This window comes from Pantoea sp. PvP021 (assembly GCF_054056055.1).
The window spans coordinates 1-57,480 of record NZ_JBSRXX010000011.1; the positions used below are offsets into that span (position 1 = coordinate 1).

General features: G+C 53.8%; 53 protein-coding genes, 1 other RNA gene and 4 pseudogenes (1 of these 58 only partly in view). 20 read left to right on the forward strand and 38 right to left on the reverse strand.

Going from position 1 to position 57,480, the window contains the following annotated elements; genetic code table 11:
• Positions 1-345: 345 nt before the first annotated feature.
• Positions 346-1,635 (forward strand): MFS family transporter, encoded by a 1,290-nt coding sequence (locus ACVKSX_RS20900; protein ID WP_010257813.1) that lies wholly within the window; start codon positions 346-348, stop codon positions 1,633-1,635.
• A gap of 9 nt (positions 1,636-1,644) precedes the next feature.
• Here the strand turns inward: ACVKSX_RS20900 and ACVKSX_RS20905 are convergent.
• From ACVKSX_RS20905 to trxC, 5 genes and pseudogenes are all read right to left on the reverse strand, one after another.
• Positions 1,645-1,951, reverse strand: a pseudogene (locus tag ACVKSX_RS20905) (YfiM family lipoprotein).
• Between the two features lie 26 nt (positions 1,952-1,977).
• Positions 1,978-3,333, reverse strand: coding sequence for a CDP-diacylglycerol--serine O-phosphatidyltransferase (gene pssA / locus ACVKSX_RS20910; RefSeq protein WP_022624062.1), 1,356 nt, complete (start codon positions 3,331-3,333; stop codon positions 1,978-1,980).
• 117 nt (positions 3,334-3,450) lie between these two features.
• The gene (locus ACVKSX_RS20915) at positions 3,451-6,108 is read right to left on the reverse strand and encodes a bifunctional acetate--CoA ligase family protein/GNAT family N-acetyltransferase (RefSeq protein ID WP_010672150.1); all 2,658 of its coding nucleotides are present in this window, start codon (positions 6,106-6,108) and stop codon (positions 3,451-3,453) included.
• Positions 6,109-6,246: 138 nt separating this feature from the next.
• Positions 6,247-6,924: a tRNA-uridine aminocarboxypropyltransferase gene (locus ACVKSX_RS20920; RefSeq protein ID WP_022624064.1), complete on the reverse strand. Its 678-nt coding sequence runs from the start codon at positions 6,922-6,924 to the stop codon at positions 6,247-6,249.
• Between the two features lie 81 nt (positions 6,925-7,005).
• A complete protein-coding gene (trxC, locus tag ACVKSX_RS20925; RefSeq protein ID WP_010257800.1) occupies positions 7,006-7,425 on the reverse strand; it encodes a thioredoxin TrxC in 420 nt (139 codons plus the stop codon).
• Positions 7,426-7,584: 159 nt separating this feature from the next.
• Between trxC and ACVKSX_RS20930 the strand changes: the two genes are divergently transcribed.
• Positions 7,585-8,766 carry a tRNA/rRNA methyltransferase gene (locus ACVKSX_RS20930; protein ID WP_354439562.1) on the forward strand — a complete coding sequence of 394 codons (1,182 nt, stop codon included), beginning with the start codon at positions 7,585-7,587 and terminating at the stop codon, positions 8,764-8,766.
• A 36-nt stretch (positions 8,767-8,802) separates the two neighbouring features.
• On the opposite strand, the gene emrB is transcribed toward ACVKSX_RS20930, so the two are convergent.
• The 12 genes from emrB to ACVKSX_RS20990 form a co-directional block, all read right to left on the reverse strand.
• A complete protein-coding gene (emrB, locus tag ACVKSX_RS20935; protein ID WP_010257793.1) occupies positions 8,803-10,338 on the reverse strand; it encodes a multidrug efflux MFS transporter permease subunit EmrB in 1,536 nt (511 codons plus the stop codon).
• 16 nt (positions 10,339-10,354) lie between these two features.
• Positions 10,355-11,527, reverse strand: coding sequence for a multidrug efflux MFS transporter periplasmic adaptor subunit EmrA (gene emrA, locus ACVKSX_RS20940; protein WP_010257791.1), 1,173 nt, complete (start codon positions 11,525-11,527; stop codon positions 10,355-10,357).
• Positions 11,528-11,677: 150 nt separating this feature from the next.
• Positions 11,678-12,208, reverse strand: coding sequence for a transcriptional repressor MprA (mprA, locus tag ACVKSX_RS20945; protein ID WP_003850381.1), 531 nt, complete (start codon positions 12,206-12,208; stop codon positions 11,678-11,680).
• Between the two features lie 302 nt (positions 12,209-12,510).
• On the reverse strand, positions 12,511-13,698 hold the full coding sequence (locus tag ACVKSX_RS20950) for an MFS transporter (RefSeq protein WP_158149093.1): 1,188 nt from the start codon (positions 13,696-13,698) through the stop codon (positions 12,511-12,513).
• 212 nt (positions 13,699-13,910) lie between these two features.
• Positions 13,911-14,909, reverse strand: a complete 999-nt coding sequence (proX, locus tag ACVKSX_RS20955; RefSeq protein WP_010257785.1) for a glycine betaine/L-proline ABC transporter substrate-binding protein ProX — start codon at positions 14,907-14,909, stop codon at positions 13,911-13,913.
• A gap of 61 nt (positions 14,910-14,970) precedes the next feature.
• Entirely contained in the window at positions 14,971-16,062 is a 1,092-nt protein-coding gene (proW, locus tag ACVKSX_RS20960; protein WP_182504423.1) for a glycine betaine/L-proline ABC transporter permease ProW, read from the reverse strand.
• Positions 16,059-17,255, reverse strand: a complete 1,197-nt coding sequence (gene proV, locus ACVKSX_RS20965; protein ID WP_010672155.1) for a glycine betaine/L-proline ABC transporter ATP-binding protein ProV — start codon at positions 17,253-17,255, stop codon at positions 16,059-16,061. The genes proW and proV overlap by 4 nt, the downstream gene beginning before the upstream one ends.
• Positions 17,256-17,756: 501 nt before the next feature.
• A complete protein-coding gene (nrdF, locus tag ACVKSX_RS20970) occupies positions 17,757-18,716 on the reverse strand; it encodes a class 1b ribonucleoside-diphosphate reductase subunit beta (RefSeq protein ID WP_010257777.1) in 960 nt (319 codons plus the stop codon).
• Between the two features lie 8 nt (positions 18,717-18,724).
• The gene (nrdE, locus tag ACVKSX_RS20975; RefSeq protein ID WP_163851089.1) at positions 18,725-20,863 is read right to left on the reverse strand and encodes a class 1b ribonucleoside-diphosphate reductase subunit alpha; all 2,139 of its coding nucleotides are present in this window, start codon (positions 20,861-20,863) and stop codon (positions 18,725-18,727) included.
• On the reverse strand, positions 20,833-21,246 hold the full coding sequence (nrdI, locus tag ACVKSX_RS20980) for a class Ib ribonucleoside-diphosphate reductase assembly flavoprotein NrdI (RefSeq protein WP_010257771.1): 414 nt from the start codon (positions 21,244-21,246) through the stop codon (positions 20,833-20,835). Before nrdI ends, nrdE begins: the two co-directional genes overlap by 31 nt.
• A gap of 4 nt (positions 21,247-21,250) precedes the next feature.
• Positions 21,251-21,493, reverse strand: a complete 243-nt coding sequence (nrdH, locus tag ACVKSX_RS20985; RefSeq protein WP_010257769.1) for a glutaredoxin-like protein NrdH — start codon at positions 21,491-21,493, stop codon at positions 21,251-21,253.
• A 303-nt stretch (positions 21,494-21,796) separates the two neighbouring features.
• Entirely contained in the window at positions 21,797-22,114 is a 318-nt protein-coding gene (locus tag ACVKSX_RS20990) for a DUF883 family protein (protein ID WP_010257764.1), read from the reverse strand.
• 153 nt (positions 22,115-22,267) lie between these two features.
• Between ACVKSX_RS20990 and ACVKSX_RS20995 the strand changes: the two genes are divergently transcribed.
• From ACVKSX_RS20995 to ACVKSX_RS21010, 4 genes are all read left to right on the forward strand, one after another.
• On the forward strand, positions 22,268-22,603 hold the full coding sequence (locus ACVKSX_RS20995) for a DUF2002 family protein (RefSeq protein WP_003850360.1): 336 nt from the start codon (positions 22,268-22,270) through the stop codon (positions 22,601-22,603).
• Positions 22,604-22,738: 135 nt separating this feature from the next.
• Positions 22,739-24,148, forward strand: a complete 1,410-nt coding sequence (gene mmuP / locus ACVKSX_RS21000; protein ID WP_010257761.1) for an S-methylmethionine permease — start codon at positions 22,739-22,741, stop codon at positions 24,146-24,148.
• On the forward strand, positions 24,138-25,073 hold the full coding sequence (gene mmuM / locus ACVKSX_RS21005) for a homocysteine S-methyltransferase (RefSeq protein WP_010257759.1): 936 nt from the start codon (positions 24,138-24,140) through the stop codon (positions 25,071-25,073). The genes mmuP and mmuM overlap by 11 nt, the downstream gene beginning before the upstream one ends.
• 85 nt (positions 25,074-25,158) lie before the next feature.
• Positions 25,159-25,578 carry a hypothetical protein gene (locus ACVKSX_RS21010; RefSeq protein ID WP_010257757.1) on the forward strand — a complete coding sequence of 140 codons (420 nt, stop codon included), beginning with the start codon at positions 25,159-25,161 and terminating at the stop codon, positions 25,576-25,578.
• Here the strand turns inward: ACVKSX_RS21010 and speG are convergent, their stop codons facing one another.
• The 6 genes from speG to ACVKSX_RS21040 form a co-directional block, all read right to left on the reverse strand.
• On the reverse strand, positions 25,579-26,124 hold the full coding sequence (gene speG / locus ACVKSX_RS21015; protein ID WP_003850356.1) for a spermidine N1-acetyltransferase: 546 nt from the start codon (positions 26,122-26,124) through the stop codon (positions 25,579-25,581).
• Positions 26,125-26,386: 262 nt separating this feature from the next.
• The gene (locus ACVKSX_RS21020; protein ID WP_354439568.1) at positions 26,387-27,064 is read right to left on the reverse strand and encodes an ABC transporter ATP-binding protein; all 678 of its coding nucleotides are present in this window, start codon (positions 27,062-27,064) and stop codon (positions 26,387-26,389) included.
• The gene (locus ACVKSX_RS21025) at positions 27,057-27,887 is read right to left on the reverse strand and encodes an ABC transporter ATP-binding protein (protein WP_022624074.1); all 831 of its coding nucleotides are present in this window, start codon (positions 27,885-27,887) and stop codon (positions 27,057-27,059) included. Before ACVKSX_RS21025 ends, ACVKSX_RS21020 begins: the two co-directional genes overlap by 8 nt.
• Positions 27,877-28,734 (reverse strand): ABC transporter permease, encoded by an 858-nt coding sequence (locus ACVKSX_RS21030; RefSeq protein WP_010257750.1) that lies wholly within the window; start codon positions 28,732-28,734, stop codon positions 27,877-27,879. Before ACVKSX_RS21030 ends, ACVKSX_RS21025 begins: the two co-directional genes overlap by 11 nt.
• Positions 28,731-29,783, reverse strand: a complete 1,053-nt coding sequence (locus tag ACVKSX_RS21035) for an ABC transporter permease (protein ID WP_010257745.1) — start codon at positions 29,781-29,783, stop codon at positions 28,731-28,733. The genes ACVKSX_RS21030 and ACVKSX_RS21035 overlap by 4 nt, the downstream gene beginning before the upstream one ends.
• Positions 29,783-31,351, reverse strand: a complete 1,569-nt coding sequence (locus ACVKSX_RS21040; protein WP_010257743.1) for an ABC transporter substrate-binding protein — start codon at positions 31,349-31,351, stop codon at positions 29,783-29,785. Before ACVKSX_RS21040 ends, ACVKSX_RS21035 begins: the two co-directional genes overlap by 1 nt.
• A 658-nt stretch (positions 31,352-32,009) precedes the next feature.
• On the opposite strand from ACVKSX_RS21040, the gene mgtA reads away from it, so the two are divergent.
• Complete coding sequence (gene mgtA, locus ACVKSX_RS21045; RefSeq protein WP_039391420.1) at positions 32,010-34,712, forward strand: magnesium-translocating P-type ATPase; 2,703 nt, start codon at positions 32,010-32,012, stop codon at positions 34,710-34,712.
• A 10-nt stretch (positions 34,713-34,722) separates the two neighbouring features.
• Entirely contained in the window at positions 34,723-34,809 is an 87-nt protein-coding gene (mgtU, locus tag ACVKSX_RS21050) for a magnesium transporter protection protein MgtU (protein ID WP_354439566.1), read from the forward strand.
• A 67-nt stretch (positions 34,810-34,876) separates the two neighbouring features.
• Here mgtU and ACVKSX_RS21055 read toward each other — a convergent pair whose 3' ends face one another.
• The 7 genes and pseudogenes from ACVKSX_RS21055 to ACVKSX_RS21085 form a co-directional block, all read right to left on the reverse strand.
• On the reverse strand, positions 34,877-35,731 hold the full coding sequence (locus tag ACVKSX_RS21055; protein WP_010257738.1) for a PA4780 family RIO1-like protein kinase: 855 nt from the start codon (positions 35,729-35,731) through the stop codon (positions 34,877-34,879).
• Between the two features lie 326 nt (positions 35,732-36,057).
• Entirely contained in the window at positions 36,058-36,546 is a 489-nt protein-coding gene (locus tag ACVKSX_RS21060) for a cold-shock protein (protein ID WP_010257735.1), read from the reverse strand.
• Between the two features lie 342 nt (positions 36,547-36,888).
• Positions 36,889-37,134, reverse strand: coding sequence for a YmjA family protein (locus ACVKSX_RS21065; RefSeq protein WP_320503798.1), 246 nt, complete (start codon positions 37,132-37,134; stop codon positions 36,889-36,891).
• A gap of 473 nt (positions 37,135-37,607) precedes the next feature.
• Entirely contained in the window at positions 37,608-37,904 is a 297-nt protein-coding gene (locus ACVKSX_RS21070) for a contact-dependent growth inhibition system immunity protein (protein WP_167423529.1), read from the reverse strand.
• 7 nt (positions 37,905-37,911) lie between these two features.
• Complete coding sequence (locus tag ACVKSX_RS21075) at positions 37,912-38,289, reverse strand: RNase A-like domain-containing protein (protein ID WP_354439555.1); 378 nt, start codon at positions 38,287-38,289, stop codon at positions 37,912-37,914.
• A 75-nt stretch (positions 38,290-38,364) separates the two neighbouring features.
• Entirely contained in the window at positions 38,365-38,757 is a 393-nt protein-coding gene (locus tag ACVKSX_RS21080; RefSeq protein WP_354439554.1) for a hypothetical protein, read from the reverse strand.
• Positions 38,754-39,179: pseudogene (locus tag ACVKSX_RS21085) on the reverse strand (hypothetical protein); the annotation flags it as partial. The pseudogene ACVKSX_RS21085 and the gene ACVKSX_RS21080, both read right to left, overlap by 4 nt.
• Before the next feature lie 534 nt (positions 39,180-39,713).
• Here ACVKSX_RS21085 and ACVKSX_RS21090 point away from each other — a divergent pair.
• Together ACVKSX_RS21090 and ACVKSX_RS21095 are read left to right on the forward strand one after the other, a co-directional pair.
• Positions 39,714-40,658 (forward strand): hypothetical protein, encoded by a 945-nt coding sequence (locus tag ACVKSX_RS21090; protein WP_089415023.1) that lies wholly within the window; start codon positions 39,714-39,716, stop codon positions 40,656-40,658.
• The gene (locus tag ACVKSX_RS21095; protein ID WP_128088276.1) at positions 40,655-40,927 is read left to right on the forward strand and encodes a hypothetical protein; all 273 of its coding nucleotides are present in this window, start codon (positions 40,655-40,657) and stop codon (positions 40,925-40,927) included. The genes ACVKSX_RS21090 and ACVKSX_RS21095 overlap by 4 nt, the downstream gene beginning before the upstream one ends.
• Positions 40,928-40,945: 18 nt before the next feature.
• On the opposite strand, the gene ACVKSX_RS21100 is transcribed toward ACVKSX_RS21095, so the two are convergent.
• Positions 40,946-41,272, reverse strand: coding sequence for a hypothetical protein (locus ACVKSX_RS21100; RefSeq protein ID WP_191921488.1), 327 nt, complete (start codon positions 41,270-41,272; stop codon positions 40,946-40,948).
• A 137-nt stretch (positions 41,273-41,409) separates the two neighbouring features.
• On the opposite strand from ACVKSX_RS21100, the pseudogene ACVKSX_RS21105 reads away from it, so the two are divergent.
• The 7 genes and pseudogenes from ACVKSX_RS21105 to ACVKSX_RS21135 all read left to right on the forward strand — a co-directional run.
• A pseudogene (locus tag ACVKSX_RS21105) lies at positions 41,410-42,527 on the forward strand (IS3 family transposase); the annotation flags it as partial.
• Between the two features lie 602 nt (positions 42,528-43,129).
• Positions 43,130-44,305 carry an AAA family ATPase gene (locus ACVKSX_RS21110; RefSeq protein WP_208443356.1) on the forward strand — a complete coding sequence of 392 codons (1,176 nt, stop codon included), beginning with the start codon at positions 43,130-43,132 and terminating at the stop codon, positions 44,303-44,305.
• A 39-nt stretch (positions 44,306-44,344) separates the two neighbouring features.
• Positions 44,345-46,861 carry a S8 family peptidase gene (locus tag ACVKSX_RS21115; protein WP_354439551.1) on the forward strand — a complete coding sequence of 839 codons (2,517 nt, stop codon included), beginning with the start codon at positions 44,345-44,347 and terminating at the stop codon, positions 46,859-46,861.
• Positions 46,861-47,073, forward strand: a complete 213-nt coding sequence (locus ACVKSX_RS21120) for a hypothetical protein (protein WP_047348133.1) — start codon at positions 46,861-46,863, stop codon at positions 47,071-47,073. The genes ACVKSX_RS21115 and ACVKSX_RS21120 overlap by 1 nt, the downstream gene beginning before the upstream one ends.
• Positions 47,066-47,797, forward strand: coding sequence for a hypothetical protein (locus tag ACVKSX_RS21125; protein WP_354439549.1), 732 nt, complete (start codon positions 47,066-47,068; stop codon positions 47,795-47,797). Before ACVKSX_RS21120 ends, ACVKSX_RS21125 begins: the two co-directional genes overlap by 8 nt.
• 107 nt (positions 47,798-47,904) lie before the next feature.
• The gene (locus ACVKSX_RS21130) at positions 47,905-48,858 is read left to right on the forward strand and encodes a DUF4365 domain-containing protein (protein WP_354439547.1); all 954 of its coding nucleotides are present in this window, start codon (positions 47,905-47,907) and stop codon (positions 48,856-48,858) included.
• A gap of 54 nt (positions 48,859-48,912) precedes the next feature.
• A complete protein-coding gene (locus ACVKSX_RS21135) occupies positions 48,913-49,392 on the forward strand; it encodes a hypothetical protein (RefSeq protein ID WP_354439545.1) in 480 nt (159 codons plus the stop codon).
• A 202-nt stretch (positions 49,393-49,594) separates the two neighbouring features.
• Here the strand turns inward: ACVKSX_RS21135 and ACVKSX_RS21140 are convergent.
• From ACVKSX_RS21140 to smpB, 3 genes and pseudogenes are all read right to left on the reverse strand, one after another.
• Positions 49,595-50,841 (reverse strand): annotated as a pseudogene (locus ACVKSX_RS21140) (integrase).
• A gap of 190 nt (positions 50,842-51,031) precedes the next feature.
• Positions 51,032-51,393, reverse strand: a transfer-messenger RNA (tmRNA) gene (gene ssrA / locus ACVKSX_RS21145).
• Positions 51,394-51,436: 43 nt separating this feature from the next.
• Positions 51,437-51,919: an SsrA-binding protein SmpB gene (smpB, locus tag ACVKSX_RS21150; protein ID WP_010257694.1), complete on the reverse strand. Its 483-nt coding sequence runs from the start codon at positions 51,917-51,919 to the stop codon at positions 51,437-51,439.
• Positions 51,920-52,077: 158 nt separating this feature from the next.
• On the opposite strand from smpB, the gene ACVKSX_RS21155 reads away from it, so the two are divergent.
• Entirely contained in the window at positions 52,078-52,512 is a 435-nt protein-coding gene (locus ACVKSX_RS21155) for a type II toxin-antitoxin system RatA family toxin (protein ID WP_010257692.1), read from the forward strand.
• The gene (locus tag ACVKSX_RS21160) at positions 52,505-52,798 is read left to right on the forward strand and encodes an RnfH family protein (RefSeq protein WP_010257690.1); all 294 of its coding nucleotides are present in this window, start codon (positions 52,505-52,507) and stop codon (positions 52,796-52,798) included. Before ACVKSX_RS21155 ends, ACVKSX_RS21160 begins: the two co-directional genes overlap by 8 nt.
• Positions 52,799-52,893: 95 nt before the next feature.
• Here ACVKSX_RS21160 and bamE read toward each other — a convergent pair whose 3' ends face one another.
• The 3 genes from bamE to nadK all read right to left on the reverse strand — a co-directional run bounded on the left by bamE (position 52,894) and on the right by nadK (position 56,052).
• On the reverse strand, positions 52,894-53,241 hold the full coding sequence (bamE, locus tag ACVKSX_RS21165) for an outer membrane protein assembly factor BamE (RefSeq protein WP_010672176.1): 348 nt from the start codon (positions 53,239-53,241) through the stop codon (positions 52,894-52,896).
• A gap of 186 nt (positions 53,242-53,427) precedes the next feature.
• On the reverse strand, positions 53,428-55,089 hold the full coding sequence (gene recN / locus ACVKSX_RS21170; protein WP_346449921.1) for a DNA repair protein RecN: 1,662 nt from the start codon (positions 55,087-55,089) through the stop codon (positions 53,428-53,430).
• A gap of 84 nt (positions 55,090-55,173) precedes the next feature.
• Positions 55,174-56,052, reverse strand: coding sequence for an NAD(+) kinase (nadK, locus tag ACVKSX_RS21175; protein WP_010257685.1), 879 nt, complete (start codon positions 56,050-56,052; stop codon positions 55,174-55,176).
• 122 nt (positions 56,053-56,174) lie between these two features.
• On the opposite strand from nadK, the gene grpE reads away from it, so the two are divergent.
• Entirely contained in the window at positions 56,175-56,756 is a 582-nt protein-coding gene (grpE, locus tag ACVKSX_RS21180; RefSeq protein WP_010257683.1) for a nucleotide exchange factor GrpE, read from the forward strand.
• Positions 56,757-56,815: 59 nt separating this feature from the next.
• Here grpE and ung read toward each other — a convergent pair whose 3' ends face one another.
• Positions 56,816-57,480, reverse strand: partial view of a uracil-DNA glycosylase gene (gene ung / locus ACVKSX_RS21185; protein ID WP_187494674.1) — the 3' portion only. The gene runs 16 nt beyond the window's last position; the window shows 665 of its 681 coding nt (coding positions 17-681); its start codon lies beyond the right edge, outside the window — the gene reads right to left on this strand; it ends in the stop codon at positions 56,816-56,818.

Consider the following 57,480-nt stretch of genomic DNA (forward strand, 5'->3'; position numbering starts at 1 on the left):
GAAGTGAAACGCCGTAGCGCCGATGGTAGTGTGGGGTCTCCCCATGCGAGAGTAGGGAACTGCCAGGCATCAAATAAGTGAAGAAGCCCCGCACGGAAGTGCGGGGCTTTTTTACGTCTGCACTTTGCCACGTTAAGCTGAAAATATGATCTGCAGGCACGCGGTATGTCACCCTTAACTCCCCATTCTCCACCTCTGAATGACCAGCAACCCGCTGATTTTTCGATAATTAGCGACATGGCTCACAATAATAATCTCGGATTACGCCGCCTTTACCTTCAGTAGACTTAAATGCTTTACTCACTCCTTTAAACGCTGTTGATCAGCAAGGAACAGAGGTAAGGCATGGCACCCACAAATAATAAAACTCAGACGGATGATACAAAGAAACGTATCTGGGCTATCGTCGGCGCGTCATCGGGTAACCTGGTTGAGTGGTTCGACTTCTACGTTTACTCCTTCTTCTCACTCTATTTTGCCCACATTTTCTTTCCGCAGGGCGATACCACCACTCAGTTGTTACAGACAGCGGGCGTTTTTGCGGCAGGATTTTTAATGCGTCCGATTGGCGGCTGGCTATTCGGCTATATCGGCGACAAACATGGCCGAAAAAATTCGATGCTGGTTTCGGTCTGCATGATGTGTTTTGGTTCGCTGGTGATCGCCTGCTTACCCGGTTACGCAACGATCGGCGTGGCTGCGCCCGTCATTCTGCTGCTGGCGCGTATGTTTCAGGGATTATCGGTGGGCGGAGAATATGGGACCAGTGCAACCTACATGAGCGAAGTGGCTCTGGAAGGACGCAAAGGATTCTACGCCTCATTCCAGTATGTCACGCTGATTGGTGGCCAGTTAGCGGCGGTACTCACCGTCGTGGTCCTGCAATTTCTGCTGACGGATGCAGAACTGCGAAGCTGGGGCTGGCGTATTCCGTTCTTCCTCGGCGCACTCCTCGCCGTTGTCGCATTATGGTTAAGACGCTCACTGGAAGAGACCTCAGATAAGACGAGCCGCGAACATCGCGATGCGGGTAGCGTAATCGGGTTACTGCGTAATCATACTCGTCCCTTCCTGATGGTGCTGGGTTTCACCGCAGGCGGCTCCCTGAGTTTTTACACCTTCACTACCTACATGCAGAAGTATCTGGTTAATACGTCAGGTATGGATCCTAAAACCGCCAGCGGCCTGATGACCGGTGCGCTGCTGGTCTTTATGCTGATTCAGCCGATTATCGGTGCCCTGTCAGATAAAATCGGTCGTCGCACCTCGATGATGATTTTTGGCGCGGGCGCGGCCATCTGTACGGTCCCCATTCTGACCCTGCTGCAAAACGTGCAAAGTCCCGGTGTGGCTTTCCTGTTAATCATGCTGGCGCTGCTGATTACCAGCTTCTACACCGCCATCAGTGGCATTCTTAAAGCAGAAATGTTTCCGCCACAGGTGCGCGCACTGGGTGTAGGACTATCTTACGCAGTAGCGAATGCGATCTTTGGTGGGTCGGCAGAGTATGTTGCGTTGCTGATGAAGCAGCAGGGGATTGAGACGACTTTCTTCTGGTATGTTTCAGCGATGGGCGCGGTGGCATTTCTGGTGTCGCTGTTGCTGCACAAGCGCGGTAAGGGGATTAAGCTTTAACAGAGAAAGCTACTGACTCAGATTCCACAGGGCAATGCCGCTGGCAGCACCGGCGGCATCCCAGGCGAAATCTTTCCAGCTCCAGCCGCTGCCATTCGGGCGGCTGTCATACCACTCTTTTCCCGCCCCAGGCGTTAATGAAAACAGTCTGGCTTTGCCGGTCAGAATGGTGCTGGCGCTGCCCATATTCACTGCCGGCAGCGGCCAGGACTGCAGAGGCGACAAAATGCTCCGCTTTATCCCGTCCGGTCTACTGATCTTTAGCCATATGGGCGCATCCACTACACAACAGCCCAGCAAGCAGCACACTTCGCATAGCAGATGCCTTATTGGCCGCAGCGATTAAAGAATCCGGCTGATCAGGCGATCGATACGTATCCGGCGCAGACGGCGAATCAGCTTGCGCACCTTGGCCGGGTAATCAGCAATACTTTCAAGCTCACGGAAATGCGTCACTACCGTCGTGTTATGCCGGATTAACGTCAGTTCCTTCTCACGCTGAGCCGCTAACTCCTGATGAGGATCGTGGATCAGCACCGCATTTTCCAGATCGAGCCGCCAGGCACGTGGATTGAGGTTATTACCGGTAATCAGCTGCCATTCGTCATCAACCCACATTCCTTTAAGGTGATAACTGTTCTCGCCATCCTTCCACAGTCTCACGACCAGCTGATCGGTCGTAACGTAGTAGTGCAAACGGCTCATAAAGCGACGCAGATTGATTTCATACAGGTAAGGCAGTGCGCCGATGATTTTGAACGGCTGATCGGGCGCAATATAGAAGTCATTGGCTGTTTTATCGCCGACGATGATCTCAACCTGTTTTCCCTGACGCAGAAGATGAATGATATTACGTACCAGCAAGGCGGGCATGTTGAAGTAGGGGGTACAGATGATCAGCTTCTGTTCCGCACAGGGCATCAGGTGGAAAATGGTTTTATTGAGCAGGCTATGCTTACCCAGACCGACCAGCGGCGTGACCGTCAGTTCATCGTTGCCGGCATTCCCTTCAAACTGATAATTGAAACCGCGCAGATCCTGACGGAACTGGCGTGTCTCATTTTTAATTTCAGGACTTGAGGGGCGCTCAGCAAAATCGAGTCGGTTTACCGCCTCTGCTGACTTCAGATTGAGCGTGATCCAGTCATACATCGTATCTGTCAGCTGGGAATTACGGATAACCTGATAACGGTCATAGCGATACTTATCATGCTGATGCAGGTAGACATCATTGATGCTGGCGCCGCTGTAGAGCAGCATATCATCAATAATGAACCCTTTAAGGTGGAGCACGCCCAGCGCTTCACGGGTATTGACCGGGATACCATAAACCGGGATGGCAATATCCGGATAACGTGTCGCCATTTCGCAATACCAGTCGGCATTGGTTACGCCTCGCGCTGCGCCAATTCGCCCACGCTGCGCACGGTGCCAGTCAACCAGAATCGAGATATCCAGCTCCGGCCGCGCCTGCTTCGCACTATAAAGCGCATCCATGACGGCACGTCCGGCGTCATCATTTTCCAGATAGAGCGCAACAATACAGATGCGAGTCTGCGCTGCAGCAATCTTCTCCAGCAACGTCTGGCGAAATTCGGCAGGCGAGTAAAGTGTCGACACATCCGCAACGGATTGTGACAGTTTCGGCAGCTGTGCGAGGTGTTGTTGGTGTTTGTTACGTTTAAATTTAGACAACATCACAGTGCACTTCTTCTCTGTTCATTGCATGGCCTTTTGCCATCAAATCAGGGTTATAACCACAAATAATAACATCAACTTCGCCGATTCGAACGTTTTTTACCTTTCTCTACAAGGTTAGTTGATCTCATTCTGTAAAGACAATTTCAGGCTGACAATACCGTCATCCAGTTGAATATCAACATGAAAGTTTAGCTTTCGTGCCAGCGTAATCATGCCGCGGTTATGGGGCATGGTGATACCGTTCAATTGTTGCAAGCCGTGATGCCGGGTATAGCGGATCATCTTTTCCAGCAGACGACGGCCCATGCCTAAGCCTTTCAGGTCGGAACGGACCAGCACCGAAAACTCCGCATCAATGTTATCTGCATCAGAGATAGCCCGGGTGACGCCGATGATCTCGGATCGTCCATGATGCTGACGTACCGCCACAATCGCCATCTCGCGGTCATAATCGATCTGGGTCATGTTGGCGAGATCATCATGAGTAAACTCACTAATTTCACTGAAGTAGCGGTAGTAGAGATCTTCTTTGGTGACCTGACTGATGAAATCGCGCAGCAGAGGCTCATCCTCTGGCAGAATGGGCCGGAACAGGCAGAATTGCCCATCCTTTAACTCTACCTGCTCTTCCAGATGCTGAGGATAAGGACGTATTGCCAGCCGTGCTTCGTTATCGCCGTGGAATGGAGCCAGCGTCAGGGTGACATCCAGCAGGGTAAAATCATTGCCCGCCGCCAGCAGCGGATGAATATCCAGTCGCTGGATCTCCGGGCAATCCACCACCAGGTTAGAGACCTGCACCAGCAGCTGGCTTAAACCGGGGATATCCAGCGGATTCAGCGCGCTGCGGCTGCGGATTTTTCCGCTCTTGATCGCCTGAATCACCAGATAGCGTGCCAGCGTCATATTCAGCGGGGGGAGGGCAACGGCAGCCTGTTTATCGGCCTGCCATTCAACGCCGCCTTCCCCCAGCATAATGATCGGGCCAAACAGGGCATCCTGTTCGACCACGACCCGCAGCTCCTGTGCGCCTGCACGACTCGCCATGCTCTGAACCAGCAGCCCTTCGATACGTGCCTGCGGCAACGTCTGTTTTACCCGATCAAAAATGGCCTCAGCGGCATGCTCCACTTCGCTGGCATTACGCAGGTAGAGCATCACGCCCTGCACCTCCGATTTATGCGCGATATCGGGTGAACGCAATTTTAGCGCCACCGGATAGCCAATCTGATCGGCAATCGCCACTGCCGCCTTACTGTCGCTGGCGATCCAGGTCGGCAGCGTGGCCAGGCCGTAAGCCTGCAACACCGGCTGCACTTCGTGGGTATCCAGCGCGGTAACACCACGCTCCAGCGCCTGTGACAGCAGCTGGTGTGCATGAGCGCTATCCAGGTTCAGGGTGGCGGGCAGGGCAGGGGTTTCGCGCAGCTGCTTCTGGTTACGGCGGTACTCAACCTGATGCATAAAGGCGGTCACTGTTCCCTCTGGCGTGCGCCAGGTCGGTATGCCCGCCTGCGTAAAGGCTCGGCGCGCGGCTTGTGAAGAGAACTCGCCGCTCCAGTTGGTCAGCAGCGTCACCAGCTTACCGCGCGGGTGACGGGCGATGGTGTCGATCAGATGTCCGGCCGTTTCAGTCGCGGGCGCGACCGCGCTTGGCGCATGAATAATCATCAATGCATCAAGTTCATGGCTGTCGAGCAGGATCTCTGTGCAGGCGGCATAACGTTCTGCTGTGGCGTCATCTTTTAAATCCAGCGGGTTGCCGCGGCCTGCGCCAGCGGGCAACAGCGCCTCGAGCTGCTGAATCGTCTGCTCGCTGAGCTGCGCCAGTTTCCCGTTGCGGGCATAGAGCTCATCCAGCGCCAGCGCGGCGGGGGCGGCACCATTACTGATGATCATCAGCCTGTCGCCACGCAGCGGCCGCATATGACTCAGCGACTCAACGGCGGAGAAGAGCTCATGGGTATCCTGCACCCGCAGTAACCCGGCACGCTGAATGGCTGCATCCCAGGCGGCGTCCAGACCGCTGTGGGTGCCCAGCAGCGCCTGTGCTTCCCGGCTGCGACCACTCTTGATCACCAGAATCGGTTTATTACGAGAGGCGCTGCGTGAGGCAGAAACAAAACGACGCGCATCGCTGAGGTGCTCAAGATAGAGCAGGATAGCGCTGGTTTTACCGTCGCGAGCCAGGAAGTCGAGCAGATCATCGACATCGGTATCCAGACTGTCACCCAGCGCGATAAACCAGGAGAATCCGAGATTACGCTGCTGCGCCCAATCGAGAATGGTGTTGGATACGGCGGCGGACTGGGAGATAAATGCGATACGGCCTTTCTCTATCGGCACTGGCGAGAAGCTGGCATTCAATCCCTGCCAGGGGGCCAGCAGGCCAAGACTGTTCGGTCCCAGCAGACGTATCTGCCACTGGCTGGCGCAGGCTTTGAGTTCAGCCGACTGGCTGGCGGGCGCAGAAAGAATAATGCAGGCCTTGCAGCCTTTCTCCCCGAGCTGTTGCAGCAGTTCGAGGTTACGTTTTGAATGGGTGCAGATTACTGCCAGGTCTGGCGCGAAAGGTAAGCTGTCGATAGTGGGCCAGGCCAGTACGCCGCTGACCGCTTTATATTTCGGCGTCACCGGCAACACCGGGCCGCTAAAACCGCCCGCCAGCAGGTTACGCATCATAAAGTATCCGGCGCGCCCTGGCGTGACCGAGGCACCAATCACCGCAATTGATTTAGGTCGTAACAGCGCTTCCAGTCCGCGTTGGCTCATCTCGCTCTCCAGAGTTCGGGATTTGCGTGATTGTAAACGCTTTTTGCTGGCAGTGCTTCCGGGCAGATCGCAGGCTGCGCATTCCGATTTTAATCTCTGTCAGCGCAGGGACGCTCCCGCCAGGAGGTGACTGGGCGATTAAACCTGTCCGGCGTGGTGCGGTTTCCCTGCCAGGTAGGCCGCGCGGAACTGATCAAAATGGTGAGATAACGCCTCAGCTGCTAGCCGATCGCCCGCCTGCGCCAGCAGCGCCGCGGCCACTTCAGCAGTACAGTGCTGACCTGCGCCGTGGGCTTCACGCAGCGTATAGCGCGACGGGGTACTGACATCCAGCGACATCACCGGCAGGGCGTCGAGCCAGGGGCTTTTACGGAACATTTTGCGGGCTTCGGTCCAGGTGCCGTCCAGCATAATAAACAGCGGCGGCTTGCCACTGACGGGCGGCGTTGTCAGCACTTCGCGACCGGGGTCGGCATAAGCGGCCGGGAAAACCACCAGCGGCTGATAATCGGGATTGCGCACCGCCGCCAGCAGCAGCGGATCCGGCTCGGTGCGTGACCAGCCAAAAGCCTGGGTATCCGGCAGAATATCGGCAATCAGCCGGCCGGTGTTGCTCGGCTTCATCGGCTCGGTATCGAACATCACCAGGCAGAAGCGGCTACGGGCGGACTGCGGCACGATCTGACTGCAGAGACAGTTGACCTCTGGCAGCAGGCAGCCCTGACAGCGGATGACCCGGTTCCCGCGTGCGAGGAAAGGACGAGTGGATCGGGCAAGGCGTTGGGTGCGCAAGCGCAAAACAGCATTATCAGACATGAGTATTCAGGGCAGGAAAAACGTCAGTGTAATCGAAGCGCAGGCGAAAAGGAAAAGGCCAGCCAGGCTGGCCTCTGAAGATTAAAGTGACTCATCCAGCCATTCATTGAAAGGCGCTTTGGGCATCGCGCCATTCAGCATGTCGACCCGTTCGCCGTTCTTAAACAGCATGATGGTCGGGATACTGCGAATGTTGAAACGGGCGCTCAGGGCCGGTTCCGCTTCGGTGTTCACTTTAATAAAGCGGACTTTACCGCTGCGTTCACTGGCGACATCTTTAAACACCGGCGCAAAATTGACACAGGGACCACACCAGGGCGCCCAGAAATCGATCACCACCGGCAGATCATCCTGCAGATATTTGTCAAAGTTAGCGCTGGTGGCATTCACCACTTCGCCATCAAATAACGCATTTCCACAGCGACCACATTTCGCCACGTCGGCAAGGCGTTCTTCAGGAACGCGATTGGTTGCCTGACAGGAAGCGCATACCGTATTCATAGGAACCTCTGATGTTGAAAAGTGTCAGTCTGATAAATATTGTTCATTATGAAAGGGGACGGATTCCCTCTCAATCTGGATTGCTCTATAGGTTCAATAGTTGATAGCTAAGCGCCAGCACATCAGGTAATCTGCGCGCTCTCAATGCAGGAGGAAGACATGAACGACGAATTTAAAGGCAAGAGCGGTAAGGTTAAGGTGATGTACGTGCGTGGCGAGGACGATAAAAGCGCGCGCGCGCCTAATCCTCGTACAGGCAAAGGTGGTCACGCTGCTGCCCGTTCGGATGATAATCGTCGTTCGTCTGGCCCCCGTACTGAACGCAGTCAGGAAGGTGGTCGCTCCGCTGGCCGTCGCAGCGACGACACCGGTCGCAGCAGTTCACCGCGTCGTGATGAAGGCGGACGTGGCGCTCCACGCCGTTCAGAAGATGGCGCAGGCCGCCGCAACGATCGTGGCGATGATAATCGCGGCGCCTATGGCAGCAGCGATTCCCCATGGCGCACCGTGTCTCGCGCGCCATCAGCAGATCGTCCGGCAACCGAAAGCGATAAGCCGGATCACGGCGGCATCAGCGGCAAGAGCTTCGTCGATCCCGAGCAGATCCGTCGTCAGCGTAACGAAGAGACGCGCGTCTATGGTGAGAACGCCTGTCAGGCGCTGTTCCAGAGCCGTCCTGAAGCGATTGTTCGCGCCTGGTTCGTGCAGGAAGTGACACCGCGTTTCCGCGAAGCGCTACGCTGGCTGGCGGCTAACCGCAAAGCCTATCACGTCGTGGAAGATGCTGAGATTACCAAAGCGTCAGGCACTGAGCATCATGGTGGCGTCTGCTTCCTGATCAAAAAGCGCATGGGTATGGCGGTTTCTGAATGGCTGAGCCAGGCGAATACCAAAGATTGCGTGCTGGCACTGGAAGATGTCAGCAACCCGCATAACCTCGGCGCGATTATGCGCAGCTGCGCGCACTTTGGCGTAAAAGGTTTGCTGGTGAACGACGCCTCACTGCTGGAGTCCGGCGCAGCGGTACGTACCGCAGAAGGCGGTGCTGAGCATGTGCAGGCCATCAGCGGCGCAACCTTCAGTGAAGGTCTGGAAGCGTTCCGTAAAGCGGGTTACACCATCGTCACCACCTCCAGCCATCAGGGCACGCCGCTGGCGCAGGCTCAGCTGCCGGAGAAAATGGTGCTGGTGTTAGGGCAGGAGCGTGAAGGTCTTTCTGATACCGCGTTCAAACAGGGTGACATGAGCTTGTCGATTGGCGGCACCGGCAACGTAGAAAGCCTTAACGTCTCGGTCGCAACCGGCGTACTGCTCGCCGAATGGTGGCGTCAGAACGCATAAAAAAACGGGCCGAAAGGCCCGTTTTGCTGTGTCACATCAGTGCGCGCCACCGCCACCGCCGCCTGCGCTAAACGGCGGACGGGCAAACCAGATCAGCACCAGCAGAATCAAAAAGACCCCCGCCGACGCCCAGAAAATTTCATTCGCTGAAATAATCAGTCCCTGATTGGTAATCTGCTGCGCGATCCAGGCCGACGCCTGCTGCTGCGTCATCCCCATGCTCTCCAGCTGGCTATACATCTGCTGAGAATTGACGTTGTACGGGGTGATCGACTCCGTCAGGTAGCTATGATGCATCGACTCGCGGTTACTCCACATAGTGGTGGTAATCGACGTTCCCACCGAGCCTGCAAAGGTACGCATAAAGTTCGACAGGCTGGAGGCAGCGGCCATGCGCTCCGGCGGCAGTCCCGACAGCGTAATGGTGGTCAGCGGCATAAAGAAGCAGGCCACGGCAAAGCCCTGAATAAACTGCGGCCAGGCTGAGGCACCAAAGTCCATTCCCGGTTCAAACGTATACGCGCGCCAGTAGAAGCAGACGGCATACATAATGAAGCTGAACGTGACCAGCCGTCGCATGTCGAGCTTATGGGCAAAGCGTCCGATGATCGGCGACAGGATCACCGGCAAAATGCCCACTGGCGCAGACGCCAGACCGGCCCAGGTTGCGGTGTAGCCGTAGACCTCCTGCAGCAGCTGCGGCAACAGAACAATCGAGCCGAAGTAGAGCATATAAGCCAGACTGATCGACAGGCAGCCAATGGTGAAGTTGCGCGACTTAAACAGCGACAGATCTATGATCGGGTGATCGTCAGTCAGCTCCCACACCAGCAGGACTGACAGCGCAATCACGGCCACTACCCCGAGCACGATGATCTCGGACGAGTTAAACCAGTCGAGCTCCTTTCCGCGATCCAGCATCACCTGCAAACAGCCGATCCCCACCACCAGCAGCACCAGCCCGACCATATCGATCCGCCGGATTTCGGTTTTGGTTTCCCGGCCGCGCAGGGTTTGCAGCGTCAGTATTACCACCGCCACACCAATGGGCACGTTGATAAAGAAGATCCAGCCCCAGTGATAGTTATCGCTGATCCAGCCGCCCAGTATCGGGCCACAGATTGGGGCGACGATCACCGTCATCGCCCACAGCGACAGCGCAACACTGCGCTTGGCGGGCGGATAGTTGTTGAGCAGCAGACTTTGCGACAGCGGGATCAAGGGACCCGCGACGATCCCCTGAATGACGCGGAAGAAGATCAGCATCTCCAGGCTGTCTGACATGCCGCACGCCCAGGAGGCGATAGCAAACAGAATGGTCGACCAGGTAAAGAGCTTCACTTCACCGATGCGTTTTGCCAGCCAGCCGGTCAGCGGGATCGAGATCGCATTGGCCACACCAAACGAGGTGATCACCCAGGTTCCCTGGGAGTTCGACGCCCCCAGATTACCGGCAATCGTAGGGATAGCCACGTTGGCGATGGTCGAGTCCAGAACCTGCATGAACGTCGCCAGCGATAGCGCAATGGTCATCAGGACCAGCGGCATTCCTTCAAGCGGTTTTTGTGCCATTACAGCCTCCGCGTCATCATCCGGCGTTGGCGCGGACGATATCGGTGATCAGCTGATTGACCGGCGCAAGGTCAATCGCCAGTGCGTTGCTGCTGTAAGCGGCTTGCTGACGGGCGCTGGTGGCCAGCGCGCTGCCCTCTTTGCTGGTGGTATCGATTTTAACCAGCGTTGAGAGGCCAATACGCAGCGGATGTCTGGCGATATCTTCCTGATTCAGTTCGATACGAACTGGCAGGCGCTGAACCACTTTGATCCAGTTACCGGTGGCATTCTGTGCCGGCAACAGTGAGAAGGCGCTGCCGGTGCCCATATCCAGTCCTGCAACTTTGCCCTGATAAACCACTTCGTCACCGTAGATGTCGGCAACCACGGTGACAGGCTGACCAATACGAACGCCAGCCAGCTGGGTCTCTTTAAAGTTGGCATCGACCCACAGATTCGTTGCAGGCACGACGGCGAGCAGCGGGGTGCTGGTGGAGATTTGCGAACCGACCTGCACGCTGCGACGGGAGACAAAACCATCCATCGGGCTACGGATTTCGGTGCGCTGCAGCGCCAGCCAGGCGTCACGCAGCTCAGCCGCGCTCTGTTGCACGGCAGGCTGATTTTCCAGTGAGGTGTTGAGGATCATCGCCTGATTCGCATTGTATTGCTGAATCGCCACGTCCAGTTGTGCTTTGGCCGTCGCGACGGCATCGCGGGCGTGCTGCAACTCTTCACGGCCAATCAGATTAGCCGCGCCTAACGGCTCACGGCGTTTCAGGTCGGCCTGTGCCTGCGCCAGAGCGGTCTGTTGCAAGGTAATGCTGGCCTGATACTGTTTGCCATTAATCATCAGCTGATGCGTCTGACGCACGCTGGTGGCGAGTGCCGTCTGCGCTTTTTCAAACGCCTGCTCCGCATCCGTCTTATCCAGTGAAACCAGCACATCGCCTTTTTTGACGAAATCGGTATCTTCAAACCAGACTTTATTCACGCTACCGGAGACCTGTGCCATCACCTGCACCTGGTTACCCGCAACGTAGGCGTCATCCGTTTCCTGAAAATGGCGCAGGACCAGGAACCAGTAAACTCCCCAGGCAATACCAATCAGCACAAAGATCAACGCCAGCACGATGAGCACACTTTTGCGCTTCTTCTTTTTGTTGGCTGACGGTTGCGGGCTTTGTGCTTCTGCCGTTGCACTCATGTCTTTCTCCACGTTTTCCATTTAGTCGGGCGGCAGAAATCCCTTTTCGCCAGCGCCCGAGTCGAAAAAGCCAGCGACTGAGCGCTGGCCAGATAAAAAAGGAAATTAAAATAACGATTCCGACAGGTGATTGTGTCGCACTTATTGCTATTAGCGGGAAAGCGAGGCGATCAGCTGATCTTCATCCATTTTATCAAGACGATTAAGTAGCTTACGGGTGATGCCTTCCAGCTGCGACTTCTCATCGACGGAGAGCGACGACCACAGGTACTGCAGGCTCTGATGCTGAGGTGGCAGCAGCTGACGCAGGAACTCCATCCCTTTATCGGTCAGATGCAGGTGCAGGCAGCGACGGTCGTGATCGCTTTCGCGACGCTCAATCCAGCCGCGCTTTTCCAGTTCATCAGCAATGCGCGTGGCATTGGTACGTGAAGAGCCAAGGGCAGAGCTGAGCTCAGAGGGCTGAATACTATGGTTTTCCTGTGCATCCAGCGTAATCAACGCCATGAACAGGGTTTCATTAATACCCTGTGCTTTCAGCATCTTATTGCGGTTGTCCAGCAGTTTACCCTGCATATGCATACAGAGACGCGTCAGAATAATTTCCTGCAACGGAAAATCCTTATGGCGATTGGCACGGATGTTTAGCATCTGCTCAATGGGAGTAAACGAACTTTCCATTAAAAAAAACCTCACTAATTGCAACTTGTATAATAACTATGGTGACAGGATAAGCGTAGTCACTTTTTGGCAGGTGATCGCTGACAGAATCACTATTCACCATCAAAGGTATTCCAGGCCATTCCCTGGCCCTGGGTCAAAAACCCGTACGTCCGGCGGCAGCCGCTGTGCCGGAACGTGATCAAAAAGGGGGCAAATTTAATAATATCGCGGGGAAAAATAACTGAAGTGAATAGGTTTGCTACTAACCATAACAAACCTAACCATTTGTGACCAGACGCAATGCGCTGTCCGGCCAGGCTTCAGTTGATTTTTTCCGGCTCAAAGCGCGATCCGGCTGCCCAAATCAGCAGATTAACCACAGTCAGCAGCGCGCCAGCGCCACAGACGCCATACCAGCCCCAAAGATGGTAAGCGGTCGCGGAGAGCAGTGAGCCGGCCGCGCCACCCATAAAGTAGCTGGTCATGTAACCGGCATTAAGACGGTTCCGCGCCTCCGGCATCTGCGTGTAGATCACGCTTTGATTGGTGATATGGACGGCCTGTACCGCCAGATCCAGCAGCAGGATGCCGACGATCAGCGGCGCAAGCTGCTCCGCGCCCCACGCAATGGCGGCCCACGACAGCAGCATAAGCAGCAGGCCCAGTCGGGTGGTCAGCTTCGCTTTACCCTTGTCAGCCAGCGCGCCCGCCTGACGTGCGGCCAGCGCACCCGCGGCACCGACCAGCCCCAGCAAGCCAATCTCGCCCTCTGAGAAGTGATAGGGCGCCCCGGCGAGCAGAAAGGCCATTGAGGTCCACAGCAGGCTGAAATTGGCAAAGGAGAGGCAGCCGGTCCAGGCGCGGGTGCGGAGCACCCGATTACCCGCATACAGGCGAAAGATGGAGGCCAGCAGTTGCGGATAGCTCATGGGCACGGACTGTTTCACGCGCGGCAGCGATCGCCACAGCGCCAGGGCCATCACCACCATCAGCAGGCTGGCAGTCCAGTAAACGGTACGCCAGCCGCCAAGCTGCGCCAGGCCGCCTGCCACGGTGCGCGCCAGCAGAATCCCCAGCAGCAAACCGCTCATTACCGTTCCCACTATTTTGCCGCGCCGCTCCGGCTCTGCCAGCGTGGCGGCCAGCGGCACCAGGATTTGTGCGGCGACCGAGAACAGGCCGGTCATCACCGTGCCCAGCAGTAAAAAGAGAAAGGAGTGCGAAAGGGCGATAATCACCATGCCCGCAGCAGCCAGCAGGATCATCGTAACAATCAGGCTGCGTCGTTCAAACCGATCGCCAAGCGGCACCAGCAGCAGCAGACCGCAGGCGTAGCCCAGCTGCGCCGTGGTGACAATAAATCCGGCGAGGCTGACAGAGAGATCAAACTGTTGAGCGATGGTATTCAGTAGTGGCTGAACGTAGTAATTACTGGCTACGCAGAGGCCGGTTGCTACTGACATCAGCATTACTAAAGCAGGCGTCAGACCCTGGCGAGTCGCATTCATAAACAGCATCGGTCGCTAATAATCATTTGAGGTTAATAGTAACTCAAAAAACTATTTCACACGCATGTTTATTAACAGGCCATACCAGTCGGGAAAGCAGGCATAAAAAAAGGGCAGAAAAATTTCTGCCCTCAGATAACTGCCCGACTAAAAGCGTATGCTCACTGAGCCAGCACTTTTATCAACCACCCTGAGGCGGAAATGTTTTCATGTTATTGCGCGGCGGCCTGCGCCTCGCTGATCCATTTATCGAACTCAGCCTGATGCGCCTTAATCCAGCCATCCACATGACGGTTAATCGCCTCTTCTGAGTTTTGTCCGGCATGCATTGCTGAGTTTTCAGCATTGATATCGGTAATGGGCAGCTTCATGACCGCAAACAGACGGGCAGCCGCCGGGTTTTTCGCCGCCCAGGCTTTGTTGGCGACGATGTGCATGGTGTTAACCGGGAAACCGTAGTTCGCGCCGTTTGGCAGCTTAGTATCCACATCCTTCTGTTCGCCAGGCAGCGAAGAGAACGGCACCTGCAGCCAGACCACATCGCGGCCCGGCTTCAGCACATCGCTCAGCCAGTAGGGCGTCCAGGTGTAATAAAGGATCGGTTTACCCTGCTTGTAGCGTGCCAGCGTATCCGCCACCATCGCCGAATAGTTACCCATATTGGCGGTTACGGTATCACTAAGACCGAAGGCGCTGTTCTGATGATTAATCACCGCTTCACAGCCCCAGCCTGGCGTACAGCCGGTCATATCCGCTTTGCCATCGCCGTTGGCGTCAAACAGGCTGGCGATCTTAGGATCTTTCAGCTGTTCGATATTGGTAATGTGATATTTCTCGGCGGTCTTCTTATCAATCAGATAACCCTGGGCGGCACCGGTAACGTAGGTTCCCTGACGATAGAGCTTCTGATCGCCACCGGCGGCTTTGTACATGTCGTCATGCAGCGGCTGCCAGTTCACCGCGGTAAAGGTGGCGTCGCCAGCGGCGATAGAGGTGTAGCCAACGTTGTAATCCACTTCACTCGGCTTGCTGACCTGATAGCCGAGTTTTTCCAGCGCGCGGCTGACAATCAGGGTCTGAAAAGTCTCTTCAGCGATAGTGCTCTGTATGGGTTGTACCGTAATACCTTTGCCCGGCAGATCGGCAGCGGAGACGTGTGAAACGGCCAGCGTGGTTACCACGGCGGCGAGCAGAGAGGCTCTGTTGCGCATAGTCATTCCTTATTTCAGATGTCGCGTCAGGATGGGCGGCGCGCAGGCACCGCCCGACAGATTATTTTTTACGCGAAGGAGAGAAGATCAGGCCCAGCGGGCCGGTGTGATACCAGTGACGATTACCGCGGCTGCGGCTATCGCGACCAAACGATTGGGTCAGGCGGTCAAGGATAATGGCAAGGATCACAATCCCCACACCACCCACCGTAGCCAGCCCCATATCGAGACGGCCAATACCGCGCAGAACCATCTGACCGAGTCCGCCCACGGCGATCATCGAGGCGATCACCACCATCGACAGCGCCAGCATCAGGGTCTGATTGACGCCCGCCATAATGGTGGGCATCGCCAGCGGCAACTGCACTTTGAATAGCAGCTGACGCGGACTGGCACCAAAGGATTCGCTCGCTTCGATCAGATCGGCGGGCACCTGCTTAATGCCGAGAATAGTCAGACGCACAATCGGTGGCAGGGCGAAGATAATCGTGACCACCACGCCTGGCACGTTGCCGATACCAAACAGCATCACAATCGGCACCAGATAGACAAAGGCGGGTGTTGTCTGCATCGCATCCAGCAAGGGGCGTACGATACGCGCTGCCCGTTCACTGCGGGCCAGCCAGATCCCCAGCGGCAGGCCGATGAGAATGCAGAACATTAGTGCGGTAAGCACCAGCGCCAGCGTGACCATCGCCTGCGACCAGGCGCCAATTGCGCCAATCACGATCAGCGATACCAGCGTGGCGATGCCCATGGCGGGTGTCGCGATCTGCCAGGCGATCAGCGCAAACACCAGAATCGCTACCGGCGCGGGCATCCCCAGCAACAGCTGCTGAAAGGCGCTGAGAATATAGTCAACCGGTACCCGGATACCCTGAAACAACGGGCGGAAATGGTTGACCACCCAGTCGATACCGGTGGTCACCCAGTGATCAAGCGGGATCCAGGTTTTGTGGAACGGATCCATGATATTGAAATGTTCCGGCGCGGGCGCGGGGGCGCTGTTGAGCCAGTCACTGCTGCTGGCTGCATCGGGTGTCGCGCTGCCATCGGGCGTGCCCCAGGCATCGGCACCGCCGCTGCTGGTGGGCGCAGCCTGACTGCTGGCGGCGTTGCCGCTATCCCACGGATTGGTGGTTTCCTGACTCATGGCTGGGCTCCTTCACGATCTAACGCGCGCAATAGCGTGCTTTTGGAAATGATACCGACATACTGATTCTCCTCGCCGACCACTGGCACCGCACAGGGCGCCTGAGCGACGTGCGAGAGCAGATCGCTCAGTGAGGTATCGGCGGGCACCGCGGCTGGCGAGTCGAGAAGGGCGCTATCGAGTCCCAGACCTGCTGCCAGCGCGGCTTTCAGCGAGTCGGTGGAGACCACGCCAAGAAACTTCTGTTTCTCCAGCACGTAACCGTAGTCGCGGTCTTCATCCTGCAGCAGCTTAATGGCGGAGCGCGGGCCGAAACCTGGCGCTTTGCGGATCAACGCTCCCGCGCTACGACGGGCGATATCTTTGGCGCTGAATACATGGCTGATATCGACGCCACGGAAAAAGGTGCGGACATAGTCATTGGCTGGGTTATTCAGGATTTCATCCGGCGTACCAACCTGTATCACTTCGCCGCCCTGCATAATGGCAATACGGTCGCCAATACGCATCGCTTCATCAAGATCGTGGGAAATAAAGACGATGGTGCGCTGATGCCTGGCTTGTAAATTAACCAGCTCATCCTGCATTTCAGTACGAATCAACGGATCCAGAGCGGAGAAGGCCTCATCCATTAATAAGATGTCGGGATTGATGGCCAGTGCGCGGGCTAATCCGACGCGCTGCCGCATCCCTCCGGAAAGTTCATCCGGGTAAGCGTGCGCATAATTCTCCAGCCCGACCTGACGTAACGCTTCCAGTGCTTTTTCCTGGCGTTCAGCCAGTGCGACTCCCGCTAATTCCATGCCAAATGCCGTATTATTTAATACATTCATGTGCGGCATCAAAGCAAATGACTGGAATACCATACTGATTTTATTTCTGCGCACGTCACGCAGTTCGCTGGCTGATATTTTGGCAATATCGACACCGTCAATAATCACCTGGCCGCGCGTCGGCTCTATCAGACGATTGAGAAGGCGAACCATGGTCGATTTTCCTGAACCGGATAACCCCATGATGACGAATATCTCGCCTTCTTCAATGGCCAGACTGGCGTTCTTTACACCAAGAGAGAGCCCTGTCTTCTCAAGAATGACATCTTTGGTCGCACCCTTTTCAATATATTTAAACGCGCGATCCGGATTGTCGCCAAATATCTTATAGAGATTTTTTACTTCGAGCTTAATAGCCATGCAGTCATTAAATCCTGGTTGAAATATCTAATATTATCCTGTCGTTCCCGCTGAAATTTAAGCAGGCCATACCGTAGCACACTGACGTTATCTGACAACCCTGAAGTGGAATATTGACCGGCCGCGGGACATTCAGATACCGATTATCTTCAGTGCTCGCAAGGGATAAGCGTGGATTAATTTTTTGTGAAATCATTGGCGGGTTTTTGGCATTTCAGCCGATTTGCCGCGTGAAAGGGAGAAAAACAAGCGTCACCAGGGTGAAATATTACGGAAATAATGGATTCCGATGCAGGGAAATAATCACGCCTGAAACGATCGGGTTCAGTGGAATAATTGGTCGAAAAAAAAGGAAATGCGGGGAGGGGCAGAATCAACAAACGGTGAAATAGTCAGGCTGTGTTGCAGTAATATTTTTTTCTTATGATTAGATGGAATGGCGCGGCTGACACGGCACTGCCAGTGAAAACCGGATGCTGACAAAACAGCACCCGGTAACCCTCAGAAATTCCAGTCCTCGTCTTCGGTTTCGACCGCTTTTCCCATCACATAGGAGGAGCCTGAACCGGAGAAGAAGTCGTGGTTTTCGTCGGCGTTGGGCGACAGAGCCGACAGAATGGCCGGATTCACCGCTGTCAGCTCCGCCGGGAACAGCGCCTCATAGCCCAGATTCATCAACGCTTTGTTGGCGTTGTAGTGCAGGAAGGTTTTCACCTCCTCTACCCAGCCGACATCGGCATAGAGCGCCTCGGTATAAGCCACTTCGTTCTCATACAGCGCCAGCAGCAGATCATAGGCGAACTGCTGCAGCTCTTCGCGGCGCAGATCGTCAGCGGCAGCCAGCGCCTGCTGATATTTGTAACCGATGTAGTAACCGTGCACCGCCTCATCGCGAATAATCAGGCGAATCAGGTCAGCGGTGTTGGTCAGCTTGCCACGGCTCGACCAGTACATCGGCAGCCAGAAGCCGGAATAGAACAAAAACGACTCCAGGAAAACGCTGGCGATCTTCTTCTTCAGCGGATCATCGGCCTGGTAGTGTTCCAGGATGATGCGCGCCTTGTTCTGCAGCGGCGCATTCTCTTCGCTCCACTGATAAGCGGCATCCACATCCTGGGTGTTACACAGGGTTGAGAAGATCGAACTGTAGGAGCGGGCATGCACCGCTTCCATAAAGCTGATATTCGACAGCACCGCCTCTTCATGCGGGGTAATGGCATCTTCCATCAGCCCCGGCGCGCCGATCACGTTCTGGATGGTGTCAAGTAGCGTCAGGCCGGTGAACACCCGGATGGTCAGCTGCTGCTGCTGTTTATCCAGCGTCTGCCAGCCGGGCAGATCGTTGGAGAGCGGCACTTTCTCCGGCAGCCAGAAGTTGCTGGTGAGACGATTCCACACTTCAAGATCTTTGTCATCCTGAATGCGGTTCCAGTTAATTGCCTGAATCTGTTTTAGTTTCATCATTTTCATCACAGGGAGCATGATACGCAGCCCTGAACCTCCGTGCCCTGAAGCGCCATCTGGCGCAGTCGAATGTAATAGAGCGTCTTAATGCCTTTTTTCCACGCGTAAATCTGCGCTTTGTTGATGTCACGGGTCGAGACATCATCGCGGAAGAACAGCGTCAGCGACAGGCCCTGATCGACATGCTGAGTCGCTTCTGCGTAGGTATCAATAATCGCTTCCGGCCCAATCTGATACGCATCCTGATAGAGATGGAGATTCTCATTGGTCATAAACGGCGCGGGATAGTAGACGCGGCCGGTTTTGCCCTCTTTGCGGATCTCGATGGGGGAAACAATCGGATGGATGCTGGAGGTGGCATGGTTGATGTAGGAGATTGACCCGGTTGGCGGGATCGCCTGCAGGTTCTGATTAAACAGCCCGTGCTGCATCACCGCGTCGCGCAGCGCCTGCCAGTCCGCCTGTGTCGGCAGCGTCAGTCCGGCATCGGCAAACAGCGTCGCTACCCGTTCCGTGCGCGGCAGCCATTCGCGCTGCAGATACTTATCGAAGTAGACGCCGCTGGCGTACTGCGATTCCGCAAAGCCATCGAAGGTCTGCTGACGCTCCTGTGCCAGCTGATTAGAGGTGCGCAGCGCATAATAGGTGATGCAGTAGAAGTAGAGATTAGTGAAATCCAGCGCTTCCGGTGAACCATAGGCGATGCCTTCCCGCGCCAGATAGCCATGCAGGTTCATCTGACCCAGGCCAATGGCGTGCGAACGGCGATTGCCTTCGGCGACCGAGGGCACCGAGCCAATTTCGCTCATCATCGACACCGAGGTCAGGGCGCGGATCGCCACATCCACGGTACGCGCCAGATCGCGTGAATCCATGGCGTGCGCAATGTTCAGTGAGCCGAGATTACAGGAGATATCTTTGCCGATCCGGCGATAGCTGAGATCGTCATTGTACTCGCTGGCGCTGTTCACCTGCAGGATCTCAGAGCAGAGGTTGCTCATGTTAATGCGACCGGCAATCGGGTTGCTGCGGTTCACGCTGTCCTCATACATGATGTAGGGATAGCCCGACTCAAACTGAATCTCGGCCAGCGTCTGGAAGAAGTCGCGTGGCTGAATATAGGTTTTACGGATGCGGTCGTCGGCCAGCATCTCGTCATATTTCTCGCTGATGCTGATATCGCCAAAGGCCTGGCCATAGATCCGTTCAACGTCGTAAGGCGAGAACAGCGCCATCGGTTTGTTCTCTTTTGCCAGCTGGAAGGTGATATCGGGTATCACCACGCCCAGCGACAGGGTTTTGATGCGGATCTTCTCATCGGCGTTTTCGCGCTTGGTATCAAGGAAGCGGAAAATATCGGGATGGTGTGCATTGAGCCACACCGCGCCGGCGCCCTGACGCGCGCCGAGCTGATTCGCATAAGAGAAGGCATCCTCCAGCATTTTCATCACCGGGATAACGCCCGACGACTGATTTTCAATACGTTTGATTGGCGCACCGGACTCACGCAGGTTTGACAGCAAAAAGGCGACGCCGCCGCCGCGCTTTGAAAGCTGCAGTGCCGAATTCACGGCGCGACCAATCGACTCCATATTGTCTTCGATGCGCAGCAGGAAGCAGGAGACCAGCTCACCGCGTTGCTGTTTGCCGCAGTTCAGGAAGGTTGGTGTAGCGGGCTGGAAACGGCCGCTGAGGATCTCCTCCAGCAGGGCCCGCGCAAGCTTTTCATCGCCCTGAGCCAGCGTCAGCGCCACCATGCAGGCGCGCTGCTCAAAGGTTTCCAGATAACGTTTGCCGTCGAAGGTCTTCAGGGTGTAGCTGGTGTAGTACTTCCAGGCACCGAGAAAGGTTTTGAACTCAAATCCCCAATTTTCCGCCACCTCATGCAGCGCAAGCAGGAACGCAAAATCGTACTGGTTCAGCACTTCCGCTTCGTAATAGCTCTCTGCCACCAGATAGCGTAAACGCTCAGCGCAGCTATTGAAGGGGACGGTATTGGGTTGCACATGCTGCAGATAAAACTGACGTGTCGCTTCGCGATCCTTGTCGAACTGGATGCGGCCCTCGGCGTCGTAGAGATTGAGCATGGCATTAAGGGCGTGATAATCGAGCGTCACGCCGTTGAGGGTGTCTGTTGTTGCCAAAATTGGGTTACTCCCGCTTTAACTTTCGCGATATCGTCAGGCGTTCCCATCAGCTCGAAGCGGTAGAGGCAGGGAACCTGACATTTATTTGCAATGATGCTGCCCGCCAGGCAGTAACCGGCACCGAAGTTACGGTTGCCCGCTGCGATCACGCCACGAATACCGCGTCGGTTCGCCTCATCATTAAGAAACTGAATCACCTGACCGGGCACCGCACCGCGACTGCTGCCACCGCCATAGCTGGGCACGACCAGAATATAGGGCTGGTCGATATGCAGTTGTTGCCGGGCATCAAGCGGGATGCGCCGGGCAGGCAGGCCGAGGCGCGTCACAAACCGGTGGGTGTTTTCCGACTGGCTGGAAAAATAGACCAGCGGGAACATGTGTTTATCCTCCGACAGCAGAAAGCGTGCGCAGCGTGGCGATTTTGTCCGGGCGGAAACCGCTCCAGTGATCGTTATCTGCCATCACGACCGGTACCTGGCGGTAACCCAGTGATTTCAGGTTGTCGATCGCCTCGGGCTGGCTGTCGAGATTGATAAGCTGATAGGCGAGACCCTGACGGTCCATCGCATTTTTGGTTGCCGTGCACTGGACACAGTTATCTTTAGTGTAAATAATAATGCGCATGATTCGTATTTCCCTCTATATGCGGTTCTGATGCCCGAAAACAAAGCAGACGCGGCAGGTTGCGGGCTTCATTGTGACGAACATCTGGTGTCGTGCTGATGAGATAAATACTAGATGTAGTGGTTTTGTGGGTCAAGCCCACCAGATATAGGGTTTTATGATTTGCATTTGCGCAACAGCGGCAAAGCCAGCAGGGATGCGCCCTGCAGCCTGGAAAAATCTTTTGTAAATGTCATCGGCCAGAAAAAGGGCATAAAAAAGCCCCGCACAGGGCAGGGCTCAGGAGATTTTCTGGAGTTGAGCTTAGCGGCGTGAAGCCAGCAGCACACCCACTACGATACCGAAAGCGGCACCGATACCAACACCGTGCCATGGCTTGTCATGGACATAAGTGTCAACCTGCGCACTGGCATCACGCGCAACCTGTGAAACACGGTTGCTGCCGCCGTTCAGTCTGGAGCGGGTCTGTTTCAGCAGCTTTTCTGCCTGACTGCGTGCAGAATCCACTTCGTCTTTGGCGTCACTGCCGTAAGATTTCAGCAGCGCTTCCAGTGAATCGGCCAGTTCGTTAACATCCTGATTAATATCAATGTCATCGTTTTTTACAGTGCGATTAAACATTTTTTAGCTCCCTTTGATTTAAAAACGTAATACTAGTGTAGACGACCTTGAGATAAACGAGACGCGGGAGTGTTCTTTAGGGAAAATTCCGAATGCCCACTCTGTCATGCTGTTGTAAGGTTGCGAAGCTTTTGAAAGAGGAGAGGATCGAGCATGTATTTACGACCAGATGAGGTAGCGCGCGTACTGGAAAAAGCGGGTTTCGAAGTCGATGAAATTACCCCACGGGCCTATGGTTATCGCCGTGGAGAGAACTATGTTTATGTGAATCGCGAAGCGCGCATGGGGCGCATGGCACTCGTCATTCACCCGACACTGAAAGAGAAGAGCCAGCCGTTCGCTGAACCTGCTTCAGAAATGAAGACCTGCGATCACTACACCCAATTCCCTCTCTACCTGGCGGGTGATTCACAGGAACACTACGGCATCCCGCACGGATTTAGTTCCCGCATGGCGCTGGAACGTTATATTCAAAGCGTTTTCGGCTAACGCATCAGGCCCCGCCGCGACGGGGCACTGAACCGCCTTTACCTCCTCCCTGTTTCCCTGCCGTTGCAATTACCGGCTGTGACGCGTATAAAACTGTCCCTTATAGATGTTTAGACGTCCATACGGATAAAAGTGATGAGCGAACAGCCAACTCCCTCGCAGGAACAATTTAAACGCACCATGAAAGTGCGCCATCTGGTGATGTTATCGCTGGGCGGCGTAATCGGCACCGGCCTGTTTTTTAACACCGGCTATATCATTTCCACCACCGGGGCGGCGGGGACGCTGCTCGCCTATCTGATTGGCGCGCTGGTGGTCTGGCTGGTGATGGTCTGTCTGGGCGAACTCTCGGTGGCGATGCCGGAAACCGGCGCGTTCCACGTCTATGCCGCACGCTATCTTAGCCCGGCAACCGGCTACACCGTGGCCTGGCTCTACTGGCTCACCTGGACCGTCGCCCTCGGCTCCAGCCTGACGGCGGCGGGCTTCTGTATGCAGTACTGGTTCCCGCAGATCCCGGTATGGATCTGGTGTCTGGTCTTCTGCTGCGCCATCTATCTGCTGAACGTTATCTCAACCCGCTTCTTTGCCGAAGGGGAGTTCTGGTTCTCGCTGATTAAGGTGGTGACGATTGTCGCCTTTATCGTGCTCGGGGGTGCGGCGATGTTTGGGTTTATCCCGATGAAGGATGGCACGCCCGCACCGGGCCTGAGCAATCTGACGGCGCACGGCTGGCTGCCTAACGGCGTACTGCCGATTCTGATGACCATGGTGGCAGTCAACTTCGCTTTTTCCGGCACCGAGCTGATCGGTATTGCAGCCGGTGAAACCCAGCAGCCGGAGAAAGTGCTGCCGCTGGCGATCCGTACTACCGTGGCCCGGCTGATTATCTTCTTCATCGGCACGGTATTTGTGCTGGCGGCGCTGATTCCTATGGATCAGGCGGGTATCGTGAAAAGCCCGTTCGTGCTGGTCTTCGAAAAGATCGGCATCCCGTGGGCGGCTGACATTATTAACTTTGTGATCCTGACCGCTATCCTGTCTGCGGCCAACTCCGGACTCTATGCCTCCGGGCGGATGCTCTGGTCGCTGGCCAATGAAAATACGCTGCCGCGCGCCTTTGCCCGGGTGAATAAGCGCGGCGTGCCGATGCTGGCGATCACCGTCAGCATGGTGGGTGGTCTGCTGGCGCTGGTCTCCAGCGTGGTCGCGCCAGACACGGTGTTTGTGGCGCTGTCGGCCATCTCCGGCTTTGCGGTGGTAGCCGTCTGGCTCAGCATCTGCGCTTCGCATTTTGTTTTCCGTCGCCGTCATCTTCAGCAGGGCAAATCGCTGGCCGATCTGGCCTACCGTGCGCCGCTCTATCCATTGACGCCGGTGCTGGGTTTCCTGCTCTGCCTGCTGGCCTGCGTCGGTCTGGCATTCGATCCGACTCAGCGTATCGCGCTGTGGTGTGGCATCCCGTTTGTGCTGTTCTGCTATACCGCTTACCATCTGACCCACAAATCATCCCCGAAGCCTGAGGAGGCCAATGATGTCGTATAACCCTGTCGCGCAGGCTTTAACGGAGTCACCACTGCTGATTCTGGATGGTGCCCTGGCCACCGAGCTGGAAGCCCGCGGCTGTCATCTGGCCGATGCGTTATGGTCAGCTAAGGTGCTGATGGAAAATCCTGAGCTGATCTATCAGGTGCACTACGACTATTTTGTCGCCGGCGCGCGCTGTGCCATTACCGCCAGCTACCAGGCGACGCCGCAGGGCTTTGCCACACGTGGCCTTGATGAGGCGGAGTCACTGGCGTTGATCGCGCAGAGCGTCGAGCTGGCGCGACGCGCCCGTCACGATTATCTGGCGGTCCGGCCCGACGCAAAAACGCTGCTGGTAGCGGGATCGGTCGGTCCCTATGGCGCCTTCCTGGCGGATGGTTCGGAATATCGCGGCGACTATGCGTTGCCGGAAGCGGAGATGATGGCGTTTCATCGCCCACGCGTGCAGGCGCTGCTGGCGGCGGGTGCCGATCTGCTGGCCTGCGAAACCCTGCCTTCGTTTGCCGAAGCGCAGGCGCTGGTGAAGCTGCTGGCTGAATTTCCTGAAGGCCGCGCCTGGTTCTCGTTTACCCTGCGTGACGCCGGACACATCAGCGACGGCACGCCGCTGTCAGACGTCGTGAGCTGGCTGAATCAGCAGCCGCAGGTGGTAGCGGTGGGAATCAACTGTGTGGCACTTGAGAGCGTAACGCCTGCGCTGCAGCAGTTGCAGAAACTGACCGACAAGCCGCTGGTGGTCTATCCCAACTCCGGCGAGCAGTATGATGCCAGCAGCAAAACCTGGCACTCAGCGCCATCAGGCTGCACGTTGCATGACAAACTGGCAGAGTGGCAGCAGGCGGGCGCGAAGCTGATTGGCGGCTGCTGTCGCACCTCACCCAACGACATCGCGGCTATCGCCCGCGCTTGTCAACCGCAATAAGCTGGCTCAATCGGGCGATGATAGCCCGATTGAGGCGGAGAGGGCGGTCTACACTCTGATCACTGATCACTCTGTGGACCCCTTCATGAAACAGCGAATTCTGGCCCTGGCCGCCGCGCTGCTGCTTAGCGGCTGTGCCACCATTGTCGGCAATGAAACCCAACTGGTGCGCATCGACTCCTTGCCGCAGGGCGCGCGCTTCACCGTGCAGGATGAGCGTGGCTATGCGGTTGCGCAGGGTTTCACGCCGCAGACCGTTGAACTGGAAAAATCTACCGGCCGCTACTTCGGCAAAAAGCACTACCTGCTGATGCTGGAAAGCCCGGGCTACGTGCCGGTCACGGTGCCTATCGAGGCACGCGCTAACCTGTGGTATCTGCTGGGCAATATCCCGCTGGGTGGATTCCCCGGCTGGCTGCTGGTCGATCCCTTCTATGGCGGCATGTACGACCTTAAGCCTGAACACCCGCGTCCCTTTATGAACCCGGTTGGCGCGCGCGGCTGATTACTGCGCGGTCGGCTTCACCATTCCGCCTGGCGTTTTATGGCGTTCCAGATACTGATGCTGGAAAATGCACATGCGGATGGTGTTGCGGTACTCCCCGTTGATGAAAAACTCATGTTTAAGCACGCCTTCGATCTCGAAGCCGAGCTTGGTGTAGATGTGGATCGCTTTTTCGTTCTCCTGATCGACAATCAGGTAGAGCTTGTAGAGATTCAGTACTGAGAAGCCGTAATCCATCGCCAGCTTCGCCGCCTGGGTTGCCAGTCCTTTGCCCTGATGGGCCGGATCGATAATGATCTGAAACTCGGCGCGGCGGTGCACATGGTTGATTTCCACCAGTTCCACTAATCCCGCTTTCTGCCCGCTGTGCTCGACCACAAAGCGACGTTCGGTCTGATCGTGAATGTGCTTGTTGTAGAGATCGGACAGCTCCACAAACGCCTCATACGGCTCCTCAAACCAGTAACGCATCACGCTGGCGTTGTTATCCAGCTGATGGACAAAGTGCAGGTCTTCCCGCTCCAGCGGACGCAATTTTACCGTCATTGCCTTTTCCTCTCATGAAATAATGGTCGCGAGTATACCGCATCAGCCAGCCGCTGCGTTTTGCGCTGTCGCATTCGCGTGCCTGCTTCAGCCTGTAAAGGTTTACAGCGTCGCGTGGCAATCTAATGACTCAGAGGAAGAGAACAGCGCGCCGTTCTGGCAATGGAGAGGATGACGCTAATGGCGGAAGAAGGGGATGTTACAGAAAGGCGCGGCGGATGCAGCAGCGCCGGACGGCAGGTGAACGCCGTCCGGCCTGATTTCAGGCAGAGATCTGTTCGATGATGCGACCCTGCGACATGTGCACGGCGCGATCGCACATGTGATCGATCACGTCGGGATCGTGGCTCACCAGCACCATGGTCAGGCCATCCTGCTGTTTCAGATCGTTGAGCAGATTGAGGATCTCCGCCTGCACTGACATATCCAGCGCCGACGTCGGCTCATCCAGCAGCAGGATCTTCGGTTGCAGCAGCAGGGCGCGCACGATGGCGACGCGCTGACGCTGGCCGCCGGAGAGCTGATGCGGATAGCGATCCGCCAGGGCGGGATCGAGTCCGACATGACGGAAGCCCTGATCGATACGATCGTTGATATTGTCACGTTTCAGCAGCTTCAGCGGCTCCGCCAGCGTGCGACGCAGCCGGTGACGCGGATGCAGCGAGGCATAGGGATCCTGAAACACCATCTGCACTTCCTGACGCAGCGCGCCGGTGAAGGCTTTACCCGGCTGAACTTCGTGACCGGCAAGCTGCATCTGACCCTGCCAGTGTGGGTTCAGACCTGCCAGTACCCACAGCAGCGACGACTTGCCGCAGCCTGACGGACCGACCAGACCAAAACACTCGCCAGCGCTAACCTCCAGGTTAACCTCATGCACCACGGTGCGCAGCTCATAACCCTGTTTGTGGGCGACGCTTAGATCCTGCAGCTTAATCATCATTCGCCTCCAGCGCAGCGCGGTCCAGCACCGGTAATGTCTGTCCATGGGTCGCTTTGCCCGGACGGCAGGCCCACAGCGTGCGGGTGTAGGGGTGGGTAGCGTGCGGCAGATCGGCGGCGGGCAGCGTATCCAGCAACCGGCCTTTATACATCACCATCACCCGCTCGCAATGTTCTGAAACCTGCTGCAAGTCATGGCTGATCAGCAGCAGACCCATGTTGCGCGCCTCCACCAGACCGCGGATCAGCGCCAGCACCTGATCGCGCATGGCATGATCCAGCGCGGAGGTCGGTTCATCGGCGATCAGGAAGTCCGGATCGGTAATCAGGGCGATCGCCAGCATCACGCGCTGGCCCATGCCGCCAGAGAGCTGATGCGGATACTGCTGCATCAGACGACGCGGATCGGGCAGGCCGACCGCATCCAGCATTTCACACACTTTCTCTTTGCGCTCGGCACGGCTCAGGCGGCGATGCAGGATCAGCGGCTCTTCCACCTGCCAGCCAATGGTGCGCGTCGGGTTAAGCGCATACTTTGGGTCCTGCATCACCATCGCCACGCGGTTACCGCGCAGCTGGTTCCAGTGACGCTCGCTTAGCGTCAGCGCATTTTCACCGGCCACCTGGAGCTGGCTGGCCTGCAGATGCAGTGCGGGCGAGAGTAAGCCCATCAGGCTGCGGGCGGTCAGTGACTTGCCGGAACCGGACTCACCGACCAGCGCCACGCGCTCGCGGCCTACGGAAAAACGGATGTTATCGACCAGCAGCGCATCGTCGCTGCGAATGGTCAGCCCCTCGGCATGGAGCAGATTATTTTGCATGACGGGTATCCAGTCGGTCGCGCAGGCCATCGCCTGTCAGGTTAAAGGCCAGGCTGGCAAACAGAATCGCCGCGCCCGGTGCAGCAGCAACCCACCACTGATCAAAAATGACTTTACTGCCTTCGGCCACCATCGAACCCCATTCCGCCGTCGGCGGCTGAACGCCCATACCGAGGAAACCGAGCCCGGCTGCGGCCAGGATAATCCCGCCCAGGCTCAGGGCGGCGCGGACTACCGCCGTCGGCATGCAGAGCGGCAGGATATGACCGAACATCAGGCGAAAGCCCGTAATCCCCTGCATCCGCGCGGCGGCAAGGTAGTCGCTGCGGCGCAGTGCCAGGGTTTCAGCGCGTGCCTGACGGGCAAACGGCGGCCAGCTGGTCAGTGCCAGCGCCAGTGCGCCGTTCATCAGGCCAGGGCCGAGAATCGCCACCAGCGCCAGCGCGATTACCAGGTTGGGCAGTGACAGAAAGATATCGGTAATGCGCATCAGCAGGCGTTCGGTCCAGCCGCCCACGTAACCGGCGGTGATGCCGATCAACAGCCCGGCCGGAATGGTCAGCACCAGAATCAGCGACACCAGCAGCAGGGTCGGACGCGCGCCGTAAATCACGCGCGACAGCAGATCGCGGCCAAAGCCGTCGGTGCCGAACCAGTGCTGTGCCGACGGCGCCAGCAGACGGCTCGACATGGTCTGCACGTTCGGATCGAACGGCGCAATCAGCGGCGCCAGCAGTGCCATCAGGATAAGAATCGCCACCAGCGTCAGCCCAACGGTTAACGAGGTAACGCGTTGACGGCGACGGCGTGGTCGCAGCGTTTCGAGTTCAGAGAGTTGTTGCGTCATCGGGTTCTCGGATCGGTTAACCAGGTTAAAACATCCGCCAGGGTGTTAATCAGGATAAAGCAGCTGCCGATTAACAGGGTTGAGCCCAGAATCGCCGGCACATCGCCGGAGAACAGCGCATTGGTCATATAGCGACCCACACCTGGCCAGGCGAAGACGGTTTCAGTCAGCACCGAGCCTTCCAGCAGCGTAGCGTAGGAGAGGGCGATCACCGTGACCAGCGTGCCCAGCACGTTGGGGAAGATATGGCGCAGCAGGATGCGCACCCGACCCGCGCCTTTAGCACGCGCCAGCACCACATACTCTTTGCTGCTCTCTTCCAGCAGCGCAGCACGCAGCAGGCGGGTAATGCCCGCCATCGCCAGCAGGCCGAGGATCACCACCGGCAGCCAGAGGTGCGCAATTGCATTGCGGAACATCTCCGGTTCACCCGACAGCCAGCTGTCGATCAGCACAAAGCCGGTCTTCGGCTCCAGGGTGTAGACCCAGATATCATCCAGCCGTCCCGGTCCGGCGGACCAGTGCAGCACCGCATAGAAGAGCAGCAGGCCCAGCAGGCCGAGCCAGAACACCGGCACCGAGTAGCCCAGCAGCGAGACAAAGCGGGCGAGATTATCGATCCAGCTGCCCGGTTTCCAGGCGGCCAGCAGCGCCAGCGTCACACCGAACACCACCGCGAAGATCATCGCGCAGGTCGCCAGCTCGATGGTGGCGGGGAAGGTGGTCATCAGGTCGCCGCTCACCGACTGATTAGTGAGACGGGAGACACCCAGATCGCCCTGCGCCAGATGTTCGACGTAACGCCAGAACTGCATCAGCACCGGCTGGTCGAGACCCAGATCATGACGCACCTGCTCATAGGTCGCTTCACTGGCGTGATCGCCGGCGATCTGCTGCACCGGATCGATCGGCGAGAGATGCGACAGCATAAAAGTGAAGGCGAGCAGGCCAAGCAGCGTGACCAGCAGCGACAGTACGCTACCGATCAGGCGCCCGCCACGCTGCCAAAAAAGCCGGGCGAACCCGGCTGAAGGAACAGACTGTGCCATTACTTAGTGACCTGCGAGTAATACACCATGTCAGGGTTAATGCCCTGCACATAGCCTTTCAGGTTGTCGCGCAGGGCGATCAGGTTCTTCGCCTGCATCCCAATCACATACGGTGAGTTCTTCATCACTTCACGCTGCATCGCTTCATACAGCGCCACGCGTTTCTTCGGATCGCTCTCGGCGGTCGCCGCAATCACCTGCTTGTTCAGCTCAGGAATGTGCCAGTCTGAACGGAAGGCGATGGTTTTGCTGCCATCTTCCGGGTTGTAAGCAAACGAGGCGGCATTGGTGTTGGGATCGAAGTAGTCGGAGCCCCAGGCGTTCAGCGTCGCTTCATATTTATGCGCTTTCACGTTGGTCGACACTTCGGAGCTCAGACCCGGCACCACTTCCACTTTCACGCCCGCTTTGGCGAAGCTGCCCTGCAGCGCCTGTGCGATATCCAGATAAGGCGGCTGGTTGCTGGTGGAGAGCTTGAAGGTGACGTTGTTCAGGCCCGCTTTCTTCAGAATCGCTTTGGCTTTTTCCGGATCGTAGCTGTATGGCGTGTCGTTGATCGCGCCCAGGAAGCCCTTAGGCAGGAAGCTCTGATGCACGTCGAACTGACCTTTCAGCAGCTCACTGGCGATGCCTTTATAATCCCACAGGTAGCGTGCTGCTTCCCAGAAGGCCGGGTTCTTCATCGTCTCGTTCGCGCCGATGTTGAACTGGATGTAGTAGAGCGATGCCATGGGAATCGCTTCCGTCTTCACGCCCGGTTTGCCGTTCAGCGCAGCAATCTGATCGGCACCCAGGTTACGGGCGATATCGGCATCACCCTGTTCCAGCAGCAGACGACGCGCAGCCGGTTCAGGCACGTTTTTGATCAGGATGTTCTTCATTTTTGGCGCGCCCGCTGGTGAGGTCGGGTTAGCGCTGAGCAGCACCACCTGATGCATCACCACTTTGCGGATCTGATACGGGCCGCTGCCCGCAGAGTGGGTGGCCAGCCAGGCGTTACCGAAATCGCCGTTCTTCTGGTTCGCCATCGCGGTTTTTTCATCAATGATGGATGAAACCGGGGCAGAGAGCAGGCTCAGGACGTAGGTCGGGCTGACGTTGGCGGTCCAGCTGATCTGCACATGATTGTCGTCGACTTTCTTCAGGAAGCCATCGACGTTATCTTTGTTCCAGCCGAGCTGCGTCAGGATGAAAGAGGGATCGAGGTTCAGCTTCACCACGCGGCCCAGCGAGAAGATCACATCTTCCGGACGCAGCGGGTTGCCGGTAGAGAATTTCGCATCTTTACGCAGTTCAAAGGTCAGGCTGCGGTTGTCGCTGCCGGGCTGCCAAGAGGTGGCCAGTGTAGGTTTCAGGTCCACCGGATTCTGCGGGTCAGACTGTACCAGGCGCTGATAGATGTTCGTAAAAGCCTGAACACTGGTCAGTTCAAACCCTTTGGCCGGATCGAAGCTGTCTGCGTCGTCAGTTGATTGTGCAATCACCAGCGTATCTTTTGGTGTTGCGGCCTGGGCTGTGAAGGCGGCAGCCAGCGTCAGCGCCAGCAATGATGGAATTATAGTTTTCATGAAATTTCCTTGCCTCTAAAAAGTTACGCGAGTTTACGAAAGGGCCGATGCGAAGAATAGTCGAATATGGGCTAATCATATGCCAAAAGGTTATAAGCATTACCTGGCGGTTATAAGAAGATCGCCACGCTGTTACCGAAGCGGCAACCTGAGCAGAAACAAATCCTCAACGAAACCGTTATTCAATACGTTATTGCTTTACCGACGCCGGCCTCTCTTTATAATGGCGGCAGATAACTTCAGGAGAATTCAGTTGGACAGTCACCCGAGATTAACCTTTATTCTGGCAAGCTGAGTTTCCTCTGCTGCTTGCCAACCGGCGAGCAGCGATCCACGCTTTAATTAACGATCGCGCTCCTTGTTTTTAATCCTGCTATCACCAGGAGTGCGCGTTATGCTGCTGTTTATATTCGCTCTTTTTCCTCCGCCCCGTCTGGCGTAGCCCAGGCTGCGCCCAATCGCTGATATCAGACTTTTAAAACGCCGCGTATAACCGGCGTCAGGTAACCCTGTGCGCGTCATTATTTAGCGCGCCGGCGGAATAACCTGACTGTTTATGAAAGTCATCCCATTAAATAACCCGGCCACGCCAGGTTTTATCCATGCACGTTATTTCCCGTGCAGGACAACTATTGCTTTAAATCAGGGAGATGTCGAAATGAGCGACATGAAACTGGAACAGGTTGCGATCACTTCATCCGGCAACCGTAATGATAAAAAAAGTAAAAAAATGTTTGCTGTGGCGCAGCAGGCAGACCAGCACATTGATATGACGCTGGCGAACCTGCGTAGTCAGCGTCAGGGCCTGACCCAGGCTGAGGCGGCGAAACGACTGGCTTTGTATGGCCGTAATGAAGTGGCGCATGAGAAAGCGCCACCTGCGCTGATTCAGCTGCTGATGGCGTTTAATAACCCGTTTATCTACGTATTACTGGTCCTGGCGCTGGTGAGCCTGTTTACCGACTATATTCTGCCGCTGCGCGCCGGTCAGGAGACCGATCTCTCCGGCGTGATCATCATCTTCACCATGGTGATGCTGAGCGGGCTGCTGCGCTTCTGGCAGGAGTTTCGCACTAACCGTGCGGCGCAGGCACTGAAGTCACTGGTGCGCAGCCAGGTCACCGTGTTGCGCCGTGAGCCAGGCAGCGAAACCGCGCAGCGTCAGGATGTGGATATGAGTGAACTGGTGCCGGGCGATATCATTCTGCTCAGCACCGGCGATCAGGTGCCTGCCGATGTCCGTCTGCTGAGTTCACGTAATCTGTTTATCAGTGAAGCAGTACTGACCGGCGAGTCGCTGCCGGTTGAGAAACAGAGCAGCGATGCGGGTATCGATGCCGAAGGTCAGACCGCCCAGGAGCGGCTGGCATCACCGAATATCTGCCTGATGGGCACCAGCGTGGCCAGCGGCACAGCCAGCGCAGTCGTGGTAGCGACGGGTGGCGAAACCTGGTTCGGCTCCCTGGCCTCATCGCTGACCGGAAGCCGTCCGCAGACCGCGTTTGACCGCGGGGTGAACAGCGTCAGCAAGCTGCTGATCCGCTTTATGCTGGTGATGGTCCCGGTGGTGCTGCTGATTAACGGCTTTACCAAAGGCGACTGGATGGATGCCACACTGTTTGCACTGGCCGTCGCGGTCGGACTGACCCCGGAAATGCTGCCGATGATTGTCAGCGCCAACCTGGCTAAGGGCGCGATTGCGATGTCACGTCGTAAAGTGATCGTTAAAAAGCTCAACGCCATTCAGAACCTCGGCGCGATGGATGTGCTCTGCACCGACAAAACCGGCACGCTGACCCAGGACACCATCCTGCTGGCGCATCATCTGGACGCGCGGGGCAACGAAGATGCACAGGTGCTGCTGCTGGCATGGCTCAACAGCGGCAGCCAGAGTGGCGCGAAAAACCTGATGGATCGCGCCTTACTCTGCGCGGGCGACAAGGTCATTTCACAGTCTCAGCGCAGCCAGTTCCAGCTGATCGATGAGCTGCCGTTTGATTTTACCCGCCGTCGGGTGTCAGTGCTGGTGGAAGATCTGACTCAGCATCGTTCACAACTGATCTGCAAAGGCGCAGTGGAAGAGATGCTGGCAGTGAGTATTGCCGTGCGGCAGGGCGACACGGTGGTCGCACTGGATGCAGCACAGCGCGCGGCGCTGCTGGCGCAGACTGAACACTATCATCAGCAGGGCTATCGCGTGCTGCTGGTGGCAACCCGTGATGGCGAGCTGCACGCGCCGCTCAGCGACAGTGATGAGCGCGATCTGATTATTCAGGGAATGCTGACCTTCCGCGATCCGCCTAAAGCCAGCGCGGGTAAGGCGATTAAAGCCCTGCGTGACAGCGGTGTGACGGTGAAAGTGCTGACCGGTGACAATCCGCTGGTGACGCTGCGGGTCTGTGCCGATGTCGGGCTGACCGATCCGGCGATGCTGACCGGCGATCAGATTGAGGCGATGAACGATGATGAGCTGGCGCAGGAAGCTGAACGCTGCACCCTGTTTGCTCAGCTGACCCCGCTGCAGAAATCCCGTCTGGTGCGGCTGATGCAGCAGAACGGTCACACCGTCGGGTTCCTGGGCGATGGCATTAACGACGCGCCTGCGCTGCGGGCAGCTGACACCGGGATTTCCGTGGACAGCGCGGCGGATGTGGCGAAAGCCTCATCGGACATCATCCTGCTGGAGAAGGATTTACAGGTGCTGAATGAGGGTGTACTCAAAGGACGCGAGACCTTTGGCAACATCATCAAGTATCTCAACATGACCGCCAGCTCCAACTTCGGCAACGTTTTCTCGCTGCTGGTGGCCAGTGCCTTTATTCCGTTTCTGCCGATGCTGTCGATTCATCTGCTGATTCAGAACCTGATGTATGACGTTTCCCAGCTGGCGCTGCCGTGGGACAAGGTTGACCGTGAGTTTCTGAATAAGCCGCGTAAATGGGATGCCGGCAACATCAAGCGTTTCATGCTGTGGATGGGTCCGACCTCGTCAATTTTTGACGTCACCACCTTTGCGCTGATGTGGTTTGTTTTCGGCGCTAACCATGCAGGCGTGCAGTCGCTGTTCCAGTCCGGCTGGTTTATTGAGGGGCTGCTGTCACAGACGCTGGTAGTGCATATGCTGCGTACCCGGAAGATTCCGTTTATTCAGAGCCGCGCCACCTTACCGGTGATGCTGACGACGCTGGCGGTGATGGCGCTGGGCATCCTGATCCCGTTCTCCCCGCTGGGTGCGATGGTCGGTCTGGTGCCACTGCCATGGCAATATTTCCCGTGGCTGGTGCTGACGCTGTTCAGCTACTGCCTGGTGGCACAGGGCATGAAGCGTTTCTACATCCGCCGCTTTGGTCAGTGGTTCTAGGGAGGAGAAGATGAAAAAAAGCAGGCTCGATACGGTATTTGTCGGCGTGATGATCATCGGCTTAACTCTGATTGCGCTGACGGTCATCGTGCGGTGATGGCGTTGTGATCGTGCGGTAAGTGAGAGGCAGCGAGGGGACTCGCTGCCTTTTTTTATTGATGCATTTACTCTTCGTCGCGCTCACGGCTGGCGCGCTGGCGCTCGTAATATTCATCTTCTGCGGTGATGATCTCATCCATCAGAGAATCCATATCGACTACGCGCTCCTCTTCCACAAACTTCCCGGTAAGCGGCGTTTCCGGGGTGAGCTTGCCATCTTCATAGAGCAGCCAGATCTCTTTGGCGTAGCGCGTCTTCAGCAGCTGCGGAGCGAACTGACCGTAGTAAGAGGTGATATTGTCTACGTCACGTTCAAACATCGACTCGGCATGGTTATTGGCCGCCGCATCGACCGCCTGTGGCAGGTCGATAATCACCGGGCCCTGGTCATCCAGCAGTACGTTGAACTCGGATAAGTCACCGTGAACGATACCGGCACAGAGCATACGAACGATGTTGCGGATCATGGTGTGGAAATCCGTGACCGCCTGCTCTTCAGACAGAGAGACATCGCTGAGACGTGGCGCGACCGAGCCATTGGCATCGGTCACCAGCTCCATCAATAACACACCGTCGATGCAGAGATAAGGCTGTGGCACGCGAACACCGGCGTTCGCCAGGCGGAACAGGGCATCTACTTCGGCGGTCTGCCAGGACTCTTCCTGCTGCTTACGGCCGAACTTTGTGCCTTTCTGCATGGCGCGGGCGTTACGGCTGTTACGGGTTTTACGACCTTCCTGATACTGCACGGCCTGCTTGAAGCTACGCTGGGTCGCTTCTTTATAGACTTTGGCGCACTGCACCTTGCCGCCGCATAGCACGGTATAGACGTCTGCTTCTTTGCCGCTTTTCAGCCGCTGCAGGACATCGTCAATCAGGCCGTCATCGACCAGGGGCTGGATTCTGTTTGGGATTTTCATGCGGCTTTATACCTTATTTCACCCGCTTTTCGTATCACTTTGCGATGATGGAAAACATTGGCAATGACTGAACAAAGTTTCTAATTCTACCCTGGAAAGTCGCTTTGTGGGGATGAACCTTGATGAGCTGCGCTTTTGACCTTTGTTTTATCATAAACAATGGATTAGAGGGGAGAGCAGGACGGTTTTATCCGCCAGAGGAACGCTTTGTCATGTATCAGCCCTGTGGGCGGGGATTTCGTGTCAGAGAAATGTGCCTGAATAGCAGGCCGGCAGGAGGCTGAAGGCCGAAATCCTGCCAACAGAATTTCGGCCCGCATTCGGGATTACTTCAGGCCTTTAAGCACTTTAACCGTGCTTTCAATGTCGATCTCATCTTCAGAGAAGATCAGTGTCGTACCCTGGAAGGTGGTGACCGCCAGCTTTTTCAGCGAGCGCATCTCATTGGCGTTCGGGTCAGTTTTCGGCCGGATATTATTCAGCAGCAGTCCCACTGACAACACCGCGTTCTCTTTATCGACACCGGCATCGACCGGGACTTCTTCGTTGTAGACCAGATAAGACTTAATCGAGGTGATCTTGAGCCGCTCGCCTGCGATATAGATGTATTTGCTTGTCGGCGCGACCTTCACCGCATAGGCGGATAAGCCCTTGTTGTTGGTGGTGGGTTCAAACGTCACCGCCGCATCTTTCTTGATCAGATCAGGATTGGCGACCTTAATCACATGAAAATAGCGGTTATCACCGTTTTCATCTTTGATAAAGCCAAAACCTTTATCTTCAAACCAGGTTGTGATCGTTCCGTTCATCGCCATTTTTGCCTGCTTAATCTACTCAGTTTTTTACAGCGCGCAGTGTAAAACACAATGCCTGCGCAGACTATATAAGTCTGGATGATAATTTTCAGGTGCGCCAGAGGGTGAGCTGCGGAAGGGTGCTTTGTGGCGGATGAAGGCGAGTGTGATGGAGTGTGTGTAGCGGCAGATAAAAACGAAGTGATGGGTCGGTAGGGCAGGGAACGGACATCAGCCACGTGAGACACGTGGCTGTCAGCATTGGGCGTTGTTGCGGGGATACCGGCGCTGTGTCGAATCAGGTTGTTGAGTCAGGCAGATTACCGGCAACCTGCGCAAAGCTCGTCTGCCGGTGAGTGTCTGTTACTCGTTGCCCCAGCGGTTCAGGAACTCGGCAATTTCATCAATACGCTGCTCATCGATACCCGCTTCACGCGCCATATCTTGCTGCGACTCTTCACTGATCTCTTCGTTGTTCATCAGACGGGTGATCAGCAGCTGGAAATAATGCGCCAGGGGGGTACGTTCAGCATCGCTCACCGGCTTAGCAGACTCCGTCGCATACTCATCTGCGACATCATAGTATTTGAGAGAGATTTCGTTATTCATAGGGGGTCCGCAGAGTAGAGTTTGGGTTTAAGCGTTGGCAGGGCATTGTGGCCCGGCGTAGAGGGGTATTATTTCGTGTTTGGGTTGGGGCTGTAAAGGGGGAGTGGGGAGGCGGAAGGGAGTATGAGAAGGGCTGGTCTTTCAGATTGGAAAAGTGCCAGCGCGTAATTTATTGCCAGCGAAACGTCTGATACAGAGATTATGGGTATGAACAGGCGTATACCTATCTCATCCATCAAGGCGTTCAGTCAGATAGAGGGGCAGGGCTTTGCATCAATCGAAAGGTATGTTTTGAGACCCGAGGCACGCTTGACTCCACGCGGATCCGAAACAAAAGGAAGACGGAGCTTTGGGCTGTCATTCACTTTTATCACCCATACAGAATGGCCGATGAAATTGAAGCGGATATGTTCGTCATGCACAGACAGCTGTTCAAAAGAACCGGATGAGTATTCATTGCCAATCTGCAGGCATCATCTTTCATCGTATCTTTTGATGCTTTCAAGGAAATAGAGCAAAAAACTGCTGGCGTAATCAGGTGAAATATCTTGCCATCGCTGAGAAAACTCTTCCTTTATCTCTTCTTCTGACAGCTTAAGAAAGTCAGTAAGTTCTTTACGTAAATTACATCTTTCTTCTGGAGAAGCTTCGTCAACGACTACATCAATGGCACCATCCATCGTATCAGCGCCAGTGATAACGTCGAAGTCCTGATTAAGTGTTCCCACAATGCATAAATCTAAGTTTGGGGCAAGAGGTGCACGGCTCATGATCAACTCACTTATCTGGAAAAGAAGTAATTATATAATAAGGTTTGTTATTGTAAGTCTGATACTTCAGCGCAACTCTGATTTTAGTTGCTTTATAGGCAGTGTTGTTCCCTTTCTGAACAACATAACCAACGGTTTTACCCACATCGTAACTTATCGTCATGTTATGTCGTGGTTTACTTGCAGCCCATAGTTTTATCCACTCCCGATTATTATGAAGTGCCTTTGATATGGCTGCTTCGGCAATCTCCAGCGACGAGAACGAACCAGATAGATCCAATACCCCATTGGATTGGATAATTCTTTCATGAAGTTCCTGGGGTGATTTTCCAATATGCTTTAAAAGCGTATGCCCATCCGGTTTTAATCCAGAGACATAATTCACTATACAATCTAATTTTAAGGTGAACCATAAAATATGGTATGGAAAATTATCTATCTGAATGTTTTATTAACATGATCAAATTATTTGAGCTTTGATCAGTATTGCAATAATGGAAAGTGAAAAGCAACAGAAAAACCCTAATAAAAATGTATAATATAATGGTTTTAAATTGTTTATTTTTTTTAGATTTTGACCTTCATGTGCAAAGTTATAAGCATTGTCGTTCCTGTTTAAAAAGAAAATTTTTTTATTTTTTTTAATCGCATAAAAAAATAGGTCATTAGAGGTGAACCTATATATCCTATATTGCAGTGCAACAAGTAAGGGGCGGGCAGTGTATGCTGTTGTTGGAAGTCTGAGATCAATTCCTTGTAGCGAGACCTGTTCATTAGATACAAAAAAACGCTTACCACTAAGCAAACCAACGGAAGCATGATTAAAACCATTATGGCCGACTTCATTCTTCAAATTCCCATGTATTCATAGATAGTATCCATTACAGAGTCACTCGCTTTAGCACCTACATAGCCCGCAGCTATTGAGCCAACAGCTGCGCAGACTACCGCGCCGGTTCCTGCCGTGGCGATCCCTATTGCTGCGCATACACCTACGCCTGCGAAAGAACCGGCTGCACCAGCTCCCACACCCGTTAAGGTCGAAGCCCCAAACTTACCATACTCTTTGAATGCGGTTCTTTTACATTCGTTCTCACGTCCTTTAACGCAGGCATTGACTACGTCATTGGTGGTTCCAGCAAAGGCAAACCCCATTCCTTTGTAACCACCTGATTTCAAGAACTTTGCCGCTTTCGCTGCATTGCCTACATAACTTGAATAACCTGGGATCCCTGCCAGCCCCACTGTAGACCATTCATGTACTATGGAGCGGCTCTGACCTGCCACCAGCCTTTGTCTTGCAAGTTCTGCGATACCACAGACTTCTTTTCTGTTCAACCAGCGCCTGTCAGAGACATCATCTTCATCAAGCTACTTATCTTTTCAGGTCGTTGAGGTATTAGATTAATTACTTATCCTGCAATTGCTGATTGTTAAGAAGACCAGTTCTATAACGCTCAAGATAACGGACAAATCTTTCCTCCTGAGCCCATGTTGTTGCATCGTGTTCTGTCAGCTTTAAGATTTCATTTACATAGATTTATGATAACGGGATTGAAAGCGGGAAGCTGCTCTTTTTCTTATCACTCTCGATTTTTTATATTTTTATTATTCAGAGTTAGATTGGGCTTTTGATTTAAATCATAATTTTAATGCTGTCAGTTTTTAATGAATTTTTAAAAAAGCTAAATGATAAGTGGACATATCTTCTTCGTTCAGAGCAAACAAACATGATAAGCAAAACTACTGGATAATGCAGTATTCAAGAGTTATTCTGCAGGCAGCTTAACATATAACTGAGGATAGAGAATGGAAGTTATCCCTAGCGATATACAGTCAAGGCTACAACTAGTCATCTCGAAAGCGGCAGTGCTCTTACCATCTGACGTAGGTCAACAGCTTCTTGCTATGGTCACCCCCTCAGCATTAGCAACTATGGCGGGGGTAATCGTGGTTTGGGCTGGTGCGCACTTTTTTGGGATTGGTGAAATCGCTGATTTAGTGCTTCTCATTGTAGGTTGGGTAGCAGTAGGGGGCGTAGCGCTTGAAGCGGCTAAGAAGTTGTTTGATTTTGCAACGAAGACTAACGCAGCTCGTAGCGAAGGAGATCTTGACGTTGCTGCTAAGGATTTAGCAGACGCGATCACTCTGTTAGGCGTTAATACTGTCCTCGCACTTCTTTTAAAGAAGAAGCCTGGTGATACATTTAAAACTCCTTTCAGGGGAGTAAAAATGCCTAGATACAGCAGCGATATTGGAAGGAAAATGAACCTGCCTCGCAATGGAGGTTGGCGTTATACTCCTAAGATAAAAATCACAAAGCATAGTGACGTCGTTCAGGGACGCACAAAACCCTGGGGGGACGTAGAAGTAGGACGCAACTACTATCCTGGTGCAATGTCGAAAGATGACGCCTATTTGCAGATGCTTTCAACTCTTTATCATGAACAGGTACACATGGCAATTGCGCCTAAGTTCTATTTATTAAGAGAACTTAGGGTTTTCATGAGACAAAGCGCATATAATAAATCATATATATTACGATATCTGGAAGAGTCCTTTGCTGAAACTATTGGCTTATTAAGAGCCAGAGGGATGAGTAGAGGATATATCATTGAAGGCTTCAAATTCCCTCTTGGAAATACTTACGAAATTACATATACATTATTGCGGCATGAAACCGCAGGTATTCTTTTGGGGCCAGTAGTGGTTGGAGGGTTAATGTATAATGTTTGGTATGGAGTTCAGCAATGATATCGGAAAATAAAGCTGTTGAAATTGCCAAAGAATATGCAAGGGTAACAGGTCATGGTTGGGACGAACGTTTTCATGAGGCTGTTAGATCGTCTTTTGATGGTAAATCTGTTTGGGTTATTTCAACCTCAGATTTGAAATTTTCTGAAGATCTTCCATGGATGATGGAAAACATGCCAAATCCAATTAAATATTATATAGATGTCTTTAGTGGTGAATGTATTGCTGTAGGGGGAAGAGGTAGTGCGATTCTTCGATTAAATAAATGAAAATATTCATTAGCGACTTTATAAAATATGAGAGTGTTTTCTCAAAAATTTAAATGCTTTGTATGCAGGCTTCAAAGGAATAAAAGTATACAGAATTGTGAAGCCTGCTAACAGCGTTATCGAATAAGATACAATGTTTTCTTGTGTACCACTGCTAATGGTATAAATGAGTCCTGCCAGAAGGATTGCTATTAATATCATTGCAACTATGAATCTTTTCTTTAACTGTGAAAGGAGCCAGGGATAAGGATAACCTTCTTTCTCAGCATGATGACGTATCACAGAGACTTCATTTAGGGTAAACCCCTCTTCTAATAGCATTTTTTCTATATCCAATTTATTCATAATTAATTAGTGTCTTTTGTTTGATTGTTGGCTTTTTATAACAAAATTTAGTCACTTGGTACAATTGACCTGCTCCCCCGTTGATTAATACACCGCGATGTTAGAAATGTCTTCATAAGCCACATGAGGACATCCCCATGAAGACGCGTTTTTCCGACGAACAGATCATCAGTAGTCTCCGCGAGGCTGAAGCCGGAGTTTCTGCCCGTGAGCTCTGCCGTAAGCACGCCATTTCCGACGCCACGTTTTATACCTGGCGTAAGAAGTATGGCGGCATGGAGGTGCCTTAGGTTAAGCGCCTGAAGTCGCTTGAGGAAGAGAACTCCAGACTCAGGAAGCTGCTCGCCGAGGCCATGCTGGATTAGGAGGCGCTTCAGGTGGCTCCTGGGCGAAAGTACTGACGACAGACCAGAAGCGCGAAGTCGTGGTGTTGATGTGTGATGCGACCGGTCTGTCGCAACGTCGTGCCTGCAGACTCACAGGTTTGTCCCTGTCGACCTGGCGCTATGACGCTCAGCGTCCGGCGGCTGATGCCCATTTATCAGGGCGCATTACTGAACTGGCACTGGAGCGCAGGCGTTTTGGCTACCGCCGCATATGGCAGTTACTGCGTCGTGAAGGGCTTCTGGTTTATCACAAGCGCGTGTACCGCTTTTATCATCTGAACGGGCTGGGCGTTAAACGCAGACGTCGACGTAAAGGGCTTGCAACAGAACGTCTGCCGCTGCTCCGCCCGGCGGCGCCCAACATGACCTGGTCGATGGATTTCGTCATGGATGCGCTGGCTACCGGTCGCAGGATCAAGTGCCTTACCTGCGTCGATGACTTCACAAAGGAATGCCTGACGGTCACTGTTGCCTTCGGGATTTCAGGCGTGCAGGTCACGCGTATTCTGGACAGCATTGCGATGTTTCGCGGCTATCCGGCTACTATAAGAACCGATCAGGGCCCGGAGTTTACCTGCCGCGCGCTCGATCAGTGGGCCTTTGAGCATGGAGTGGAGCTGCGACTTATCCAGCCCGGCAAGCCGACACAGAACGGATTTATTGAGAGTTTTAACGGACGCTTTCGCGATGAATGCCTGAATGAACACTGGTTCAGCGACGTCAATCATGCCAGGAAAACCATCAGCGAATGGCGTCAGGATTATAACGAATGTCGCCCGCACTCCACGCTGAATTATCAGACGCCGTCTGAATTTGCAGCGAGCTGGAGAAAGGGTAATTCTGAGAGTGAAGGATCCGACATTGCTAACTGCGCCTTGTATCTAATACTGGGGGCAAGTCAGCCACCAAATGGACGGAACATCTCAGTCTTAAGATATGTCTTGTCAGCCTGATTAACTTTGCTGGCTGTGGGTTGTTGTTGTGCCGGTATCACTGGGAAAAAGTTCGTCAGATAACTAAGGGCAGGGATAAGAGCTGAGGGCGTTTCACCTTTGTCATTGTTGCTGATTGCACACTGAGCGCAGAAGCGTCTGCGCTTCAGGGCAACCCGGGACCTTGATATGCGTGCTTATTGTCGGGATGCTGTTGAGATTTCCTGTCTCGGTTCTTCCCTCCCCCTTCATCTGGCACTGTGTATTCGTCTTGATCGCACAGTAAAAGTCTTCATAGCCTGAATGAGCGAGGATTGCTTTTCATTTCTTTACGGGAAATACGAACAAATCCTGATGGATTTATAAAATATTCATATTTTTCAGTAAAGAATCCGATTTAAGCTGTTTTGATGCATTTTTTCTAATTGGAATTCAAATTTTATGATTTTTATGCGAGTTTTCTCTGTGGCAGTTGCATGCAGCAGAAGGGCTCTCTATAATCTAAAAATCATTTAACTGGATAAATAAACAGGTGTTATGTGGAGAACTTTAAAATCGTAGCGGCTTTATGCCGGCAGATTATCAAGGATGGGGCCTCCGCAGGTGCTTTGCAGCAGATGGAGCGCCTTTATGATGCCCTCAGAAACGATCAGCAGGTTGCAGAAGCAAAGCTGCTCAGAGGACTGATTAACAAAGCCAGTACGCTCAAAACGCTGGAGCCAGCCAGGGTTGAGCTCTCCCGTGTCTCATTTCTCAGAAAGCAGGAGCTCAGGGAAAGCGTTAAAGTGCCTGTGGATAAAGAAAGTGGGTCTCCCCTTGCACACATCATTTTTCCGGAAGAGCTTGCCACTGCCGAGCTGCCGGTTATGCCCGAGGAACTGGCTTCCGCGGTCAGTCAGCTAATCGAACAGTGGAATAACCTGGATAAACTGGCCCGCTTCGGTGTGATGCCCTCGCTGAGCTGCCTGCTTTTCGGACTGCCGGGGACGGGTAAAACAATGCTTTCCTTTTATATCGCCAGGATGCTCGGGTTACCGATCGTACTGGCCAAGCTGGACGGGCTTGTTTCGTCGCTACTGGGTACCAGTGCAAGAAATATCAATAACCTGTTTGATTTTGCAGCTCAGTATGACTGCCTGCTGCTACTGGACGAGTTTGATGCTGTGGCTAAAGCCCGCAATGACAAACATGAGGTTGGAGAAATCAAGCGTATCGTCAACACATTACTGCAGTGTATTGATGCCAGATCGAAAAGTGGTATGACGCTGGCAATTACCAACCATGAAGTATTACTGGATCCAGCAGTCTGGCGAAGATTTGAGATGCGTATATTGATACCTAAGCCAAATTATGCAGCGAGGTTGAAGATTATTGAAAAATACATTCATCCCTTGAGCTTTACGGCGGAAGAGATAAAATTCCTTACCGTTCTGACAGACGGATTTAACGGTTCAGATATTCAGTTAATGTTAAATAATTTCAAGAGAATGGCCGCTATTGGTAACACCGAACAGACCTTTATTGAGACTGTTCAATCATTTGCAGTTATTCATGCGGGCAGTGAAGTTAACGAATTTATGCAGTTATTATCAAATAATCAGGACGCGGCAATAATGCGCCTGTTGCATAAAAAGCATGAGTTCACGCAGAAAGAGATTGCTCTCGTTTTTGACGTTACTCAGTCAAAAGTTTCCAGAAATATAAAAGAATCCTGACTGTCATCAGGAGGTTGATTGCTAAGGATGGGGTAATATATGAAAAGAAATAATCCAGTTCAGGTTATTTTAAATTCTAAGCAGTATAAAAATACGCCGCAACGCAGAGCGATGGGTAACAATACTGATTTTTACGCCGATCGTGATGATGCCTTCAAAAAGCACAAAAGAAACCTCCTTGATGAAGTGGGAAATGTCAGAAGCCAGCTTAACCGGTCCGGTCATGATCTTGGTCTCGTTAAAGTTGAGCTAAACCCACAGGCGCTGGCAAAATCTCACCGTCCCGTTGATTCTCTCTTTCCTGGAAGTAAAGCACCTGCGGTAGGCGCGCTGGGAATAGGAGAAATGCTGATACAGGTGACGGATAAAAATCTGGTGCATCTTTACAACAAGATTGACGGTGCTGAAGAGTACACCAAAAAGGTGTATGACGAGAGGCAGGGTAAGATCGTTAATAAGCCCAGTGAAGCCAAAAGCGAGACGGGAGCTATTGACCGCATCAGTTTTTATGGCAGCGAAGAGAAAATAGCCTTTTCTGCGGAGGATAGCGCCGCCTGGCATGCCGATAAGGATGAGGGATTTGCCGGCTATCAGGTTGAACTGGTTGATTTCAGACCCGTTGACGCCAGGCTGTTTACCGTCACCAGCGATGCCATAAGTGCGATGAAGAGGTCTCTGAGGGAGCAGCTCAAAACGCTGGGGGCCGGCGTGTATGCGACAAAAATGAGCCGTTATCCGACATCATCTGAAACCATCATGATCCAGCTTCTCAGGCCGGATTCAGGCCATGATTTTAAGGTAGATTTTGACAAGCGGCTGGAGCTGAATTTTTTACCTTCTGATGTTGATAATTCCTCGAAAAGGCACCGGCTTCTGCTTTCTGTTCTCAGCGCAAGCCCGCTGGTGAAGCGTATTTCCCTGCCGCCAAAAATTTCACGGGCGAACCCGTCACACTCCCCGGTGGCGCTGGACTTCTCAATGCCCGCCCGAACGGAGGGAGAAGATTATCCCCGAGTGGGCGTCATTGACAGCGGTATCCATCATAAAGAACTGGCCCAGTGGTGTGTAGAAGTATCCGATGGCTTTGAAACTGAAGACTGCGATCCCAACCATGGCTCACAGGTGGCCAGCCTGTTGGTCTGTGGGGGCATGCTGAATCCGGAGCTTCCTAAGGTCGATGATGACGGTTGCCTGCTTTATGATATCTGGATCCCCGTTCACAGCGGCAAATCCAATACGTTCACCAGCTATTTCTTAGACCCGGGTGACTTCTTTGACTGGTTGGATATTGAGGTTGGTGATGCGGTGGCGAAGGGGTTTCGCATCTTTAACTTCAGCCTCAACTTCCGCGAGTTTGTCCGCGATGATTCCTACAGCTTTGCCGCCACGCAAATCGACCGCATTTCCAAAAAATACGATGTGCTTTTTGTCATTTCTTCCGGGAACCTTCGTCCAATTGATTTCAGAGGTCCCTGGGCTTCAAGACCGGCTGCGCTACATTTCTCTGACGTAGACAGGCTTTCTCAGCCAGCGGAGGCCGTCAGCGCCATCACCGTGGGAGCGGTAAATCCGCCAGGGTGTGACATCAGCGTTCACGGTGCACCTACGGTCTATACCCGTCGCGGACCCGGCGTGGCAATGGGCGTTAAACCGGATGTGATCCACTATGGCGGGTACTCCCTGAAGACGGGTAGAACCGGACTGGTTTCCATTGATGGCAGCGGAGAACTCGTGGAAGAGGCGGGAACCAGCTTCTCCGCCCCCCTGGTATCCAAAATCCTTGCCAGTCTGGACCAGAGGACAGCAGGCAAGCTGTCACGCAATTCTCTTGCCGCTATGCTGGTTCATCACTCAGACCTGACGCTTCCACTCAGGGATAAGAGCGTGGATATCTCTTCAGCGAGGCGATTTGCCGGATTCGGCATGCCGCTGACCTCCCGCGATATGCTTCACAGTGACGACAGCAGTATTACGCTGGTGATGAGCGGAAGCCTTAAGCGCAGCGAAGTACTGGAGTTTGATTTCAACTGGCCCCGCAGTCTGACCACGGAAGGTGGGAAATGCCACGGTAAAGCTACGCTGACCATTGCCTACGATCCCGTTATTAATCAGAATTACGGCGCAGAATATTGTCGTGTCAACATTGACGCCGTGCTTCAGCAGTTTAAGCGGGACACTAAGACAGATGAATGGGCGTACCGGAAAAACTGCCAGTCAGTCTGGGACGTCCGCCTAGGTAAAGACGTTAACTATGAGAAAAGCCAGATTGACTTCGGCCTGAAGTGGTGGCCGGTCAAAAAATACGCGTTTGAAACCAAAACGAAGGCTGGCGTCGGTGCTTCTGACCAGTGGCGACTGAAAATCAGTTCAATCGAGAGGACGCCAGGGGAGTTTCCAGATGAGGAAGTTAGTTTTACCGCACTACTCACAATAGAAGACACACAGAACAGAACGAATGACCTTTTCAATGAGGTCAGACAGGAGCTCAGCGCTTATGGCATTGAGTTTGAGGATATTACCGTGACACAGCATCTCAATATCAGGGCAGGCCAGTAATGTTAAACAGAAATCTAGAGGTTCTGACCTCCTACTTCAATGGCCTGCTGGAATCAGCGCCGCAGCATCGGGAAAATGTGACAACAATCCTAGCTCAGATTGAAATCATGAAATCGCGGCCAGTTTTCTCCATGGAGCCCTCGATTCTTCTTGCCCGCAAGGAAACCGATGAATGCACGATCTGCAAGAAGCAGGTGCTGTGTGATGAGTGAGCCAAAATGTTATTTTGTGGTTTCGCGATATCCCAATGATTCCGATCCTAAGGGAATTGGCTTTTCCCCTGTTGGCAACGGGAAGGTGCCTGAGGAATATCTGGCGTTTCGCCTTGATGTGGAGCGTATTGTTCAGACCGTTAATGCGCTGTTTGAAAAGGATAATGAAAAGCGGCTAGAAGTCTACGAGCAGTTATTTCAGGCTGCGAAGGTCTGTTTCTCAGGCCGGGAGGCTGACTTTGTTCCGGCAAGCCAAGCGCTCAGTGAGCTGAAAAAGACTATCCTGAGTTCGTCATGGATTTTAGTCAGAAACCGGATAATGGGGGTATACGGTATGTATGCCCTGCTACTGATGATTATTCTTGGCGCAGCGCAGTATTTTTATACTGCTGAACTGAAAAACGTACCCGCCGTGCTCATCGGGACCTGTATAGGTTCCTGGCTGTTTGTTTCAATCAAAACCAAAAGCATCGTATTTGATGAAATCTACGAGAACATCAGCCAGCATCGCAGTCTGCTAATGAGGCTGATTTACTGCTGCACACTGTCGTCGGCTGTTACATTATGCCTTCTGGCAGGGTTTTTTGAGATTAAACTCGGGGAAGTTTCAACGGCGCTGATCCCGGGTAACGCCATCATTGCGCTGGCGGCCGGGATTTTTTTTGGGCTGGGTGAATCTTCACTTGCTACAAAACTGTCAGGCAATATTAAGGACGCTATTTAATCTCTGCGCCTGCAGAAATTGTTTGCAGCAAACTGCCATCTTGTCAGACAGTTTGCTGCACCGGCAAACCTGTTTAAGGTCTCTGACACGCTTCATAAAGGGTGATTATGGACGATAATGCGTACCCGCAGCGGCATCACTCCCACGTGACTGACAGTACAGCTAAAAGCATGCTCCGGAGCGCTATTCCGCCTGAATGGATGCTGCGGGAGCTGTCTGAAAATGACTACGGCATTGATTTTCTACTTGAGTTCACCAGCCAGGGCAATCAGGTTACGGGGCAGATTGTGGGGATTCAGCTTAAAGGCACCTCCACCGGAAATATGAGCAATCAGGGCAGCCATAGCGTTTCCGTTAAACGGAGTACGCTGAGGCTCTGGCGCAGTTATGAAGCACCTGTCGTAATTGTTCTGGTTGATACCGTATCCGGCATGATTTACTCGAAATCAATTGAGCACGAAATTCGACGGGATCCAGACAGATATATTCTGAGCACCTCAGAATCACTCAGCTTCACCTTCACTTCAGCCGACCTCTTAACCCAGGAGAAAGCGTTCAATGACTACCAGGTTGGTAAAGCCCTGCGACGTATGGACCACGACTTGCCTTCTGTGATTCAGGTCCATCGTGACTTTGTGAAGCTTTTCTGGCGTTACGGACGTGACGGACATATGCCCGTAGACGGCGATGGCACATTCGATGTGGAAAACTTCGGAAAGCATAAGTACGAGCGTCAGTTGCGTGGTGTTTATTCGCGGATGCAAAAATTGAGTTATTTTCTTGGTCTCAGTTGGAATGTGCTTACGGTTGAGGCAGTCATCCGTAATGAAAAATGGAACAGCCACGACGGGAATGAAATGATGGAGCATCATTTTACGTCTATTCTGGACCGGCTGGACATTCAGTTCCAGGATATCCTGGCACTCGTGCAAAATATTGTAGAGGCTTACAAACGGTTCTGGGAGATGGCTGACCCGGAGTTGGTAAATTTTGCGCTGAATCCCTGCCCCATGCTGTCAAAGCTTACTTGGAATGAGCGACGGAAGTATCTCGGTGATTAATTCTACTGCACTTCGTTTTGCTGATAACGGCAAAAAGACACATTAGAGGGAAGAATGATGGTTACCGCTGGATCCCGACTTAATAGCCTGTGCTATGAGTTTTTCATCGAATTTGCACGATATGAATTCTGCCTCAAAATGACGGGTTTTACGCAGGGGGACGGGGCAGCAAAGGCCAACTGGGATCGCTATGCGGCTGAGGTTGATGACATCATCGCTTCGCCCGGAACCACAGAACTGGCCGGCGCTATTGACTACATTCTGAGTCATCCTCCCAAAAAGCAGATCGTCAGAAACGGTGAACTAGCGTGGGATGAAAGCCCCGTACAGAGCACAAGTAAGGCGCAGCTGGTCCTGCTGTTAATACGCAGAATACGAAACAACCTTTTCCACGGCGGGAAGTTTAATGATCGCTGGTTTGAGCCTGAGCGAAGTGAACTTCTGATGCACCACGCGCTGATTATTTTAAAGGCCTGTGCCATGAGCCATGCGGGTGTCAGTGAGGCTTATAACTGCATGGATGTATCTTTATAGTCCCCGTACCTTCAGGCTGCTTATTCCCTGAGGGCTGAATCATCAAATCGGTCTGAGTTTCACTTTCCATTCTGCTTTTATACTACCCGGCTGCAAGTGACCTGCTCCTCGCTAATAATGCGCCACAATGTTAGAAACTTCCGCTCTTGGCATGAAGTGGCCGGTGAGTCTGCATCGCGCCCAATATCTGGGCGCGATGCAGTTAGGGCATAGATAGTAATTTAATGCCTTTAGACCCACCTTCAATAATACTTCCACGGTCTGTCGCTTGAACACAATTCGCCCACCATTGCATCATAGGTCGACGCTGTTTCAGGTAATCACTGCGGTTATAAGCGCGGCGAACCTCATTCTTATCCACATGAGCAAGTGCCGCCTCAATAACATCAGGTGGGAAGCCTTGTTCATTTAGGGCTGTACTGGCGATAGATCGCAAACCATGTGATACGAGTACTCCACCTAAGCCAGCACGCTTCAGTGCGGCATTAACTGTTTGGCTATTCATCGGCTGATTAGGTTTGATACGGCTGGGAAATATGAATTCCCGATTGCCACTTAACGGCTTCATCATTTCCAAAACAGCTATTGCCTCATCTGACAAAGTAACTGTGTGGTCACGGTTCATCTTCATGCGCGATGCAGGGATCTTCCATTCTCGTGCCTCCATGTCTACCTCATCCCAACGAGCCTCAGCCGCTTCAGCAGGGCGGGTGATGGTAAGAAGCTGCCACATGAACAGACACCTTGTTGAAAGGCTAATGCTGGCCGTTCGCATCGTCTGCATTAACTGAGGCAGCTGTTCCGGACGAATACTGGGCATGTTTTTCTTCTGCGGCTTCTCGAATGCCTTGCCAATATTGACGCTGGGAACAGCATCAATCAGGCCTGTGTTCTGGGCATATATCATGACTTCGTTGATACGTTGGCAAAGGCGACGAACTGTTTCCAGCGCTCCTCAGGCCTGAACCGGTTGGACGGCCTGAACCAGAGTATGAGCTTTGATATCTGTAACGCTGACGTCACCAACCGCAGGAAAGAGATCTCTTTCAGAGACCGCCAAATATCCTCTGCATAGTCCTAGGTCACACTGGCTTTCTTCACATTCCACCAACGTTCAGCCACGAGTTGGAAAGTATTAGTTTTGGCTTCAAGCGAACTGCGAAGTTGTTCTTGCTGATGTTCCTGCGGATCAATCTGTTTGGCCAGGAGTGAGCGGGACTCTGCCCGATAGCTTCGTGCATCAGCAAGGGTAACTGACCGGTAGGAGCCAATGCTCTTTTTCGCTCGCTTCTTGGTGACGGGGCGAATGTAGCGAAATTGCCAGATTTTACTTCCGCTGGATTTGATCAGTAGCTCAAGGCCATTGCCATCATAGAGCACATAGTCCGCTTCCTTGGGTTTGGCAGATTCGAGTTCCTTAACGGAGAGAGGTTTAGTTTGTCTTGCCATTGCCGGGTTTCCATAGTTTTAGGCACCTCAAAACAATAAAGCTTTATGAGGTGCTTAAAAAGTTCGGATTTAATTAGCTGGCTGCAGACTATGCTGGGCAAATTAAAGACACAAAAAAGCCCGCAAGGTTTTCACCTTGCGGGCTCTCAGGACTTCGATGATGGTTCTGGTAACCATCAACCAAGAATTTTGGTGGAGCTGGCGGGAGTTGAACCCGCGTCCGAAATTACTACACCGTCGGCACTACATGCTTAGTCAGTTTTTACATTCGCCGGTTAGCTGCGAACAGACACGCCACTAACAGACTAGCCTGATTGGATTTAACGCTTCAACCCCAGGCAAGGCATCCACGCGATCTCTTTTGGGTTTGACTTCTCTTGATCCCCGTCTTAAGAGCGGAAGCTAGGGAGAGAAGGCTCTAAGCAGGTTATTAAGCTGCTAGTGCGTAGTTTTCGTCGTTTGCGACTATTTTTTTGCGGCTTTTTACGAGGCAAACCGCCCCTCGGCATGCTCCTAAGGCTTCACAATCCCGTCGAGTCCAGAATCAGCCCCAGAACTTCAAATACTAACAACAAAACAACTCAAAATCCAGTGCTTAACGCTTTGAATTCTTCATGATACGTGCTTTGTCTAATTGCCATTCGCGGTCTTTGATATCATCGCGCTTGTCGTGCTCTTTTTTACCGCGTGCAACACCAATCTTCAGTTTGCACCAGGCGTTCTTCCAGTACAGCGACAGCGCCACGATGGTGTAGCCTTCGCGGTTGACGCGGCCATACAGGGAGTCGAGTTCACGTTGCTTCAGCAGCAGCTTACGGCTGCGCGTTGGGTCACAGACCACGTGGCTGGAGGCAACGGCTAAGGGTTGAAAGGTTGAACCGAACAGAAAGGCTTCGCCATCGCGCAGCAGAATATAGCTGTCGCTGATGTTGGCTTTACCAGCACGAAGTGACTTAACTTCCCATCCTTGTAACGACAATCCCGCTTCGTACTCCTCTTCAATGAAGTACTCGTGACGGGCGCGTTTGTTCATGGCAACAGTGGCAGAACCGGGTTTGTGTGCTTTTTTCTTTGTCATAGTGCGGCGTATTTTACATCACTTAGTCGGTTATCGCATCCCCAGTCCAGCGGGGCGGCAGGAAACGGGATATTCTAGCACACCCTCACTCGGGGACATTTTTGTTTAATCGCTGAAAATGCTATTATTCAGCGGTTTCGTGATGAACAGGAACCATTATGGCTCAGATTAGTCGTTCGGCGCTGGTCCCGTTTAGTGCCGGGCAGATGTACAAACTTGTAAATGATGTGGATGCCTATCCGCAATTCCTGCCGGGTTGCACCGGAAGCCGCGTGCTGGATGCGTCAGATAATCAGATGACTGCGTCCGTGGATGTGTCGAAAGCGGGCATCAGCAAGACATTTACCACCCGCAATACCCTGACAGATAACCAGAGCATCCATATGCAACTGGTTGATGGACCGTTCCGCAAGCTGACCGGCGGCTGGAAGTTCGTCTCGCTGGGCGATGACGCCTGCAAGGTTGAATTAAGCCTGGAGTTTGAATTCACCAACATGCTGGTAGAGATGGCCTTTGGACGTATCTTCAAAGAGCTTGCCAACAGCATGGTGCAGGCTTTCACTCAGCGTGCCAAAGAGGTCTACAGTGCCTGAGATCTCCGTTGAGGTGGTCTACGCCTTACCTGAAAAACAGTATCAGCTTTACGTGAAAGTGGAGCAGGGCAGTACGGTAGAGCAGGCCATCCAAAAGTCAGGGCTACTGGAACTGCGTCGGGAGATTGACCTCACCAGTAACAAAGTCGGCATCTACAGTCGGCCAGTGAAGCTGGGTGATGAGGTTAATGAGGGCGATCGTATTGAGATCTATCGTCCGCTGATTGCCGATCCCAAAGAGCTGCGCCGTCAGCGCGCAGAGCGAGCGGCAGAAAGCAAAAAATAAGTCGCTATCCTGTCAGGCTCAGTGGATAGCGGGCATAAAAAAAGGCGCTCAGTGCGCCTTTTTGCTGTCTGTTGTTTAAACGGTCTTACGTTCAATCAGTCGCTGTTTCTGGCCAGATTCTGCTTATTGTCGATGTTAGTCAGAACACCGTTGCCATCAAAGTTCAGCGTCAGCGTCTGCTGTTTCACGCGCTCATGACCTGGCTCCTGACGGAACACGTAATACCATACGTTGCTGCCAAACGGGTCTTTCATCATCGGCGTACCGAGGGTGTAAGCCACCTGTTGCTGTGTCATACCGGTATGGATCTTGGCTACGTCGTTAGCTACCAGATAGTTACCCTGGTTGATATCAGGACGATAGACCACGCGCTCTAAGGTGGAACATCCGGCGGTCATCATCAACATTACTACTGCCGCGGCAGTCAGCGTTTTACAGCGCATCTATACATTCCTTTTCCGGGGCCAAACGCCTTTTACAGGCGGTTTTCTTGCCATCAAAATCTGAACTCTGCCTGCGGCAGGCTTTATTACTTTGGCGACATAAGTGCCGATGATAATAAACCTTTTCGCTATTGGAAACCTCTACAGAGCAAGCTTATGACCCCAGCCGGTTAAAAAAGTGCGCTGCTATGCGGCTAAAAGTTCTTTTGCGTTGGCCAGGGTGTTGCGTGTGACCTCGCTGCCACCCAGCAGTCGCGCCAGTTCCTGCAGACGAGCACGCTTGTCCAGCGGCTGCATATGAGTCTCGGTCATCGCACCATCGGTCTCTTTGCTGACATAAAAATGCTGATGACCACAACCGGCAACCTGCGGCAGGTGGGTTACGCACATCACCTGAGTCGATTCGCCAAGCTGGCGCAACAGTTTACCCACCACGGCGGCGGTCGGGCCGCTGATGCCGACATCCACTTCATCGAAAATCATCGCTGGCGTTTCCATTTTCTTCGCGGTGATGACCTGAATCGCCAGGGCGATACGTGACAGTTCACCGCCCGAAGCGACTTTGCCCAGCGGCTGCAGTGGCTGACCTGGGTTAGTCGTCACCTGGAAATCAACGCGGCTCGCACCGTCTGCGGTCAGCTGATCCGGATTAAAGGTCAGCGCGATTTTAAACTGGCCATGCGGCATTGAGAGCAGATGCATACTCTGGGTAATCAGCAGCTGCAACTCATCGGCATAGTGGCTGCGCTGCTGGTGCAGCTGCTCTGCGCTTTGCAACGCTGCCTGATAGTGTTCACTCACCAGTGATTGCAGGCTCTCCTGATCGCTCTCATGCTGAGACAGCAGTTCCGCTTCTGCCAGCAGTTGCTGATGCAGTTCAGGCAGCCCTTCAGGAGTAACGTGATGCTTACGGGCTAAGGCGATCTGGCGCGAAATACGCTGTTCCAGTTCGTACAGGCGGTTAGGGTCCAGATCGAGGCTGTCGCAGTAGTGGCGCAGCTCATCGCTGGCTTCGCTCAGCTGAATCGCCGCCTCTTCCAGCAGGTTGTGAACGCCATTCAGCTTCTCATCCAGTGAGGTCAATTCTGAAATCATCTCACGTGCGCTGTAGAGCAGGCTGTTGAGATTATTGTCATCGCTGTCTGCTAACAGTTGCAGTGCTTGCTGGCTGGTCGACAGCAGCTGTCCGCTGTTGGCCAGACGCTTGTATTCTTCGTCGATCTGCTCATATTCACCCTGCTGCGGAGCGAAGTCGTTCAGCTCTTTTAGCTGATACTGCAACAACTCGCGGCGGGATTCGCGCTCCTGCGCCTGCTGCTGATGCAGCGCCAGGGTGCGGCAGCTCTGATGCCAGGTCTGATAGCTGGCGCGCATTTGCTGCAGCAGCTCGTCGTGACCGGCATAGGCATCCAGCAGATGTTTCTGATGGTCTGGTTTGAGCAGAAGCTGATGGGCATGCTGGCCGTGGATCTGAATCAGTAACTGGCCGAGATCGCGCAGCTGAGAGAGCGGCACCGCCGTGCCGTTGATAAAGCCGCGGGAACGTCCGTCAGCGCTGATAACCCGGCGCAGCAGACATTCGTTGCCATCGTCCAGATGATTATCAATCAGCCAGCGCTGAGCAGAAGGGGAAGATTTGAGCTGAAATCGGGCGCAGAGGTCGGCCCGGCTGGCGCCCTGACGCACCATGTCGGCATCAGCACGACCACCCAGACATAATCCCAGCGCATCAATCGCGATAGACTTACCGGCACCGGTCTCACCAGTGATTGCTGTCATGCCGCGTTGAAAATCAATGTCGAGCTCACGAACGATAGCGAAATTACTGATGGTCAGTTGGGCCAGCATAGGTTCACCTGTATGAATAAACACATATGGTTTTTCATACAGTATAAACTGGTTTTTTATCCAGTAAAGAGGTGATGCCGCATTTCAGAACAATTTTTTTGACCAGCCCAGTTTTGAACTCAGTGTATTGAAATAGCTGTAGTTTTTGGGGTGAATCAGGTTCAGGTGATTGGCGCTGCGTCGAATCAGTACATCCTCGCCTTCCTGAATCGGCAGCGCAATCTGGCTGTCACAGCTGATTTCCAGGTCGCTGCGGCGCGAGGAAAAGCGCAAACGGATGGTACTGCTGCTGTTGATGACCAGTGGCCGCGCTGACAGCGTATGCGGGAACATCGGCACCAGCACAATTGCTTCGAGTGACGGCGTCAGAATCGGGCCGCCCGCAGAGAGTGAATAGGCGGTCGAGCCGGTGGGTGTCGAAATAATCAGCCCATCCGAGCGCTGGGAGAAGGCGAACACTTCATCAATGTAGACTTCAAATTCGATCATGTGCGCGACTTTGCCGGGATGCAGCACCACTTCGTTGATAGCGGAGCCAATGCGCGGCGAGCAGTCAGATTTGCACACCTGCGCTTCCAGCAGAAAGCGGCTCTCGACGAAATAGTTGCCCTGTAGCACCTCATCCAGCTGCTGCTGCGCATTGTCCGGGTCAAGGTCGGTGAGAAAGCCGAGATTACCGCGGTTAATCCCAATCACTTTAATGTCGTAGCGCGCCAGCACTCGTGCTGCGCCCAGCATATTGCCATCACCGCCCACCACGACCGCTAAATCGGCCTGCTGACCAATCTCCGCCAGCGTGCCCGTCTGCACGTCGTGAAGCGACAGCTCCTGCGCAATTTGCTTCTCAACGATCACTTGATAACCTTTGGCTGTCAGCCAGCGCCAGAGCATCTCATGCGTGGTTAACGCGGTGGGATGGCGCGGATGACCCACAATACCAATGCAGTTAAAGTGTTTGTTCATCTGGTCGGTGTTCCTTATAAGCCAAAACGGTAAGGCAATGTGATAGGTTCCCTTGAATCCGTCATACCAATCCCCATAATAAGCCAACCAGCGAAATGAATGTGCAAAACGCGGAGAAATTCATGAGTAGTAAAGAACAGAACACCCCAAACGAGCAAGTCTCAGACGAAATTCAGCAGGATCAGCAGCAACCTCAGGAAGCGGAGACAGCGGCAGAGGTGGATCCGCGTGATGAGCGTATTGCTCAGCTCGAAGCTGAATTAGCGCAGTCGCAGACCGGTGTGCGCGATGCCCAGCTGCGTGCGCAGGCAGAGATTGAGAACATTCGTCGTCGTGCCGAGATGGACGTTGAGAAGGCGCACAAATTTGCGCTTGAGAAGTTTGCCAACGAACTGCTGCCGGTGATCGACAGTCTGGAACGTGCGCTGGAAGTGGCGAACAAAGAGGATCCACAGCTGGCTTCGATGATTGAAGGGATTGAACTGACCCTGAAAGGCCTGCTGGGCGCCGTGCGTAAATTCGGTGTTGAAGTGGTCGGCGAAACCGGCGTGCCGTTTAACCCGGAAGTGCATCAGGCGATGTCGATGATGGAGTCTGAAGAGTTTGAGCCAAACCATGTCATGCTGGTGATGCAGCGTGGCTATACGCTGAATGGCCGCCTGCTGCGCCCGGCGATGGTTGCGGTTTCCAAAGCTAAAAGCTGATTCAACGCCTGAATCCCGTTACACGGCCGCGCACTTACGCGGCCGTGTGCTTTCTGGCGTTAGTCAGGTAAAACCGGCGTCCAGTCCACCGGCTTTTTACCGGCAGCGCTCAGCAGCTCATTGGTTGTTGAAAAGTGTTTGCAGCCGAAAAAGCCACGGTGCGCGGAGAGCGGCGAGGGATGCGGAGCCTGCAACACGTGATGGCGCTGGCGATCGATAATGCTGCCTTTCTTCTGCGCATGTGAACCCCACAGCAGAAAAATCATCCCTTCACAGTGCTGGTTAATCGCCGCAATCACATTATCCGTAAAGGTTTCCCAGCCAAATCGCGCATGGGAATGCGCTTTGCCCGCCTCAACCGTCAACACGGTGTTCAGCAACATCACGCCCTGTTTTGCCCAGCTCTCAAGAAAGCCGTGACTGGGCTTCTGAAAGCCTGGAATATCCTGCATCAGCTCTTTATAGATATTTTGCAGCGAGGGCGGCACCTGGACGCCGGGCAGTACCGAGAAGGCCAGGCCGTGCGCCTGATGAGGCCCGTGATAGGGATCCTGACCGAGTATCACGACGTTGACGTCGCCCAGCTCCGTCAGGCGAAAGGCGTTGAACACATCTTTCTGCGGCGGATAGACCGTGACACCTGCGGCGCGTTGATCGGCGACCTGCTTCAGCGTCTCGATAAAATAGGGTTTCTCTTTCTCTTCAGCCAGCACGTCGTGCCAGG

Coding starts and splice junctions, on each gene's coding strand:
- ACVKSX_RS21115 (WP_354439551.1), top strand. CDS start 44,345: ATGAAAAGAAATAATCCAGTTCAGGTTATTTTAAATTCTAAGCAGTAT.
- ACVKSX_RS21070 (WP_167423529.1), bottom strand. CDS start 37,904: ATGAGCCGTGCACCTCTTGCCCCAAACTTAGATTTATGCATTGTGGGA.
- mgtU (WP_354439566.1), top strand. CDS start 34,723: ATGAAAAAAAGCAGGCTCGATACGGTATTTGTCGGCGTGATGATCATC.
- ACVKSX_RS21135 (WP_354439545.1), top strand. CDS start 48,913: ATGATGGTTACCGCTGGATCCCGACTTAATAGCCTGTGCTATGAGTTT.
- mmuM (WP_010257759.1), top strand. CDS start 24,138: ATGTCGTATAACCCTGTCGCGCAGGCTTTAACGGAGTCACCACTGCTG.
- bamE (WP_010672176.1), bottom strand. CDS start 53,241: ATGCGCTGTAAAACGCTGACTGCCGCGGCAGTAGTAATGTTGATGATG.
- ACVKSX_RS21125 (WP_354439549.1), top strand. CDS start 47,066: ATGAGTGAGCCAAAATGTTATTTTGTGGTTTCGCGATATCCCAATGAT.
- ACVKSX_RS20995 (WP_003850360.1), top strand. CDS start 22,268: ATGTATTTACGACCAGATGAGGTAGCGCGCGTACTGGAAAAAGCGGGT.
- ACVKSX_RS21090 (WP_089415023.1), top strand. CDS start 39,714: ATGGAAGTTATCCCTAGCGATATACAGTCAAGGCTACAACTAGTCATC.
- ACVKSX_RS21095 (WP_128088276.1), top strand. CDS start 40,655: ATGATATCGGAAAATAAAGCTGTTGAAATTGCCAAAGAATATGCAAGG.
- ACVKSX_RS20930 (WP_354439562.1), top strand. CDS start 7,585: ATGAACGACGAATTTAAAGGCAAGAGCGGTAAGGTTAAGGTGATGTAC.
- ACVKSX_RS21035 (WP_010257745.1), bottom strand. CDS start 29,783: ATGGCACAGTCTGTTCCTTCAGCCGGGTTCGCCCGGCTTTTTTGGCAG.
- ACVKSX_RS21065 (WP_320503798.1), bottom strand. CDS start 37,134: ATGAATAACGAAATCTCTCTCAAATACTATGATGTCGCAGATGAGTAT.
- smpB (WP_010257694.1), bottom strand. CDS start 51,919: ATGACAAAGAAAAAAGCACACAAACCCGGTTCTGCCACTGTTGCCATG.
- trxC (WP_010257800.1), bottom strand. CDS start 7,425: ATGAATACGGTATGCGCTTCCTGTCAGGCAACCAATCGCGTTCCTGAA.
- ACVKSX_RS20950 (WP_158149093.1), bottom strand. CDS start 13,698: ATGAATGCGACTCGCCAGGGTCTGACGCCTGCTTTAGTAATGCTGATG.
- ACVKSX_RS20990 (WP_010257764.1), bottom strand. CDS start 22,114: ATGTTTAATCGCACTGTAAAAAACGATGACATTGATATTAATCAGGAT.
- ACVKSX_RS21155 (WP_010257692.1), top strand. CDS start 52,078: ATGGCTCAGATTAGTCGTTCGGCGCTGGTCCCGTTTAGTGCCGGGCAG.
- ACVKSX_RS21100 (WP_191921488.1), bottom strand. CDS start 41,272: ATGAATAAATTGGATATAGAAAAAATGCTATTAGAAGAGGGGTTTACC.
- ACVKSX_RS21020 (WP_354439568.1), bottom strand. CDS start 27,064: ATGATTAAGCTGCAGGATCTAAGCGTCGCCCACAAACAGGGTTATGAG.
- nrdI (WP_010257771.1), bottom strand. CDS start 21,246: ATGTTCCCGCTGGTCTATTTTTCCAGCCAGTCGGAAAACACCCACCGG.
- emrB (WP_010257793.1), bottom strand. CDS start 10,338: ATGGCACAAAAACCGCTTGAAGGAATGCCGCTGGTCCTGATGACCATT.
- ACVKSX_RS21040 (WP_010257743.1), bottom strand. CDS start 31,351: ATGAAAACTATAATTCCATCATTGCTGGCGCTGACGCTGGCTGCCGCC.
- ACVKSX_RS21055 (WP_010257738.1), bottom strand. CDS start 35,731: ATGAAAATCCCAAACAGAATCCAGCCCCTGGTCGATGACGGCCTGATT.
- grpE (WP_010257683.1), top strand. CDS start 56,175: ATGAGTAGTAAAGAACAGAACACCCCAAACGAGCAAGTCTCAGACGAA.
- nrdF (WP_010257777.1), bottom strand. CDS start 18,716: ATGAAACTAAAACAGATTCAGGCAATTAACTGGAACCGCATTCAGGAT.
- nrdH (WP_010257769.1), bottom strand. CDS start 21,493: ATGCGCATTATTATTTACACTAAAGATAACTGTGTCCAGTGCACGGCA.
- mgtA (WP_039391420.1), top strand. CDS start 32,010: ATGAGCGACATGAAACTGGAACAGGTTGCGATCACTTCATCCGGCAAC.
- ACVKSX_RS21060 (WP_010257735.1), bottom strand. CDS start 36,546: ATGGCGATGAACGGAACGATCACAACCTGGTTTGAAGATAAAGGTTTT.
- ACVKSX_RS21010 (WP_010257757.1), top strand. CDS start 25,159: ATGAAACAGCGAATTCTGGCCCTGGCCGCCGCGCTGCTGCTTAGCGGC.
- proW (WP_182504423.1), bottom strand. CDS start 16,062: ATGAGTCAGGAAACCACCAATCCGTGGGATAGCGGCAACGCCGCCAGC.
- speG (WP_003850356.1), bottom strand. CDS start 26,124: ATGACGGTAAAATTGCGTCCGCTGGAGCGGGAAGACCTGCACTTTGTC.
- proV (WP_010672155.1), bottom strand. CDS start 17,255: ATGGCTATTAAGCTCGAAGTAAAAAATCTCTATAAGATATTTGGCGAC.
- nadK (WP_010257685.1), bottom strand. CDS start 56,052: ATGAACAAACACTTTAACTGCATTGGTATTGTGGGTCATCCGCGCCAT.
- ACVKSX_RS20915 (WP_010672150.1), bottom strand. CDS start 6,108: ATGAGCCAACGCGGACTGGAAGCGCTGTTACGACCTAAATCAATTGCG.
- recN (WP_346449921.1), bottom strand. CDS start 55,089: ATGCTGGCCCAACTGACCATCAGTAATTTCGCTATCGTTCGTGAGCTC.
- ACVKSX_RS21120 (WP_047348133.1), top strand. CDS start 46,861: ATGTTAAACAGAAATCTAGAGGTTCTGACCTCCTACTTCAATGGCCTG.
- emrA (WP_010257791.1), bottom strand. CDS start 11,527: ATGAGTGCAACGGCAGAAGCACAAAGCCCGCAACCGTCAGCCAACAAA.
- ACVKSX_RS20920 (WP_022624064.1), bottom strand. CDS start 6,924: ATGTCTGATAATGCTGTTTTGCGCTTGCGCACCCAACGCCTTGCCCGA.
- mmuP (WP_010257761.1), top strand. CDS start 22,739: ATGAGCGAACAGCCAACTCCCTCGCAGGAACAATTTAAACGCACCATG.
- ACVKSX_RS21030 (WP_010257750.1), bottom strand. CDS start 28,734: ATGACGCAACAACTCTCTGAACTCGAAACGCTGCGACCACGCCGTCGC.
- ACVKSX_RS20900 (WP_010257813.1), top strand. CDS start 346: ATGGCACCCACAAATAATAAAACTCAGACGGATGATACAAAGAAACGT.
- pssA (WP_022624062.1), bottom strand. CDS start 3,333: ATGTTGTCTAAATTTAAACGTAACAAACACCAACAACACCTCGCACAG.
- mprA (WP_003850381.1), bottom strand. CDS start 12,208: ATGGAAAGTTCGTTTACTCCCATTGAGCAGATGCTAAACATCCGTGCC.
- proX (WP_010257785.1), bottom strand. CDS start 14,909: ATGCGCAACAGAGCCTCTCTGCTCGCCGCCGTGGTAACCACGCTGGCC.
- ACVKSX_RS21130 (WP_354439547.1), top strand. CDS start 47,905: ATGGACGATAATGCGTACCCGCAGCGGCATCACTCCCACGTGACTGAC.
- ACVKSX_RS21025 (WP_022624074.1), bottom strand. CDS start 27,887: ATGCAAAATAATCTGCTCCATGCCGAGGGGCTGACCATTCGCAGCGAC.